The following is a 56,350-nucleotide window of genomic DNA, read 5'->3' on the forward strand; positions in this document are numbered from 1 at the left end:
CCCCCTGCGTGACAGGCAGGTATTCTAACCAACTGAACTACCACCGCATATTTAGTTTAAAATGGTGTCCCGTGATGGATTCGAACCATCGGCCACATCATTAAAAGTGACGTGCTCTACCAGCTGAGCTAACGAGACATGTTTTCTTCTCTTTGTTAAGAGGTCGAAATTATAGACAAATCATTTTTATATGTCAAGAAAAACAGAGAGAAATTTAGAAAAAAGTCTCTTTGTCAATTAAAAGCAGCATTTTTATTGCCATCATTGCACTTTGATACTGTACATAGTTTCTATCGCCTTGAAAAAGAAAGTGTTTTTCGTCGCTAATATCCTTGCTCCTTGCACCGATATAAACTGTTCCAACAGGTTTTAGCTCTGTTCCTCCTGTATCTCCTGCAATGCCGCTGATACTGAGGGCATAATCTGCTTCACTTACATTGAGTGCTCCCTCACTCATCTCAGAAACAACTTCACGTGAGACTGCCCCAAAATTCTCCAAAACTTCATGATCTACAGCAAGCCAGTTCTCTTTTAAAGCATTTGAGTACGTTACAAGTGAGCCGTCTAAAATCTTCGATGCTCCGTTATGTTTTGTAAAATAGTATGCTAAAAGTCCGCCTGTACAGCTCTCCGCAAATGTTATCTTTTTTCCTCTACTTGAGAGTTTTTCGATGATATATTCTATAATGTTTGCAGAGGCTATAAGCTTTTTAGGTAAAAGATTTTTTGCCGCATGAATGAACTTTGAGATATCACCATACCTGTTTGAGTTGATATCAACACGGAGCCATCCCTCTACGTAACTTGTGACTCCAAAGTTAACCTCATATGTCTGCGCTATCGGATTTAATATGCTAATAAGGTCATCCTTATTTTCATCAAAGACATGAATCGTTGCTTGTGTATCGTTGGTATGCAGTAAAATTTGTGGCATTTTACTACCTTCATCCATCTGCATCACATTAATTGTAGCCTTGTTATACTCAAGCAAATATGTTCTCTCCTCAAAAAGTGTAGCTTTTTGTGGTATTAACATGCCATCTTTTAGTACCTGATTATCTCCCGTTACAGTACAAATAACTTTTCCAATGGTTGAGAAGTTCTGTTTACTTGTTACTATTAAAACTCTATTCTCTACATTTAACTCTTGTTCTAAATATAAAAAGAGAGAGTTGTCACTCTCTTTGAAATAAGTAATAGAATCGATAAAGTGCAGCTCTTTTTCTATATTTCTAAAAATATACTCTTTAAGCGGCTCATTATAGATAAATTTGTTTCCAATAAATATGAGATGTAACTTCATCTTTTGCAAGGCCTTTTATAAGGATTTGATATGAAGTATTATAGCAGTTTTATAAGCTTTTAAAACCATTATAGATATAATGCATGACTTTAAATATATTTTTGGGGCAGAGATGGACTATAAAGAGACACTACTTTTACCAACAACGACTTTCGCAATGCGAGGAAACCTGATAAACAATGAGCCAAAACGCTACGGGGCGTGGGATGCAAAAAATGTCTATCATAAAATGAAGACAAATCGTAGAGATGCTGAGAGTTTTACACTCCATGACGGACCTCCCTATGCAAACGGTCATATCCATATCGGTCATGCACTGAACAAAGTTTTAAAAGATATTATCATAAAACATAACTATTTTTCTGGCAAATCTATCCGTTTTACTCCGGGATGGGATTGTCACGGTCTGCCAATCGAGCAGCAAGTGGAGAAGAAGCTTGGTGGAAAAAAGAAAAAAGAGCAATTAGAGACTGCTGAGATTCGTAAACTCTGCCGTGAGCACGCTGCAAAATTCGTAGATATTCAAAGAGATGAGTTTAAAACGCTCGGGATCATTGCTGACTGGGAAAAACCATATGTGACAATGGACTTTCGATTTGAAGCAAATATCTTCAGAACACTTTGTGAGGTTGCAAAAAAAGGTCTTTTGGTAGAGCGTAGCAAACCTGTTTTTTGGTCATGGGCAGAGAGAACAGCTCTTGCAGAAGCCGAAGTTGAGTATGAGGATAAAGAAGACTACTCTATCTTTATCGCATTTGAACTAAGTGACGGAGCGAAAGCAAAACTTGGTATTGAAGGTAAAGCTGCTCCTGTTATCTGGACAACAACTCCTTGGACAATTCCGGCAAATACAGGTATCTCACTCAATCCTGAAGAAAAATATGTACTCACTACTGATGGTTATATCGTAGCCAAAGAGCTTTTAAACTCACTTGTAGAAAGTGAAGTTGTGAGTGGTAGTGTCGCTAAAGAATTTGATGCAAAAGAGTTTGAAAACCTCATCGCCATCAACCCGCTTAACGGTAGAGAGTCTCGTTTGGTTTTAGGTGAACATGTATTAGTGGACAATGGTACAGGATGTGTACACACTGCTCCTGGTCACGGTGAAGATGACTACCGTGTTGGTCTTGTATATGACCTTGAAGTTATTATGCCTGTTGATGAGACAGGATGTTATGATGAAAGCGTAGTAGGACTTGGACTTATTCCAAATGCCCAAAATTTTGTAGGGCGTCATATCTTTAAATCAAATGAAGACCTCATCTCCCTTATGGGTGATGCAGTTCTTAAAGTAGATAAGTTTATGCACTCCTACCCTCACTGTTGGAGAAGTCATACACCGCTTATCTATCGTGCAACAAAACAGTGGTTTATCTCTGTTGATGGAACTCCTGAAGGGGAAAGCAAAACTCTGCGTGAGATAGCACTTGGTGAAGTTGAAAAGACTCAGTTTATTCCAGAAACTGGGCGTAAACGTCTTACTTCTATGGTCGAGAACCGTCCTGACTGGTGTATCTCACGTCAGCGCGACTGGGGTGTTCCTATCGCATTTTTCAGAGTAAAAGCTACTGGTGAAGTTCTTTTAGATGAAAAAGTTTTAAACTTTGTTGCGATGATTTTTGAAATGCAGGGAAGTGATGCATGGTATTCTATGGACATTGCACAACTGCTCTACCCTGGATGTGAGTACAAACCAGAAGAGTTAGAGAAAGTAACAGATATTTTAGATGTTTGGTTTGACTCAGGTTCAACATGGAATTCAGTGCTAAAATCTCGTAACTATGATGCAGGGGAGTATCCGGCTGATTTATATGTAGAAGGAAGTGACCAACACCGTGGATGGTTCCAGTCATCACTCTTTTTATCAACTGCCGTACAGCATAAAGCACCATACAAGGGTGTTCTCACACACGGCTTTACAGTAGATGAAAAAGGTGAGAAGATGTCCAAATCAAAAGGCAATGTAATCGCACCTGATAAGGTTCTCAAAGAGTACGGAAGTGAAATCCTGCGTCTTTGGGTGGCTTCATCTGACTATCAGGGAGATCTCAAAATCTCTCAAGGTATCTTAAAACAGACTTCTGAGAGCTATAGAAAACTGAGAAACACATTTAGAATCATGCTTGCAAACATCAATGACCTTGAAGAGCTTACTTCTTATGAACAGATGGGTGACTTAGACAAATGGATACTCAGTGAAGCGAGCCGTGTACTAGCAGAGGTTCACAAACAATTTAGTGAATATAACTTTGTAAATGGTATGAGTACACTTAACAACTTCATTGTAAATGAGCTTAGTGGTATGTATATTGACATGACAAAAGACAATCTCTACTGTAATGCACAAAACTCTACACGTCGTCGTGCAAGTCAAAGTGCAATGGCGATGATTACAAAAACACTTCTGCTTTTAATGGCACCGATTCTTACATATACAGCTGATGAGATTGTAGAGAATGCTCCAACTATCATTACAGGTGATGCTGAGGATATCTTTGATATGACTTACACAGCACTAGAACAAATCGATGCACCTTTTGATGCAGAGTATATGGTAAAAGCACGTGAAGGTTTTGGAGCTGTTGTCGATGGACTCAAAAAAGAAAAAGTTATCAAATCAACACTAGAGTTAATTATCTATACAGAGTCAAAAACAACTTTAGATATGGATAGAGTTGATGCAGAGGACTGGTTCGTTGTATCTGGTATTTTTGAAGACAAACCTGAAGAGAATGAACTTGGAAGCTTTAAAGTGGGTAATGATACTTTTACAATAGCAAAAGCGACACAACATAAATGTCCAAGATGTTGGAAATACCAATCAGATGCAGAAGACAAAGTATGTAAAAGATGTGAGGAAGTTGTAGGTGCCTAACTTTAGTGAACCTGTAACACTCACTTTTGTATTTAGCTCAATAGGTGCTATTTTTGCACTTATTGGTCTTGGTATCTTTTTTGTAAAGAGATTTAAATAAAGCAGAGACTTGCTATAATAACAATAATAAAATAGGTAGGATATCTAGTGATTACATTAAAAGAAGCACTTACACTAAACAAAGATGAACTCAACAAATTTAAAGACGAACTACGTAATAAAATAGAAGCAAATAAAGATTTAAACGCATATATCGATGTTAACAGTGTTGGCGAAGGTGTACCTATCGCTATTAAAGACAATATTCAGGTAAAAGATTGGTCTATAACATCAGGAAGTAAAATTTTACAGGGATATATCGCACCATACAATGCTACTGTCATTAAGAAACTACTTGATAATGGTCTTTCTCCTTTTGGTCGTGTCAATATGGATGAGTTTGCTATGGGCTCGACTACAGAATCCAGCTTTTATGGAAAAACACAAAATCCTCACGCAAGTGATAGAGTTCCCGGCGGAAGTTCTGGTGGAAGTGCTGCTGCTGTTGGAGCTGGTCTTGCCATTGCAGCGCTTGGAAGTGATACAGGTGGGTCTATCCGCCAACCTGCTGCTTTTTGTGGAATCGTAGGAATGAAACCGACTTATGGGCGAGTGAGTCGTTACGGTTTAGGTGCCTATGCATCAAGCTTGGATCAGATCGGTCCAATGACACAAAATGTTGAAGATGCTGCAATTTTATATGACATCATCAGCGGAAGCGATGAGAAAGACTCTACAAATGCTGGACGTGATGATAAGGTTATACCAAACCTGGATGCAACAAGAAAACTCACGATTGCAGTTTTACCAAAATATGTTGAAAATGCAAGCCAAGATATAAAAGATGCCTATGCAAAAGCTATAGAAGCACTAAAAGCTGCAGGTCATACGATTGTAGAGCGTGAGATGATGGATGCGAAGTATGATATCTCAGCGTACTATATCACTGCAACTGCAGAAGCTACAACTAATCTTGCACGTTATGACGGTATACGTTATGGAAACCGTGTAGAGGGGAAAAACCTTGAAGAGACATTTTACAACACAAGAAGCGAAGGTTTTGGCGATGAAGTAAAACGCCGTATCCTACTTGGAAACTTCGTACTCTCAAGCGGTTACTATGAAGCGTACTATGTAAAAGCACAAAAGACACGTCATATCATCAAAGATGAGTATGCGAAAATCTTTGAAGATGTAGATTTGATTCTCTCGCCTGTTGCACCGACTGTAGCACCAAGATTTGGAGAGTTGGCAAATCCTATGGATATGTATCTCAGTGATATCTACACTATCAGTGTCAATCTTGCTGGTCTTCCTGCTCTCTCATTACCGATTACAAAAAACAGTGAAGGTATGCCGGTTGGTCTGCAACTCATTGCAAAAGCATATGATGAACAAACTCTCTTTGATGGAGCACTTTCACTCGAGAGAGAAGTCGCTTACAAAGCATAATGTAATAATAGTGAAACAATCTTTTGCTATTATTTTAAAAAAGGAGTACAACATGGCATATTTTGACAAAGTAAAAGTAAAAGACAAACTCTACGGACTTGTATTTGGTCCGGGAAAAGTTTCTCAGGTTTTTGAAGACTCTCATTATAAAATGATGGTAAAGTTCAAAAACGGATATGAAGTACCATATACGGAAGATGGCATTCCGGGTTGGGGAAACTTTAAAAAACAGACAATATTCTATAAAAAAGATATCGACCTTACTGATGTTGACTTTGGACCAGTAACAAAAGTGCTCTCACCTAAAAAAATTATTAAACTGCGTGAGAAGAACAAGCTTGAAGTTCGTCTTCCTTCTGGTATCTGGACAGATTGTACAAAATGTGTTGCAGGGTATGTTGAAGATATGCTAGAAGCTGAAAACTATCACCTCTTTAGAAAATCTCTAAAGAAAAAGGATAAATAATACTTTACACTATTATTCATACCATTCATATTTTTGCCGTATTTATCTACGGTGGATTTTTATTTACAGACAATCTCTTTATGTCGAAGATGAAACAAACTTTAAATGAAGAGGAACATACAAAAGCACGTGAAGCAATTATGATGCATGTACGTAAAGTTGTTCCAAAAGCACTTATTGTTGCAGTATTATCCGGAATGTATTTATTTACACAGGTTTTTGGAGAGATTGGCCCAGATGGTCTCTCAACTTTTCAAATTGCCCTCTCCATCAAGGCATTTTTAGGTCTCTGGCTTGGATTTCGTGGTGTCAATCAGGTCTTTTTTGGCATTCAGCCATGGGTATTTAAAAGCCATATCTTTCCATTCATTTTAGTAGTTATAATTATACTGCTTTCACAATTTATGTTTTTGGATTTTACCTCTTTTTAACCACAAAAAAGGTATAATCCAAAAATTTTAAACATTTAACTTCTATATACTCTGCAAAGGATAACCATGAGAATTCGTAAACGCGCCCTAACATTTGAAGATGTACTTTTAGTACCGCAATATTCTGAAGTTTTACCAAAAGAGGTTTCTCTTGAAACCAAATTAACACGTAATATCAGCCTTAAAATTCCTATGGTTTCAGCTGCAATGGATACAGTTACAGAATACCGTGCTGCAATTGCAATGGCAAGACTCGGTGGTATCGGAATTATCCATAAAAATATGGATATTGAAACACAATGTAAACAGGTTAGAAAAGTTAAAAAATCTGAGAGTGGTATCATCATTGATCCAATCTATGTACATCCTGATGCAACACTTGCGGATGCAGAAGCCCTTATGAAAGAGTTTAAAATCTCTGGTGTTCCTGTTGTAGATGGACATAACAAGCTTCTTGGAATTCTTACAAATCGTGATATGCGCTTTGAGAAAGATATGCGTAAACGTGCAGATGATGTAATGACAAAAATGCCGCTTATCACTGCAAAAAAAGGTATCTCTTTGGATGATGCAGCAGATATTATGCATAAAAACAAAATTGAAAAACTCCCTATCATTGATGAAGATGGTTTCTTAAAAGGTCTTGTTACTATCAAAGATATCAAAAAACGCATCGAGTACCCTAACTCAAACAAAGATGATTTTGGTCGTTTAGTTGTTGGTGCGGCTATCGGTGTTGGGCAGATGGACAGAGCAAAAGCACTTGTTGATGCCGGTGCTGATGTACTTGTTCTTGATTCAGCTCACGGACACTCCAAAGGAATTCTTGATACTGTAAAAGCCATTAAAGAGTCACTGGAAGTCGATGTAATTGCTGGAAATATCGCTACAGCAGAAGCTACGGAAGCACTGATTGAGGCTGGAGCTGATGGTGTAAAAGTTGGAATCGGACCGGGATCGATCTGTACAACAAGAATCGTGGCAGGTGTTGGTGTACCACAAATTTCTGCGATCGATGAGTGTGCTGCAGCTGCAAGAAAACATGGGGTACCTGTAATCGCAGACGGTGGTATCAAATACTCTGGTGATATTGCAAAAGCTCTTGCAGTTGGAGCTAGCTGTGTAATGGCAGGAAGTCTACTTGCCGGTACGGAAGAGTCACCGGGTGTGACTATTATGTTTCAAGGGCGTCAATACAAATCATACCGTGGTATGGGAAGTATCGGTGCAATGCAAAAAGGTTCAAACGATAGATATTTCCAAGAGGGAACTGCAGCAGACAAGCTTGTTCCAGAAGGAATCGAAGGGCGTGTACCTTTCCGTGGACATATTGCAGGAATCGTTCATCAAATGATGGGAGGTCTGCGTTCTTCTATGGGTTACTGTGGTAGTGAAAGTATCGAAGCGCTCTGGAACAAAGCAGAGTTTGTAGAGATAACATCTGCGGGTCTCAAAGAGTCTCACGTTCATGATGTAATTATCACACAAGAAGCGCCAAACTACCATGTCTAATCAAGAAGTACGATATGCGGGTTTTTGGATCCGTTTTATCGCTTCATTTTTAGATACACTTTTTTTAGCTCTGCCAGTCGCTATCGTCATCTACTTTTTAAGTGATGGCAACTGGTTCGACTTCGCACAATACCAACAAAATATGCAACTTGCAATGAGTGGTAATCCTCACGCACTCGACAATCAGCCACAAACTTCTTTTACATGGGAACTGATCTTTGAAATCTCTGTGTTAGTCGTTACGGTCATCTTTTGGGATAATTGGCAAGGCGCTACACCGGGGAAAAAAATCGTACACATTAAGATTGTAGATGCCAAAACGTATCAAGATATTACAAATAAGCAGGCAATTACCCGCTCACTCGGATATATTCCATCAACCCTGCTTTTTGGTATAGGATTTTTAATGGTTGCCTTTCGTAAAGACAAACGAGCTCTACATGACCTGCTAGCAAATACTGCTGTTATCTATGATGAAGAGGCACTTATAAATTAAACTTCTCTTTATCAAAAAAGCTATCAACAGAGATATTTTTAAAAGCAGCATTGAGTGAAGTAAAGAGTTGCGGAAATTCTTGCTCCATCTTTGCAAGCATCGCTTTTGTACTCTCTCTTGCATGAGGAGCTTTAATATCAAATCGCATAGCAGGACAAGCTTCATCCCCTATCGCTTCAATACCGTTATCTACAACAAAAGCACGCAACTGCCGCTCACGCAACTGAATCAATGGACGAATCACAATCAAACCATTTTCAGCTCTGTATTTTGGTGCTAAAGAGCGCATCTGACCATTATAGATAAAGTTCATAAAAAAGCTCTCAGCAGCATCATCCATATGATGTCCAAGTGCTACTTTATTACATCCATGCTCACGTGCCACAGAGTAGAGATATCCGCGACGCATGCGAGAGAAGAATGAACAGTAAGAGGAGTTTTTACGAATCTTCTCTTTTGCCAGATCATAGGTTTGTGTATCATGGATAATATGCGGGATATCATGCTCTTTGCAGTGTGCTGCAAGATTTGAGTAATCTTCACCCATACCATAGCTAATTGTCACTGCCAAAAACTCAAACTTAAAGGGGGCACGGCGTTGTTGCTCTTTCATAGCATGAATCATAGTAAGAGAATCTTTTCCACCAGAGAGACCCACTAAGATTTTATCACCCTCTTCTATAAGATTAAACTCGGCATTTGTTTTGCCGAGCTTGGACATGATTTTTTTAGAAAGTTTTACTCCCATTAAGCGTTTGCCAACCTGTCAACCATCTTCATTAAAAATTCGGCACTGACCTTTGCAGAGCTCTCAACAAACTCTTCAAAATTAAAGCCTGCATCCATATCTGCAGAGTCGCTGATAGAACGAAGAATGAAAAAAGGAACTCCTAGTGCATCACATACAACTGCAACACTCGCACCCTCCATCTCTAAAGCATCTGCTTTAAAAGTCTCAGCAATAAACTCTTTACGCTCCTCTGATGCGATAAACTGATCTCCAGTTGCAATGATACCCTCTTTCACGTCAACACCCATCTCAGAAGCGACTATCTTACTCAGCGCTATCAAATCTCTGTCAGCCTCAACATAAACACTTCCTTCCGGAACATATCCATGCGGATGTCCAAAGATTGTAATATCCAAATCATGCTGTGCAAGTTTGGAAGCCACTACCAAATCACCGATTTTAAGCTCAGGATTAACTGCTCCGGCAACACCGCTAAAAAGAAGCACATCACAAGCAAACATCTGCAGCATTGTACTCGCTGTTAATGTTGAAAATACTTTTCCTATTTTCGAATACGCCACAACCACATCTATATCTTTATATTTTGCTTTATAGTACTTATTTTTTGCGTAATTGACCTCTTCTACATCATCAAGACGCTCTAAAATCGGTGCCACCTCTTCTGGCATTGCACCCATAATCGCTATTTTCATTTTCTTCCTTATATTTCTACAGTTTTTATCACTGTTTCAAATTTGGCAAGTTGCTCTTTTATATTGCCTTTTTCATCAACAACACAACTTCCACCCCAAAAGCCAAGTCCATCTTCAAAACCGACACGATTTACAAAAACAAGTTGTGCCGAGCACTCACAAGCAACTGTTTGAATAATCTCATACCAACTCTTTTCAATACTCAGTCCATCATCTCCAAATCCACGTGCAGGTGAAGCTACATGAACGATAATCAAATCAGGATCTAATCCGATAAGCTCTTCATGCACACTCTTATGCCATAGATCTTCACAAACCAAAAGAGAGACTCTTTTACCATTGGCTTCAAAAGCTTCAAAGCTATCGCCACCTTCAAAGTAGCGTGCCTCTTCAAACATTCCATAATTTGGCAGATGTACTTTCATATGTTTGGCAACAAGTTTTCCCTGTGTAAAATAGAGTCCACAGTTTCGAAAAACATCCCCGTCACGCAGTGCTGCACCAATAGCAATATCTACATCTTTACTTAATTCAATTAATGAGGTCAGTTCAGACTCATTCCATGCATCTTCATGCAGTTTATCTTGTAAAAGATAGCCACTCAGTGCCAATTCTGGAAAGACTATTAAATCTGTTGTCGTCTTATTCGCTTCAATAATTTTAATGACTTCTTCTAAATTCGAACGGTTTAATTTGGGAGAAGTCTGTGCAAGTGTTACTCTCATATTATGAGCAAACTTCCTCTTTTACCTTCTCTAGTGACGCCATATCAGAGATATTAAGCGTTTTTAGATCTTTTGCTATTCTTCTGTTAAGCCCTTTAAGCACAACTCCGTTTCCAAACTCAATTGCCATATCAACATCCCCTGCAATTGCCTGGATTGACTGTTTATATTTTACAGGTTTTACAAGTTGGTCTTTTAAGAGTGTAACTGCTTCAGCTTTTGTAGCATAAGGCTTTGTGGTAACATTAGAGATAACCGGTGCTTCAAAACTATCAATGATATATTTCTCCATTAGCTCTGCCAATGGCTCTTGAGCCGGAGCTAAAATCTCACAGTGTGAAGCAACAGACATATTTAAAAGCAGTGCTCTTTTTGCACCTGCTTCTTTGAAAGTATCTTCTAAAGATGCCAAATCTGCTCTGTTTCCTGCAACAACAAGTTGTCCATCTTGATTATAGTTTGCCGGCCATACTTGTTTACCTTGCGTCTGCGCATCTGCACAAATTTTCTCAACACTTACATCATCAAGACCAACAATAGCCATCATACCAGCATCTTTTCCTTCACATGCTTCTTGCATATATGCACCACGCTTATGAACAAGTTCAACTGCATCAACATAGTCAATAGCACCTGCCGCACAAAGCGCTGAAAATTCACCAAGAGAGTGTCCTAAGAAAAGCTCAGCTTTTACATCTGGACATGCATCTTTAAAAAGTCTGTATGCAACCATCTGAACTAATAAAATCGCAGGTTGTGTATAAGCAGTTTGTCCAAGCTTTTCATTCTCTTCAAAGATTATCTCCTTAAAGTCCACTCCGATTCTCTCACCAGCTTTAGCAAACATCTCACGTGCCACTTCCGAATTATCATAAAAATCTTTACCCATACCTACCGCTTGTGAGCCTTGTCCTGCAAATATCATAGCTATTTTTTTCATCTGTTTTCCTTTTTATAAATATTGTTTGTTTTCTGAGATCTTTTTTCTGAGTGTATTACGATTGAGTCCCAGTTTATCTGACAACTGTAGTTGTGATTTGAACTTTTTAAGTCCTGCGCGAATCAGTGGTACCTCATAAAGATACAAAAAGTTTCTATAGTCACTGTTTGAACCCAGCTTGTCATAAAGATAATTCTCAATGATTTCCATCAATTCACTATCTTGAATATCCTGTAGCAGATAGTTAATCATTACCTGACGTCTCAGAGAATCTGCATTTCTTGATAAATCAGCTTTGAAGTTTTGAGTATTAAACGATTCATTGCCACCAAAAAGTTCTGCTGCTTCCTTAGCGAACTTCTCAACTAAGAAAGAGACATCTTCTTCTCTCTCACGCAGAGGTGGAATATCAAATTTAACACTAAAAAGATCATCAATAAGCTCATTCTCAAAAGATTGTTTCGCAGTTGCGATGACACGTACTTGTTTCTCTTTAATCATTTGTACAAGTCTACTTAAATTGGGGGAGTTGTCTATATTGATTATGATTAACTCTTTGGAGCTCTCTAGTGCAACAAGCAGTTCATCAAAGTTTGATGCATCAACAATCGATGTATCAGGAAGTATAAAAGAAGCTAATGTTCTTTTACCAACACCACTCTCACCCATGATGAGGGCATTGACACTCAGTGTCTTGAGGAGTGATGCTGTTTTCTTAGCCTGGTTGGAGGCTGAAGATTCAGTTATAAAACTAGTGACATCCACAGCCGCTGCCGCCACCTGTTCCACAACAACCATCATCTGCTTGTTTGTTCTCAGCAGGAACACCAGTCATTGCTTCTTCAGCTGAAGCATCTCTAACATTGTTGATTGTCACTGTAAACATTAAATCTTTACCAGCTAAAGGGTGATTGAAGTCAATTACTACAGAAGTATCTTTGATCTCTTTAACAACAACTTGAACAGTTGAGCCATCTTCACCTTGACCATAAAGTGTCATACCTTCAGTAAGTTCAATTCCAGCAAACTGCTCTTTTGGAACTTCTTGAGTAGCTTCTGCATTGTACTCACCATAAGCATCTGCAGCTTTTACAAGAACATCACCTTTTTCACCGATGTTCATATCTTTGATTCCATTTTCTAAACCTGGAATAATTTGACCTTTTCCAAACATAAATACTAATGGCTGTCCACCAACATTACTATCTACTACTTTATCGCCATCTCTTACTTCATACTCTAATGATACGATTTGATTTTGCTCAATTGCCATATTTATACCTTAATTTTTGTTTCGTGGATTTTAGCATAATTTCTTATTTCTTTAGCTGAAAATTATGCTCGTTTTTTTACTTTAAGCGTCTTTTGGCTTCACTTGCTTCCTTGGAGTTTGGATACTTCGCAATGATTGCCTTATAAAAAGATTTTGCATGCGCTTTATCCCCTGTTCTATCCATTGAGATAGCTGTATGCAACATCAATGTTGGCATATATTTCGCTTTAGAATAAAGCTGTGATGACTTTTTAAAATAAGAGATTGCTCTTGCATAGTTCTTACGTTTAAAATTCATCTCACCTATCATATAGTGTGCATATGCAGGTTTATACTTTCTCTTTATCAACTCTTCATAATTGGCAATTGCTTTTGTATAGTACTTTTTATCATAATTCTTTTTCGCTAAATTATAAAGCTCTGCACTGCTGATCTTAGAGCTGCTATTTGATTTGCCTCTCTTCCCTGATTTTAACTCTTTTGCTACTAAATCTTTAAAATCATTCACACTCTTTACTAAAGAGTTATATTCATCTTTCGTAACATAGTGTGTATTGATTTCATCTAAAAGTTTTGAGATCTCTAAAATACTTAGCTTCAATTCTTCAATTTTTTTAGAATTCTCTTGAATAGATTCACTAAGTCTTACCTGATACTCATTGGCACTAGTAAAGCCTAACTCCTCTTCTTCTTTTAATTTTTGAAGATTGATTTTATTGTTATGTGTTTTTCTGCTTATACTCTCAACTATGCTCTGCAGACCATCTATTCTCTCACGTAAAGAATCTAATTGACTTGCCTGTGAATTGCTCTTCTGTGCAACTTTTTTCAGCTTGTCTTTTGTTTCTAATATAACTTTTTCGCTAGAAGTAAGCCCGTAAGGCTCAGGACTTGAGAGATCTCCGGCACCAAACGCTGAAGGTTCGGCTGCTAAGAGATAGATTGGTGCAGTAGCAACAATAAAAGCACTTACTATTGCACTACGTTTCATAATTTTTACTTAAATTATGGAAGAAGTTTGAAGTTAACGCGACGGTTTTTAGACCAACACTCTCTTGTATGATCTGTACATACAGGATTAGACTCACCATAACTTACCATTGAGATACGAGAAGCATCAATGCCATCAGCTACTAGTGCTTTTTTAACTGCATCAGCACGTTTTAGGCCAAGTGCAAAGTTATACTCATCACTACCCCACTCATCACAATTACCTTCAAGCTTAACATTGAAAGATTTTGCAGCATCTGTTTTTCCAAGCTCTGCAGCTTCGTCAATTTTAGCTTGCATCTCTGGAGTAATATTATACTTGTCAAATGCGAAATAAACTGTTGGAAGTTTACTTTCTATCTCAGCCATTGTCATTTCAGCTGTAGTCTCTGTACTTGAACTTACAACACTGTCTTCAGTTGATACAGTCTCAGTTGCTGGAGCTTGAACTTCCTGAGCAGCTGGCGCAGAAACCTCTTCTGTCTTGCTATCTACTGCAGGTTCTTTAGAAGAACATCCACTAAAAACTAAAAGTGCTGTAACAACACTAGAAAGTACTATACTTTTCATATCTATTTCCTTGAATATTTAATGTCAAAATATTATACCAAAAAAATGGCAATAGTTTCTTTACCTATGTTTACTTACCAATCCATAGATTGTACTCTTCCGTATTTCAAAGGGAAAAGGTAGTTTTTATTGTAATTAAGTCTTATGATACCAATGGCACTTTGGCCTTTATAGTTTTTAATAAAAATTATTGCATCACCATCTTTTGAAAATCTTGGAAACTCATTTACACCTATTGCAGTAAGACGTCTGATAAAGTCTGTTTTAGTAGAGATCAGATGCAGATTAAAAGTATTTTGACTAAATGCATTTGAGCTCTCTCTTGCTTTATATACTATATAATTTCCATGTGCACTACACGCTGAATTGCTTCTTCCATAATAAACCATCTGCTCAACTTCATTTGTATCGAGTCGTTTTGAAAAAACATTTGGATACCCAAGTCTAGAAGATATAAAAACAATTTGATTTTTGCTCATAAACTGTGCATTTACATCTATACCACTGTATTGTGTAAGACGTTTGTATTTTTTAGTCACTGTGTTAAAGCTGTAGATATCCGGCTGACCATCTAAAGCCATAGTAAGTAGCAATGTTTTTCCATCACTACTTACATCAGAACATACCATCATACCATCTGAAGATATGATATTTTTTACTTTTCCACTCTTTATATCTACATATTTCAGTGTAGGTTTGCTTGTATCTAAAACTGTATAATAAAAAGCATTTTGTGCTTTGTTTGCCCATTTTGGGAAAATATTAAACCCACCTTTTAAAATTGTATGCTGATATGAAAGTGTATAGTCTGCAATAACTATCTCACTTTTCATAGGTGCGATTATTCGAGAAAATATAACTTTTCTCTTCATCCATGCGACTGAAGGTTCACCCATAAACTCATTAATATCATAGGCAATTGCGTGAGAGATAAACATAAATATATCTTGTTTACTTACTCTATAGTTCTTAGAATAAACCTCTTCATTTTTTTGCAGTAGTTTTACTTGAACATTTAAAGCAGCATTGTCATCTTCAAACATTTTATAGCGAAGTACATAGGCCATGTCTTTATTTTCAACAAGTACATCAACATCATTATAGTTTGCTATGCGGTGATGTCTGTCAACATTGAAAATTGAAAGAACATTCAAGTCTGCTATCAATGTTTTAAAAAAACGCAGTCGAAAAGTGTCATCATAACTGATAGATGCATCCTCTACTGCAATTGAGGGAACCGTATCAGCTTTTTTTATCACTTCTATCGTTGCATCATTTGCAAAAACAAAACTTATTAGCATCAATAATGAAAATATAACTTTCAAACTCTACTCCTTGGAAATTAGTACTACAATTGTTCTGCTAGACTTACCTTGAGGATTTTTTGGAAATACAACATTTTTAAGTCTCTCTTTTATCTTATCAGCTTCTGCATTGAGTGCTTCATTTGCCGAATAGTTTAATATTCGAAAATCAGTCATGCGCCCCAAAGGGTCTATCTCAATGACTGTTTTAACACTATGTCCCTCACTGTTTGGAGGAACATTGAAATGCTGATAAACAATTGCTTGAATTTTAGCTAAATATTCATTAACCTCATTTGCCGTTGAAGTCTGCTGTTGATTTTTATCAGATTCTTTACTATCAAGTTTTTCTAGTTTTTCAGAGAGTGAGTCTACGCTGTTTTTCTCTGCAGTTTTTATCTTTTTTGCTATATCTTGAATACGTTTTGAGTTAACTTTTTTTGGCTTTTGTTTATGGGAAATCTTCTGTGTCCAGACATTGGAAAAGAGATCATTTACATCAATATCTTGCGCTTTACTTGTTGCAGTACTCTGTGGAGCTGAAACCTGAGATGTAAACTTTGAGATATCTTTTGGCATAACAACAGATACTGCGATGAATTTATCTTTTTTCATTGCATAGGATTTGTCTTTTTTTATTGCAAACATCATAACAATAAAAAGTGTTGAAAAAAGGAAAAAAAGAGTAAAAGAAATCACCCCACCAAGAATAAAATAATTTTTGTTCTTATCCATTGGTCGCTAGTGAAACCTCAGAAAAACCTGCCTGCTTTACTGCAGCCAGTATAGACATAACAACACCGTAATCCAGTGTCTTATCTGCACTGATTAGCACGGTTGCTTTTTTATCGAGTTTTTTTGCATAGAGAAAAAAGTTGTCTGTAAAAGCATTCAAAAGAAAATTTCTTTTATTTACCTTTATATTGCCCTCTTTATCGATAGTAATATGAACAGGAGGAATTTTAGAGAGTTGCTCTGTTGTAGAGCCTTGTGGCAGTTTAATATTTTCTTCAAAAATAATATTTGGGGCAATAACCATCAAAACAACAAGTAAAACCAGCATTACATCCACTAAAGGTGTAATGTTCAGTTCTGGTTTTTCATCCCAATCATAGTTCATTTTTTAGGCCTTACGAGCTAAAATTGCATCACTTTGCATCTGAAGATAAGAAATCAATTCAAAAGATTTTCGTTTTAATAGTTGATGATAAGTATAGGAAAATATTGCTACAAAGATACCTGAAGCCGTAGCGACAAGTGCATCACTTACACCTACAGATATGACAGACATGCTTCCCGTAGTTTGACCGATATGTGCAAAGGTATCTAATATAGAGACTACCGTACCAAAAAGTCCGATAAACGGTGATGTTGAAGCAAAAATAGAGAGGATTGAGAGCCCTTTTGTCGCCTCTTTTGTTGCAGCAAGCATTGCAAGATCTAAAACTTCTTTTGAAACAATATTACTACTTTTAATAAAATTATTTAAAAAAGAGTTTTCGTTAACAGTAGTGGCACCAAGCAGGAGTGATTCTAAAGAAGCACTCTCACTTTTGAGCCAACTGTTAAGAGAAAAATAGCGGTAGAAAAACACCCAGTTCAAAATAATAAAGTATATTGACAAGAGAATCAATACGCCTATCGTAACCGGATGGCTTTTCAGATAGAAATCGATTAAATTATTAATCATATATTATATTAATCTTTGAGCTGCTGACTCTATTTTAGCAGACACAGAAGCAATAGCAGTGCTTGAATCTGCAACATCATTAATGAGTTTCTTCGCATCTTCAAGAGCTTTGGCGATTTCAGCTTCGTTTGCACCACGAATAGGTGCAGCACCCTCTACTAAAATAACAACTTTATCTTCACTAACCTGAGCAACACCCCAGTCAATAACAACAGATTCGACTGATTTATCTTCTTTTTCAACGTCAACAACACCAGCTTCCAACAAAGTTGTCAGTGAAGCATGACCTGCTAAAACGCCAAACTCTCCCTCTTTACCAGGAAGAACCACACTAACAGCTTCATCATTGAAGATTTCACCGTTAGGAGTTAGGATTTCAAGTTTAAACTTATCCATTACAGTCCTTTACTAAGCATAGAGCTTATTTGTTTTTCTCGTGTTTAGCAATAGCCTCATCCATGCTACCAACCATGTAGAAAGAGTTTTCTGACATATGGTCATAGTCACCATTAAGAATACCTTTAAATCCTTTAATAGTATCTTCAAGAGAAACATATTTACCAGGAGCACCTGTGAACACCTCTGCAACGAAGAATGGTTGAGAAAGGAATTTCTCAATTTTACGAGCACGCTCAACAACATTTTTATCATCTTCTGAAAGCTCATCCATACCAAGAATCGCAATGATATCTTGAAGGTCTTTATACTTTTGAAGTGTTTGTTGAACACCACGAGCTACTGCATAGTGCTCTTCACCTAAGATTTGTGGATCAAGCAATCTTGAAGTTGAGTCAAGTGGATCAACTGCAGGATAGATACCTTTTTCCGCAATTTTACGGTTCAGTACTGTTGTCGCATCTAAGTGAGCAAAAACAGATGCCGGAGCCGGGTCAGTCAAGTCATCTGCAGGTACGTATACCGCTTGTACTGATGTAATTGAACCATTTTTCGTAGATGTAATACGATCTTGTAATGCACCCATTTCACGAGCAAGAGTCGGTTGATAACCAACAGCTGAAGGGATACGACCAAGAAGTGCAGACATCTCTGAACCAGACTGTGCGAAACGGAAGATATTATCGATGAACATAAGAACATCAAGTTTCTTCTCATCACGGAAGTACTCAGCCATAGTAAGACCAGTAAGCGCGATACGGTTACGTGCTCCAGGAGGCTCAGACATTTGACCGTAGCACAGTGCAACTTTGTCAAGAACGTTCGATTCTTTCATTTCGTAGTAAAGGTCATTACCTTCACGTGTTCTTTCACCAACACCAGCGAAAACTGACAAACCTTCATGACCATGAGCAACATTGTGAATAAGCTCCATGATAATAACTGTTTTACCAACACCAGCACCACCGAATAGTCCAACTTTACCACCTTTTGCATAAGGAGCAAGAAGGTCAACAACTTTGATACCAGTCTCAAACATCTCTGTTGTAGTTGACTGATCAACTAACGGTGGAGGATCACGGTGAATAGACCATGTTGGTGCATCTTCTACTTGATCACCACCATCGATTGTCTCACCAATTACATTGAAGATACGTCCAAGTACTTTCTCACCAACTGGAACCTGAATAGGTGCACCAGTGGCAGTAGCTTCCATACCGCGAACTAAACCTTCACTCATATCCATTGCAATCGTTCTTACACGACCGTCACCTAAGTGCGCAGCAACTTCTAAAACTAAACGATGTTCCGTACCATCCAAATTAACATTTACTTCAATAGCTTCGTTAATTACTGGAAGATAACCATCAAAATCAACATCAACAACAGGACCCATTACCTGGCTAATTTTTCCAATCATATTTTTCTCCATTATTTCATAGACTCCACACCACTGATAATTTCTATCAGCTCTGTAGTAATAGCAGCTTGACGTGCTTTATTAAATTCAACATTTAAGTTTTTCACCATCTCTTTTGCATTGTTCGTTGCCGTATCCATCGCCTGCATACGTGCAGAATGTTCAGCAGCAACTGAATCAATCAAAGAGTAGTACATATTGTAATTAATATATTTTTCTACTAAAGAATCAAGCATTTTCTCTTCATCTTCAGCTTCAATCTCTAACATAGAGCTTGATTGTATTTTGTCACAATCAAATGCCTCTGTATCAACAGGTAAGATAGTGTTTACATGTAACTCTTGTGTTATCATGTTCTTATACCCGTTATATACGATATGTAGAGCATCAATCTTTCCATCTTTATAATCTGCGATAGAAGTCATGATAAAATCATCAGATCTCTCTTTATCCGGTTTAGAACTAAGACCTACAACTGTGTCAAACATCTCAACTTCATTGTAGTTAAAAAATTCTATACCTTTTTTACCGATACCACGTAAACGCACCTTTACGTTTTTCTCTTTATACTCTTTTAAAAGTTTGTTAACAGCTTTAATTGTTTGAATATTAAAACCACCACAAAGACCTTTATCAGCAGTAACAAAAACGATGTCAACCATTTTTGGATTTTCAATCTTTTTAAAACAACGATTGTCTAATCCGCCAACTTTGCTACATTTAATGCGTCCAGCTATTTCGGCAATTACCTGATTCATTTTTTGAGCATAAAGACGAGAACGTTTTGCAAGTTCTTCTGCACGGCGAAGCTTTGCAGTTGAAACAAGCTTCATAGCACGTGTCGTCTTTTGAGTGTTAGAAACACTCTTTATCTGTCTCTGAATATCTTTCAAGTTTGCCATAAAATATTCCTTAGTTCGCTACAAAGCTAGCTTTGAACTCTTCAAGTGCTTTCATTAATAATGATTTTGTATCATCATCTACTTTTTTGCTGCTTCTGATGTTCTCAAAGATTTGAGGATAAGAAGCTTCAATGAATGGATACAGTTCAGCTTCGAAACGTACAACGTTTGATGCATCGATATCATCTAAGAAACCTTCATTTCCAGCGAAGATAATAACAACTTGTTTCTCAACAGAAAGTGGTGAGAAAGGCCCTTGTTTAAGAACTTCAACCATTCTTTGCCCACGCTCGAGCTGGTTACGAGAAACTTCATCAAGATCAGATGCAAACTGAGCAAATGCTTGAAGTTCACGGTACTGAGCAAGGTCAAGACGTAATGTACCAGCAACTTGCTTAGTAGCTTTAATCTGAGCAGCACCACCAACACGAGATACTGAAAGACCAACGTTAATCGCTGGACGTACACCTGAGTTGAAAAGGTCAGTCTCAAGGAAGATTTGACCATCAGTAATTGAGATAACGTTTGTTGGGATATAAGCCGCAACATCTCCCGCTTGTGTCTCAATGATAGGAAGTGCAGTAAGTGAACCTGCACCATTTTCGTCAGAAAGTTTCGCAGCACGCTCAAGAAGTCTTGAGTGAACATAGAAAACATCCCCTGGATATGCTTCACGACCTGGAGGACGACGAAGAATAAGTGACATTTCACGGTAAGCAACTGCATGCTTAGAAAGATCATCATAAACAATAAGACCATGACGTGCATTGTCACGGAAATACTCACCCATAGTAACACCAGTGTATGGAGCCAAGAATTGAAGTGCAGCAGCTTCAGCAGCTGTAGCAGATACGATAATTGTGTACTCCATTGCACCGTGCTCCTCTAAACGACGAACGATTTGTGCAACAGTTGATTCTTTTTGACCAACAGCAACGTAGATACATACAACACCATTACCCTTTTGGTTAATGATTGTATCGATAGCTACTGTAGTTTTACCAGTTTGTCTGTCACCGATGATAAGCTCACGCTGACCACGACCGATTGGAACAAGTGCATCAATCGCTTTAATACCAGTTGCAAGTGGCTCATGAACAGATTTTCTCTCCATAATACCAGGAGCTTTCTCTTCTACAAAACGCACTTCGCTTGTCTCAATTGGACCTTTACCGTCAATTGGCTCACCAAGTGCATTTACAACACGTCCAAGAAGTGCATCACCTACAGGAACTTTTAAAAGAGTACCTAAACGTTTAACGCTCATACCCTCTTTAAGCTCAACTCCAGAACCAAGAATAACAACACCTACACTGCTCTCTTCAAGGTTCATTACTAAACCTTTTGTTCCTTCTTCGAACTCTACCATCTCTCCTGCCATAACATTGCTAAGTCCGTAAACCTGTGCAACACCATCAGCATAAGAAACAATCTTACCTGTTTCATTAATATCAACACTTAGTTCAAAGTTGTCGATACGCTCTTTAATTATTGAGCTGATTTCATCAGCTTGAATTTTTGCTACCACTATTGTTCTCCTCTCTTGAAGTTAAATTGCTTTAATTATATGATTTATAATTTGACTATCGATTCTATCTTTAGAGAAATTAATCTCAATTCCAAGACCTTCGACTTCTACTTTGATTCCATTAAAATCGTTTTTCACGAATGAAAAAGAGATTGTAGAATTAAATTTTTTACTCAAACCCTTACCAAGTTCATCTATAACTTTCGTGTCAATCTCACTGTCGCTATAAATTATGCCTTCATAAGTTTTTGTCGTGTTTGCTATATCTTTTTTCAATTCCTTTGCAATCGCAGGAATGATACTTACTCTTTTGTTCTCAACCAATAACTTAATAAGGTTGTTTAATTTATCTGAATTAGCTGGCTTTACTGCTTCTAATAAAATCTCTGATTTGACCTTAGCATTCACTTCAGGATTACCAATAATGCTAACAAATTTATCATCCTTAAAAGAGTCTGCCAAAGCATCAAATACAGATGAGATATTTTGAACTGTCTCTAAGTCGAAATCACTTTTGAGTGCTTTTATATATCTTTTTGCAATCAGTTCTTCCATCTATGCCACCTTTTTCAAAATAACATTTGCCATAGCTTCTCTATCGAAGATTTCAGAACTTTGATCTAATGTTTCAGCGACAACAGTTTCAACTACGTCACGAACCATATTTCTTTGTTCAAACTCTTTTTTAGATGCATGTTGCTTCACCATAGCTTCTAATTCAACATCACACTGTGCCATGATATTGTCATTTATAATCTTATTCTCTTTTTTAGAACTTACTGCCAACTCTTCAGCAAATTTCTCTGCTTCAGAAATTTTAGTAAGTGCCTCTTTTTTAAGAGCAATTGATTCATCAAGTTTCTCTTGAACTTTTTTCAACTCATCAGCAATACCCTGACTTCTTGACACAAAAAAGTTCTTTACCGGTTCCCCTACTAGATACCAAATAAGCCCTACAAAAAGAAGAAAGTTCACAGTTCTTTGAACTATATCCGTTCCTCCCTCATGCGCAGCTTCAGATGCTAATGCATAAGTTGATATCATAAGTATTAATACTAGAATTCTACTCACATCACACCCTTATATCTGACTCATTTTAGCTTTTAAAGCTTCTTTAAACATTGGAACTTGACTCATTAAGTCATTAGTCAACTCTTCTTTAGATTTCGCAAGTGATTGCTCAAACTCTAAATACTCTTGTGCAAGTTCAGCACGTTTTGCTTCTAACTTACTGTCTGCCAATTCCTTAGCATCCGCGATAACTTTTTCTCTTAGGGCCGCAGCTTCTAGTTTAGCATTCATAATAATTGATTCTGCTTTTGCATGAAGTTCATTGATTTCACTATCGTTTGAGCCTACTTTATCAAGGTCTCTTTTGATATCTTCATCACGTTTATGCATAAAACTGATTAATGGATTATAAAGCCAACTATTTAGAACGGCTATAAGCGAAACAAATACAACAAATGTAGCCAAGAGTAGTATTGGATTTATATCTAACATAGCACCTCCTAAAAGTTGCGAGATTATACTATGATTAAATTGAAAGGATAGTTAAATTGGAGTAAAAAATTGAAATTTTTTGTCACTAGTCTGTTAAATGTGACAAAAATTCCTCTGCTTCTTCTTGAGAATCAAACTCTAATGTAAGTCTGTTTTTAGAACTTTTTACATAAAATCCCAAATCATTGAGTTTTTCTTTGAGTTTTGAAAAGTCTAATATAATTTCATCACTTGTAGATGAACTCTTTTTTACATCTTCTTTTTTGATGTTTTTAATCATCGACTCAACATCACGAACACTGAGTTTCTGACCGATAATAGAGTTAACCATTAGTTGTTGTTCTTTTTCATCAAGACCAACTAAAACTTTTGCATGACCTGCTGATATCTTTTTCTCAATAAGTGCTTTTTGTGTCTTGGATGAGAGTTGTAAAAGTCGCAGTGTATTTGTAATATGTGCACGGCTTTTATGAATCATCGTTGCCAACTCTTCATGTGTTATGTCATGAAGTTTGATAAGTTCATGATATGCCTCAGCCAATTCAACAGAATTTAACTCTTCTCTTTGAATGTTTTCAATAAGAGCGAACTGACGCATCTTCTGTTCATCAGAGTTCAGAACAATGGCACGAATCTCTTTAAGCTTTGCAAGCTTGGAGGCACGAAATCTTCTCTCACCTGCAATTAGAACATAACCGTCAATATCTTCAGTAACGACAACAGGTTGCAATAATCCATCATTTTTAATTGATTCGGCAAGTTCTGCCAAAGCAGTATCATCAAAAGATTTTCTCGGTTGGAAAGGATTAGGTCGAATATCTTTTAAAGGAATCTCTAGAACTGCATCACGCTGTGAACTCTCGTTCTCGTACGCCTCATCCATTTCACCTAAAAGTGCATCTAAACCACGTCCAAGTTTCTGTGTCTTCATTATTTTATAATCGCCTGTGCTAAATTTTGATATGCAAGAGAACCTGCTGATTTTACATCATATAAAATTGCAGGTTTACCAAAAGATGGTGATTCTGCAAGTTTTACATTTCTAGGTACTACTATATATCTGTCTTTTTCATCTTTAAAGAGCTTCCCTTTAAAATGCTGACGCAAATCTGCAAATACCTGTTTTGAAAGGTTATTTTGAGCAGAGAACATTGTAGGGATAAAACCTTTGATAGTCAGTTTTGGATTAATCGATTTTCTTACTAACTTTACAGTATTTAAAAGTTGTGCAAGACCCTCCAGTGCAAAAAACTCACACTGAATAGGAATGATAACCGAATTTGAAGCTGAAAGTGCATTGATCGTCATCGGTCCAAGTGCCGGAGGAGAGTCGATAATGATATAGTCATAATCTTTTTTTACATTCGCAATGGCTTTTTTAAGCACCAACTCACGTCCTTTGGCTTTATCTGCATCATAGTACTCTTTTTCTATCCCTACAAGACCGATGTTTGAAGGAGCAAGATGGAGAGTTGGGAGGTCTGACTTTAAAATGATATCTTTGAGTTTTTTTGTACCGATGAGCACATGATAGATATTAAACTCATAATCATTCCTGTGAAATCCAAGTGATGTCGTTGCATTAGCCTGTGGATCTGAGTCAATGAGCAGTACTTTTTTTTCAGCAACGGCAAGAGAAGCTGCCAGGTTTACAGCAGTCGTCGTTTTACCTACTCCGCCTTTTTGATTTGCAATTACAATTACTTCACTCATCTTAAACCGTATATCCTCTCACCATTTATCTCCAAACTGCCATCAGAACTTAATTTTGCACCACGCAGAGAAACTTTGTTCTTGTTAATATGTGTGTAAAAATTTTGATTCTTGTAAAATTCTAACTTATATTTGCTAAAAACTTGCTTCCATAAAACTTTTTTTTCAATATTTTTGAAATAATTTTCCAAGAGCTTTTTTTTCTCTACTGCAACATCAAGTGATGCGTGAGCCTCTGGTGCACTGCTGCTGTTTAATCCTATGCCGCAAATTACTATATCTTGTACTAAATTTGTAATTGTTCCACCAATTTTTTTATCTGCAAGATAAAAATCATTGGGCCACTTTATCCATACATCAGAACCAAGCTCTTGGAGTGTCTCTTTTAAAATATAGGAAAAATAGATAGATGCAGATTCCAGTTTCAGATCTTCTGGCAAAAAGCTCTTTTTTACAGCAAAAGAGAAAAAGAGATTTCCCTCTTCTGATATCCACTTATTTTCACGACTTCCTATACCGTCAGTCTGCAAGTCAGCACTAACAGCTACAGGAGCTTGAAGTTCATTTGTAGTGATTTTTTCTTTGAGATATTTTTGTGTTGAGTGGATAGTATCAAGATAGATAATCTGCAACACTTAACCTTTTGCCATTAATATAAGCAAGCACATCCATCTCTTTTTTTGATTCTGGCTGCACTCTAAAAATTCTAATGCTTCCCTTTTGACATCCGACAACAATACTCTCTTTATCAATGTTCAAAATCTTTCCGGCTTCATTAGAAGACTCTTTGGCTTCAAGTACGATTTTCTTGAGTTTTAACTTACTCTCTAGGTATATGCCTGGCCAAGGTGTAAAAGCTCTATATTTGTTAAAAAGTATCTGAGCATCTTCAAAAGTAACCAAGCCATCCGCTTTTGTTATCTTCTTACAGTGTGTTGCTTTTGTTTCATCTTGTGGAATGGGAGTATATGAATGAAAGTTTTTCACTACATCAATCGTCAGTGTTGTAGCTACTTGCGTGAGCCTATGAAAAAGCTGCTCAAGCATCTCATCATCGGCCACTTGAATCTTTTCAATCTTTAAGATATCACCCGTATCAAGTCCCTCTTCCATCAACATTGCAGTCACACCTGTCTCTTTATCACCGTTTAAAAGAGTTTGTTGAATTGGAGATGCTCCACGATACTGTGGGAGTATGGAAGCATGAAGATTAATGCATGGTGCATGATCTAATATCTCACGTGGCAATATCTGTCCATATGCTGCTACTACAATATAATCACACTCTATTGTCAAAAGCTCACGCACAACTGCTTCCTCACGCAGACGTACAGGTTGATAGATAGGTATATTATACTCTTGTGCCGTTACTTTTACTGGTGGAGGTGTAAGTACTTTTTTACGTCCTACCGGTTTGTCAGGCTGTGTATATACTGCAACAACATCTATCTTACTATCTTCTATAAGCTCTTGTAAAATAGCATCAGCATAATCGGGAGTTCCCATAAAAATGACTTTTATCATGACTCTGCAGCCTTAGTAAAGAGTGTTCCACCCATATGTCTGCCTTCAAGCATAAAATGTTTGACATCACTTAAATCAAATCCACTTGCTAAGAACATCTCTCTGTTATTTTCTAAGAGATATGCTGCTGCTTTGAGTTTTGTAACTATCCCACCCGTTGCAAAGATATTGTTTGGTGTCACCTCTTGACTTAACATCTCTTTATCAATATTATGGACAACTTTTTGAACTTTTGCATCACTGTTTTTTCTCGGATCACTATCATAAAAAGCATCGATATCTGAAAGGATAATAAGCATATCTGCATCTGTATGTTTTGTTATATAGGCTGAGAGTTGGTCATTATCTCCAACTTCGAGCTCATCAGTTGCGGTTGCATCATTTTCATTGACAATTGGGATAACACCGTTACGTAGCAGTGTCTCAACTGTATTTTTTATTCTTTTAATATCATCTGATTTATTGAGATTTGCTGCAGTTACCAAAACCTGAGCAGTCACGACATCATGTTTCTCAAACTTCTTTGCATATCTACCCATAAGAACCGGTTGCCCAATAGCAGCTAATGCCTGCTTATTGGCGATGACTGTTCTATCAAGTTTGAGTTTTGTATATCCACCAGCAACAGCACCTGAAGAGACTAAAATCACTTCATATTTTTTACGAAGCTCAACCAAAAAATTTACAAGTGCCTGCATACGAGTGAGTGCAATTTCACCATCTTGTGTGAGTACTGCACTTCCTACTTTAACAACAACACGTTTCATATTTTCTACTTTCTGTCAGACTGTACTAAATTAAAGAGTGCATATTTGAGTGGCTCTATATTTTTATGTGTAGCAGAAGAGATTGGAGCAATGAAATATGGTTTTTCTCTCTTAAAACCAAGTGTTTCATCCGCACTTTCTTGAATAAAATATGGTAATGCAGCGTCAAAGTCAAATTCACTCTGCTTACTTGGAGTAAGTCCCAACATCTCAATAAAATTCGTCACTAAATTCTCAACATCTTCCGGTGGAACGATATCTACACGAGTCAGTGCTATCGCATATTTTGAAGTTCCAAGTTTTTCTGAAAAAGAAGCCACTTCATCTTTAAGAACTTCTATCTGCTCTTTTAAATCACGGTATGAAGCCAAATCAATCATAAAAAGGAGTGTTTTTGTACGCTCAATATGACGAAGAAACTTGATTCCAAGTCCTTTACCTTCATGTGCTCCACCGATAATTCCAGGGATATCAGCCATTACAAATGACTCATAATCTCCAATATTTACCTGACCGAGCTTTGGTGTGAGTGTTGTAAACTCATAGTTTGCAATCTCAGGACGAGCATTTGATACTGTTGAGATGAGTGTTGATTTTCCAACATTTGGAAAACCGACAAGTCCAACATCAGCAATAAGTTTCAAGTCAAGCTTGATTTTACGCGTTTCTCCCTTTTCACCCGGTTGTGCATAGGTTGGTCTTTGGTTTGTAGGGGATTTGAAGTGCGTGTTTCCAAGTCCACCTTTTCCACCTTCTAAAAACTTTACCTCTTGACCATCTTCAACCATGTCAAGTAAAACTTCGCCTGTTTCAGCATCAACTATCTGCGTTCCAGGTGGTACGATGATAACTTTTTTAGCACCTGATTTTCCTGTACAGTTTGAACCCTCACCAGGACGGCCGTTATCTGCTTTTATATGCATCTTTCTTTGAAAATGTGAAAGTGTATGTGTGTTGTTGTCACATCGAAACCAGATGTCACCACCTTTTCCACCATCTCCGCCATTTGGACCACCATTGAGTACAAATTTTTCGCGACGAAATGCCACACATCCTGGCCCACCTTTACCTGATGAGACTGTTAATTCGACACTATCTGTAAACATTGTCTGATCCTTTTTATATCTAGCTATTTAAATACTTAAGAAAAAACTATTATAAAGTAAATTATTAAATATTTTGAGTTTTGTTTTTTGGAAATATATTCCGAAGTGATAGAAAAAAAATGTTTGAGCCAAAGCTCAAACAGATGTAGAATTATGCAGCAGGGATAATTGAAACTTGTTTACGTTTTTTATCTTTTCTTTCAAACGCAACAACACCGTCAACTAAAGCAAAAAGAGTATGATCTTTTCCCATACCTACATTTTTACCCGGATGAACTTTTGTTCCACGTTGGCGAACGATAATGTTACCAGCGATTACAGCTTCACCACCATATTTTTTTACACCAAGTCTTCTACCAGCTGAGTCACGATTATTCTGTGTACTCCCTTGACCTTTCTTATGTGCCATCTTGAATCTCCTCTAAGTTTAGTTAAGCTACTATGCAGCTATTTTCGTGATACGTACACGAGTATGATCTCTTCTGAAACCACGTTTTACTTTACTATCTTTACGACGACGTTTTTTGAAAATCACAACTTTCTTGTCACGTCCTTCGCTGATAACTTCAGCAGTTACAACAGCACCATCCACATATGGAGCTCCAACTTTAAGCTCACCAGCATTTACTGCGAGAACTTCTTTGATTTCGATAGTAGCTTCTGGTTCTAATGACATTTTATCTAAAGAAAGAACGTCACCTTCTTGAACTTTATACTGCTTACCACCATTTTTAATAATTGCGTACATCTATGGTCCTTAAATATTTTTAGGTTGTATTTCTACAAAAAGTGCGGAATTATACCCATTCAAGCTTTAAGTTATGTTTAATTTCTTATTTATCTCTTATTTTCCTAAAAAGTATTACTGTTTTTTTAACAACAAGTCGTATAAAAAAGAATAAACTATAAAGAATAAACGTATATATTAAAGGATGAAAGTAATTTTTTCTCTCTTGCATCAAAGAGATTCTCTCTGTAGGATTAAAGAGCAAATCAGGATGCATCATAAGTGCGAGGACGACAAGCAAGATAGCATAAATCGCCATCTCTCTTATCAGAGTTTTTTGCATCCTACATCAATCCTCTCATCATCAAATACCAATACATTGGTTTTAACATATAGAGGTCAAATGCCCACCACATCCAGCGTGGTTGTTCTACTGCTAGTGGGAATGACGGTGCTGCACCTTTATAATTGAACTCTGCAAGAATGATTTTACCATACTGTGTTTTGAGTGGACATACAGTATAGCCGTCAAATTTTTCTTTTGGCTCTTTTCCTTCCATCACAGCTAAAAGGTTTGCGACCATAATCGGCCCATGGTGACGAGCTGATCCACCGGTTTTGCCTTTAGGAACACCACAGATATCACCAATTCCAAATACATTTTTATAGCGTCTGTGTTGCAATGTATACTGATCAACTTCAAGCCAACCTTTTCCAGTTCCCTTTTGCCATGCAAGTTTGGAGTTAGCCACGGCATCAACCCCAGCCATCGGTGGTACAATATGAATAAAGTCATACGGCATCTCAACACGATCAACCTTCTTGATCATATCATACTCTTCTAAGTCCTCGTCATATTCACCTTTAACTTCATACTTATACTCAAATGTTGCTATTTTTTTATCAGCATCAATCGCGATAAGGTTATGTTTGAATTTATTTGTAATATTTCCATAACGAGGCTGAACAACCTCTTTTAACTCTTTGTCAACTGCCGGTACCGCACCAAAAAGTTTACTACCGTTTGTCGCAAAAGTAAACTCAGCTGTCAAACCATCACGTTTAAGATAGTCATCACTGAGATAGAGGATTTTTTGAGGAGCACCACCACATTTGATCGGTGTTGCAGGCTGTGTACAGATAACTTTTGGCTTACCATTTTTGGCAGCCTCTTTAAGCTCATTGAACCAATCCCAAGTGATACTACCACCATCTGCTGTTCCAGCTTCAGGGTCATTGAGATAAACCGAAGAGATACCATTCTTACCGATCATATCTTTTGTAAGCCCCTCAATCCACTCATAATGATACTGAAGACCAGTAGCTACAACAAGGTAGTCATAACTCACCTCTTTACCAGCACGTGTGATAACCTTATTGTTATCCGGATCAAAAGTTTTTACCTCATCTTTAATCCAGTTTACATCATCTGGAATGAACTCTTTGTTATCTTTGACAATATCTTCAAAGGTATACTCACCTGCAGCCATAAATACTTGACCTGGTTGATAAAGATGCTTCTCATTTGGAGCAATTAGTGTAATATCTGGATGTGAAAGCGCAGCATGGAGTCGTGCCATAGCCATAATACCACCGGCACCTCCACCAACGATTACAATCTTGCCTTCTGCACTTGAAGCTTCAGCTTTTGTACCTGTCGAACTGCCTGCACTTGCTAGTACACCTGCAGCAATTGGTGAGATACCCATAAATTTCAAGGCATCACGGCGACTCATCCCTTTTTCATTCACTATTTCATCCATAAAGTCAATTTTTTTACTCATTTTCATTTCCCCTTCTTTAACTAGTATCTATATCTAAAATATACTCTTAAATCCTGTGCACTCTCAACTGGATCCAATCCATTTGCAACTGCTTCAGCCATTGTAAGCGGTGTACCGTTATCACCAAAGAATCCATTTGATCCAGTGTAATCATAATCTAAATATGTATATCTGATTTGCATGGAAAACAGACTTTTTCCATCTTTTTTTATAATTGGCTGTGTCCAATATGCTTCATACGCATTCCCACGAGTTGCCATCTTTGAGCCTATCATTGTATCTTCACCATATGTAAATGGTCTCCAGTACTTTGAACCGTGGTTATACTCTAGTCCAAATTTTCCACCTGTAAGGTTTGGTACCTGTGCACCTATCCAGTATGAGTAACCGGATTCTTTATTAATACTTCCTAACATTGGTTGATTAGCATTTGGTATTGTTTGTGACCAAGCAACAGAAGCAAACAGTATAGTATCATCAAGGAAATCATTGATCATATCTCCAATGCCCTGTATTTGCGCAGACAAAGCAGCACCATCCATATTCCCAAATGTTCTAAGTGCTGGAGTCGTTAATGTTGAGTCAATTCCTGGGACATTAAAGCCACGATAGTATGTAGCCATAGCACTATACTGTCCATCATCATAAATTTTTGCAAGCACACCTACTAGATCCATATTATCCAGTTTATCTGCACTTGTATCTGTAGCATAGTCTAAACCTTGTGCATCAAATCTTGTTCTAGCATTTGTAAGACCACGACCCAAACAGAGTTTTAAGTACGAACCTGAGACATATTTATCGAGTTTGATACTGGCACTTAAACCATCAAACTCCATATTGATAATATGACCTTGTGGAGATTTTGCTTTATCATCATCACGCAGATTGATAAGATATCCATTTGTTGCAGGACGGCGACCAACACTCAGTGTTGTTCCAAAACCACCAACAGTCGGAGTCCAAAGCCAGTATGCCTCTCTAACCTTTAGAGTATCATCTGTCAGTGTTTCATTGATAACCCAGTCAAAGCCATCATAACCTTGACCTCTTCCATTTGTATCTGCACCAAAAGCCTTATTAAAAGCAAGCTGACCTTTAAATATCATATCTTTTGTCGGCTGATATCCCATACCTAACCACAAACGATTTGAAAAAAGTGCATCATTTGTATAAGTTTTTGTAGCTGTTTTATAACTGATATAGTCATATGCTGTTCTAAAGTCTATATCAAACTTGATATTATCAAAAGCATCATGTGCTCTTACTTTTGCTAAAGATTTTTTTGTGCGTTTTTGTTGATTTTCCAGTTTTGCGACTTTTTTATTCAATGCATCTATCTCAGCCTTTAAATCTGCAATATCATCTGCGAATGTACTAGATGCAAGCCCACCGATTACGGCAAGTGACAATAAAATTTTCTTCATATGTTTTCCTTGAGTGAAAGCTTATAATTATTTAGTTTTGTAGAGTACACTCTCTTACGAGTGTACTGTTTTACTTAGCAAGAAGGGATGTTTCCACTATCGCTTGCGAAATCATGCACGAAGTCATATAAATGTGTTGAGAATTTTTTCTTGAATTTTGCGCTCTCAAAAAAGTCAGCTCCAGCCGGACATGCTTCAGTCATCACTTTTCCAAGTTCACCATTTTCTTTTGCCTCTGCCCACTCATCTTGTGTATGTTTTGCTGCAAACACTGCTCCAGAAAAACCACAAACATTCTTGAGTTTTTTCTGATAGATTCTCTTTCCTTTATCTGCATCTGCACTTGCAGTTGTTGCAATTAAACCAAAACCTAATATTGCTGCGAAAGCTACTTTTTTAACTGTTGTCATTTCATTTCCTTATATTATGATATTAATAAGTAGCTATTATACATATTTAAACTTTAAGATAATATAAACTTAAAATATTTATAAACAGTATTTATAGATTATATTTGGAGATTTTAATTTTGGAAGAGACAGAGAGTCTTTAACTCTCTCTCATAGTGTTTTGAAGGGGTATTATAGTATTGTTTGTTTATTTGATGAGTGCTACTGCATCAATCTCTACAAGAGCATTTTTAGGTAAAGTTTTTACAGCCACAGTTGAGCGGGCCGGTTTATGATCTTTAAAAAAACTTTCATAAATTTCGTTAATTGTTACAAAATCATCCATATCTGCAATAAAAATAGTTGTTTTTATTACATTATCTAAAGAAGAGTCTGCTGCTTCTAAAACCTCACGTAGATTGCTTAAAACCTGTCTAGCCTGTGTTGCAACATCTGCACTTAAAAGTTCATCACTTCCATTTGGAAGGAGTGCTATCTGACCTGAAGTATAGACCATACCATTTACTACTGTTGCTTGAGAGTATGGTCCTATGGCAGACGGGGCTTTTTGGGTTTGTACAAATTTCATTTTTTCTCCTTTGTCATTGTGAATTTTTCTTGTGCATTATCCATAAATGATTCAAAAGTATCTACTTTTCTGTATCCTAGACTGTTATATAAAATATTTCCTTTACTATCAGTAAAGTAGTGTCTAGGTACAGGTGCAGTAGCAAATTTTTGAGGTACATCATCAAATTCACGCACAAGATGAACAGGAACAAACTCTTTTTTTAGTCTCTTTTTGACATTCTCATCTTGCAATGTTGTCTTCTCAAACTTATCACACCAGCCACATGTAGATGATGATATGAAAATATAGATAAGTTTATTCTCTTTCTTTGCTTTTTCCATTGCTACATTGTAGTTATCTAACCACTGCAGCTCAGTTGCCATAAGCGTTACTGCCAATAATATCATTGATACTATATATCTCATTACTTCTCCCAAATCTCAATTAAAGTTTTAAAGACTCTGTACAAATCTTCTACCTCCTTTTTTGTTGTTCGCTCATTGACTGAATGAATCGTATCATTTTTAACACCAAACTCGATAACATCAACACCCATTGGAGCGATAAATCTTGCATCACTTGTACCCCCGGCTGTTGAGTGTTTTGGTTTTATACCCGTTACTCTCTCTATGGCCTCATCTATTTTACGTACAAGTTTTGTATTGGTATCGGTCTGGAACGGATACGAACCCTGCGTGAGACGCAGTTCATAATCCAATCCCTCCAGGTGTTTTTGTACAAACATTGTAATCTCTTTTTGTGTAATGTTTGTGTTATTTCGAACATTGAACATCATTTTGAGTTCATTTGGTGTCACATTGGTCACTTCCATTCCCGAACGGATGTCGGTAATGACAAACTTTGAAGGCGCAAAGGCTTCATCGCCATCATCCAAATCAACACCTGCCATCTCAGAGAGCGGCTTTGCAATCTGATGGATAGGGTTAATGGCTTTTTCGGGATAAGCAGCATGGCCTTGCTTGCCTTTTAGTGTCAAGTATCCATTGATAGAGCCACGACGTCCAACTTTTATGGCATCACCAAATATCTCTTCACAGGTTGGCTCAGCAACAACACAGACATCAGGAAGCATATCATGCTCACGCAGATACTCTAGCACCTTTACAGTACCGTTGATTGCTTCTCCCTCTTCATCAGAAGTAAGCAGCAATGAAAGTGTTCCTTGAAAGTTCTCTGCCTCTTTGACAGCCTGCACAAATGCAGCAACGCCGCTTTTCATATCCTGTGTCCCACGACCGTAGATATACTCACCTTCCTCTACAGCTTCATAAGGGTCATACTTCCATCCACTACCAGCGGGAACTACATCCACATGTCCGGCAAAACAGAGATGTTCTCCTTCTCCAAACTTTTTATAGATAAAAAGGTTCTTCACATCCTCTACATCTACTCGTACAGCCTCAAAATCTTCTAAATATTCACTGATAAAATCCAGTAATCCTCCATCTTCAGGAGTCTCACTCTTTGTAGAGACCAGTTTTTTAAAAAGCTCTAATACTTCCACGAACTATTTTCCAGGGTTCTCATAAAAAACATAAGGTGTAGAGTAGTTACTTACTTCAAAATAGAGTTTTTTCTCACCCTCATCTACCTTGTAGTTAAAGTTTGTATCCAAATATCCGTAACCATATCTATAGTTTCTTGGTGTTGTACCATCTGTAGCGATAGCTGTTGAGAGTTTATCAATATTTATGAATCTCTGCACAAGCTTCCCACCCATATAGATATCAAGAACCCCGTGAGTACCTGTCCAGTTTTGGATGCTGCGTCCTAGTTTGTTCTGTGTCTCTTGTGTACATGCAGTAAAAAACAGTGCCACTGCAACGAGTGTAATTAAAAACAGTTTATGCATTCTCTTCTCCATATTTTAATTTTTTCAGTGCTGCTTCTTCATCTTCTTGACGCATTAACGATTCACCGACCAAGAAAGCATCCACACCTGCTTTACTCAGATCTTCCAACTGTCCATGCTCATAAATACCACTCTCAGCAACGATGATTTTACCATTTGGAATAAGCGGAATCAGTTTGTAAGAGAGCTCCATATCCATCTCAAAAGTCTGTAGATTTCTATGGTTGATTCCAATAATATCACTTCCTGCATAAATGGCTTTTACAAGGTCAGCCTTATCATGCACCTCAACAAGTGCTTCCATACCAAGGTGTCTTGCATAGTTGAGTAGATCTTTAAGCTCTTTTTTTGAAAGTGCCGCTGCAATAAGAAGGATAAAGTCAGCTCCAAAGACCAAAGCCTCTAAAATTTGATACTTTGAGACGATAAAATCTTTTCGAAGAAGCGGAATACCAACATAACGGCGAATACCTGCCAAATATTCTAGATTTCCCTGAAAGAAGTGAGGCTCAGTCAGTACCGAAATCGCACTTGCTCCTCCTCGCTCATATGCCTGAGCAATAGCGAGTGGGTCAAAATCTTCACGAATTACACCTTTTGAAGGTGAAGCTTTTTTAACTTCTGAGATAATTCTGTACGGGTCTTCTTCAGTCGCTGTTAAATATGGAAAAACATCACGCGGCTGTCTTGCGTTAAATGCAAGTGAGCGTCCTAACCAGTCAAGTGAGAACTCTTTTTCTCTTTTTTCCAAGTCCTCTTTTGTTTTTTTAATAATATCATCTAAAATCATTTTTTCTTTCTTGCCCTTCTTAATTTTTTAATGCACTTGTTGATTTTTTTCAAATGTTCTCTAACCTCGGGTTCATCTCCCCCTTCTAGTTTGACAACTTTTAACATGATTTTTTTAGCTTTATAGCATTTCCCAAGCTTGTAATATCCCCACGCTAGTGAGTCTAAATAGTATGCGGAATTCGGTTGTTTTTTCAAAACCTCACGGATATAACTCATACCTTTTTGAACATTGACATCATGATCTATCAGAATATATCCAAGATAGTTCATGTAAAGTGAATCTTTATTGTATTTTACAACATTTTCAAGATTTGCTATTACATTGTAAAGAACTTTTTTAGGAACTTTCCCTCTGTAACTCTCATATTTGTAAATGGCACTCTGTCCCAAGTATGCATAATCACTGTTCTCTTTATAGAGTTTAAATGCCAGCTTACTTGCTTTTTTCCAGTTTTTTCCAGAGACATAAAGCTGAAGTAAAAGCTCATCATCGATATGGTTCTCTTCTAAGAAATTCATCAGTTTCACATACTCTCGTTTATAGGAGTATATCTGAATGATTTTTTGCGCTATATCCTCACTCTTTTCTTTTGCATAGAGTCTTTTATAGACAGAAAGCAATCCCTCTATGTTGTTATCATGACTGTAAAAACTGACAAGTCTGTTACAAATAAGCTTGGAACATCCATGAATTCTTGCGTGAGACTCCAGCTCTGCAATCGCCTCTTTTTTTCTGTGCAGATTGACATAAAGAATGATGGAAATTTTATCAAGTATCTCTTCATTATACTCTTTGATATAGGCACCTTCTAAATATTTTAGTGCCAAATCATAATCTTTGCTTTTTGTATAGACATCACTCACGAGCAAGTAATCTTTTGGTGCATGTGTATATTGTGCCAATGCAATGGAGACTTTTTTTGCTTCTTGAAGTCTGTTTGACTCTAACAATGCAACAGTTTTTAGTCTCACCAGTTCTGTATCTTCAAAAGAACCATCTGTGAGATTATCAACAGTTTTTACAACATCAGCATACTCTTTTAATACAATCTTATCTTGCAAATATCTGTAAAGGTACTCTTTTTTCGATGATTTTTCATAAAGTTCTCCAAAAAGTCTTGCAGCACTTTTATAATCACCTACCTGCTCTGCACGCAATGCAAATACTATGTACGTATCTTCTACATCAAAAGCCTTCTCATGTGGTTTGATACTCTTTTGAGAACAGGCTGATAAAAGCAGTAAAAGCGATATCAGAAAAACTCTAAGCATCAATAATCCCCGGACACTCGGCTTTAAGTTCATCAACATGTGTTTTGAAATAGTCCCAAAAAGGAAAAGTTTTACACTGATTTGGTCGTGCCATATATATTTTACATCCATTGGACTCTCTGTCATAAAAGACACACTCGTAAGAGTCTTCGATTTTGTTTTCTTTGAGTGAATATTTGTACCCGTTTTTGAAGAGATATTTTACTCCAAAATCATTAACATCCATATCTAAAAGCTCTGCAATAGCAAATATCTCTGCTTTTGTGACATAAATGTAACCACTCTCACCCGTACAGCAGCGCCCTTCACAACTAGCACATGCATCAGAATTAAAAGCATAAGGATAGCCCTCTTTTTTTACAATTGACATTTGATACTCTCTGTTTTAGCTTTTGCATAAATTTTTTGCACCTCTTGCGTGAGGTCATTGCCATCAAAATGGATCAAAGGCGGATGTACTTTTACCATTGCCTTAGAACCGTTTCTTGCATGAATCATTACCAACGAAGCAGTTCTGTCTATCTTTGGATGCACAAAGCGTACATCCACAAGACGCATTTTTACTCTATCTAATGCTGCAGAAATAAGACCAAACTGCGTTGCATCATAACAGAAGATAAAATGTGAATGCGGTTTTAAAAGCTGTGAAACCTTCTTAAAAAAAGCATCCATCGGCAACGATGAGTTATATCTAGCATATGTGAGCATTGTATCTTTGGACTTTTGTACCCCATCAGGATAAAAAGGCGGATTCGAGATGATATAGTCATACTTTTGCTCAGTCTCAAAGGCCAAAAAATCTGCTTCGTACAATTTATAGTCAATACTATTTGCCTCTGCATTTTTTTTTGCATAAGCAGCCAAAACATCCTGCTTTTCAACAGCTTCAAGTTCTACCTTTTTATTATCACGTGCGACTAAAAGTCCTACAATACCACAACCTGCACCAACATCAAGCACACTGCCTTTGGGAGAAAAACTGTTTATAAAGTCATATAAAAATATGGAGTCACTATTGTAACAATAACCGGATTCGGGCTGATAAAGAAGCATATTTTGATAAAGCCTTTGATATAATTACGTTATTATATCTTAAAGGCTTTAAATGATAATTATTCCTGCCCGTTTAGCATCATCCCGTTTTCCTCAAAAGGTTTTAGCAGACATCGGTGGTCTGCCTATGGTTGTTCGAACTGCAAAGAGAGTAGCACATCTTGATGATGTTGTGGTCGCTGCCGATGATGAAAAGATCATAGAAGTATGTCAAGCCCATGGCATAAAAGCGATGCTTACCTCAACAACACATAAAAGCGGAACAGACCGTATTCATGAATGTGCTACTATTTTAGGGCTTGATGATGATGAGCTTATTATCAATGTTCAAGCCGATGAGCCTTTTATCGAGCCTGATGTTGTAGAATCTTTGATGAATAAACTACGTGAGCTTCAAAAAGAGAGTGCTGATTTTATCATGGGGAGTTGCTACAACTCTATCAATGCTGAAGCTGCAGAGGATTCAAATCTTGTAAAAGTTGTTCTCAATGCAAAAGGCAATGCCATCTATTTCTCACGTGCTAAAATCCCACACAATCAAAGTGGAGAAGCAGTTTACTTTGGACATATCGGAATTTACGGATTTTCTAAAAAAAGTCTTAAAGAGTTCTGCTCATTAAATGATGCACCGATTGAAGATATTGAGAAGCTTGAACAACTGCGTGCAATCTATCATCAAAAAAACATTGCTATGGTAAAAGTGGCAAGTACTGGATTTGGAATCGATACAAAAGAGGATTTGGCAAGGGCCATTGAGATATTCTTATAAAAATACTAAATTTTTGGCATAAAAAAAGGGAGAAACACAAAAAGTGTTCCTCCCTTAAAAACATAAACTTCTACAAGTTTACTAGATATTGTCGCGGATACCTAAATCATCAACAAGTTTAGTATAAGCCTCTTTGTTCGTTCTTTTGAAGTATTTCATTAAACGACGACGTTGTCCAACTAATTTAAGAAGTCCAAGACGTGAAGCGTGGTCTTTTTTGAAAACTTTTAAGTGTTCAGTAAGTTCTGAAATTCTTTCTGTTAAAAGTGCAATTTGAACTTCACTAGAACCAGTGTCATTCTCATTACGTCCGTATTTTGCGATAATCTCTTGTTTTTTCGCCGAATCTAAAGCCATAATAGCCTCCTGAATGGTATAAATTTACTGCCCTTACACAAATGCAAAAGAAGTTGAAGCGGGATTATACCAAAATTATTCTTTAAGATTATTTATAATATTTCTATAGAGAGTTTTAACTTTTTTGGCTATAATAAGAGCAAAAATAATACTATAAAGATTTCAGACAATGTTAATAACACGCGCCAGTGAATATGCAATACTTTCTCTTATCGTTTTGGCAAAAGCAAAAGACCCATTAGACAGTGAAACTCTCTCACGTGAGCTTTTTATATCAAAAAGTTTTTTAGCAAAGATTTTACAATCTCTTGCAAAAGCTGACATCCTCAAGTCATACAAAGGTGTCAGAGGTGGCTTTGCACTTAATAAAAAGCCGGTAAATATCAATATGCTTGATGTTATGACAAGTGTAGAAGGCAAAGCACCGGCAGTTTTTGAGTGTTCTCCATCGATGCACGACTGCCCTTCAAATAAAGCTCAGATCTGTACTATATGGCCATTTTTACATAAACTGCAAGGCAAAATCGATTTCTTTTTAGCAGAATTAAGCCTTGCTGATATATTAGAAGATTAAAAGAGTGGAAAACAAATAGTTTGGCAAAAAGAAAATTAACTGCGAGACAGCAAATAGGAACCGGACTTAACTTTTTAATAGGTCAACGAGATTTAAGTGTCGTTCTTTTTGTAATGGCAATTTTGGCCATTATTATTGTTCCACTGCCATCTTCTATGCTCGATGTACTTTTAACAGTATCTATCGCTGTATCGGTTTTGATTCTTTTAATTTCACTCTATGTTCCAAAACCGACAGACTTAACAACATTTCCAACACTCATCCTTATTCTAACCCTCTACAGGCTCTCACTTAATATCGCTACAACGAGGATGATTTTAAGTAAAGGACATGAAGGTCCTGAATCCGTAAGTGATATCATTACCTCTTTTGGTGATTTTGTTGTCAGTGGGAACTTCGTCATTGGGATTATTGTTTTCTCGATTTTAGTTCTTATTAACTTTATGGTCATTACCAAAGGTTCTACAAGAGTTGCAGAAGTTGCTGCTCGTTTCGTACTAGATTCTATGCCGGGTAAACAGATGGCCGTTGATGCGGATTTAAATGCCGGACTTATAGATGATGCAGAAGCAAAAGCAAGACGTGCGGAAATTCTGCAGGATGCAAACTTTTATGGAGCTATGGACGGTTCTTCTAAATTCATAAAAGGTGATGCAATTGCAGGGATTATCATTACGCTCATCAACATTATCGGTGGGTTTCTTATCGGTGTTTTTCAACATGATATGAGCATAAGTGATAGTGCAGCTACCTTTACACTTCTAACAATCGGTGATGGACTTGTAAGTCAGATTCCAGCACTTATAGTATCTACAGCTACAGGTATTATGATCACTCGAAGTTCAAGTGACGGGGAAAACTTTGCTGAAGGCACAATCAATCAGATGGTCGGTAATGCAAAAACCATGATGATTGTTGGTTTCATTATGATTCTTTTTTCACTTGTCCCAGGTCTTCCAACAGCCTCAATGATGTTTGTCGGTCTGCTTTTTGCTCTGCTTGGATGGTCCATCTATAAGTATGAAAGAGGCGAGCTTACAATCTTGGATGTTGAAAATATTTTGGGAAAAAAATCCAAAAAAGAATTGGAAGACGAGGCAAAACTCAAACCGAAAAAATCACATGAAGAGATAGCAAAAGAAGAAGAGAATGCCCTCGAAGATATCTTAAAAGTAGAGATGCTGGAACTCACTCTTGGTTATCAGCTCATCAAGCTCGCAGATGCAAGTCAGGGCGGTGATCTGCTTGAGAGAATCCGATCCATGCGAAGAAAAATTGCCTCAGATTACGGTTTTTTAATGCCGCAGGTACGTATTCGAGACAATCTGCATCTCAAACCAAACCAGTATCAGGTCCTGCTCAAAGGTATCTCTGTTGGCGAAGGGGAAATCCAACCCGATAAATTTCTTGCCATGGACAGTGGTATGGCAACAGGCGAGATTCAAGGTGAACCGACAAAAGAGCCTGCTTTTGGTCTTGATGCCTTTTGGATTACCCCAGAACAAAAAGAGGATGCCATCATTAATGGTTATACCGTTGTGGACCCGGCCACTGTCATCTCAACCCATATGAGTGAGCTCATCAAACGCAATGCAGAAGAACTTCTTACACGTCAAGAGGTACAGTCTCTTATTGACAAAATCAAAAATGATTATCCTGTCATTGTTGATGATGTGCTAAAAGTCGCTTCTATCGGTCTTATCCAAAGAGTACTCAAAGCACTGCTACATGAGAAAATCCCACTCAAAGATATGCTGACAATCTTAGAGACTATCGCAGATGTTGCTGAATACACGAAAAATGTAGACTTCATCAATGAACAGGTTCGTGCAAAACTCTCACGTGTTATTACACAGATGTACACCGGAGATGATGGCGTTATACGTCTACTGACCTTTGATACCAACACAGAACAGCTTCTACTGCAAAAATCCCAAGAACAAGATGGTGTGAGAAATCTTATGCTCAATGTCGGTGAGATAAATGCACTGATTCAAGCAACAAGTACAAAAGCTGCAGAGATACTGCAAAAAGGGATTTCTCCGGTTATTATTATAGTCGATCCACAGATCCGTCGTGGTGTCGCTGAAATTTTTGAGAGATTCTCATTAGATGTCGTTACTCTCTCTCACGCAGAGATAGATTCAAGTGCAACGTTTGAAGTCCTTGGCTCGATCTCCATAACAACCCAAACAGAAGAATAAATAAAAGGTAATAAATGAAAAACAGAACAACCCATCATCTCTCACATATTGACTTGGATGGCTACAGTTGTCAACTTGTAATGATGTATACTCCCTATAGAAAATTTAACTACAATGCAAATTACGGGGCTGAAGTAAAACAAAAACTTGATTTGATGCTTGAAAAGATAAAAGAGCGTAAAGAAGCTGCTCTTATCTTGATAACAGACCTTAATCTCACAGCTGATGAGTCCAAATGGCTCACGCATGAAGTAAAAAAGCTTAATGAAAACAAGATGGATGTAGAGCTTCAACTCCTTGACCATCACGGCAGTGGCGAAGAGAGTGCTAAAAAGTATGACTGGTATTATCTTGACACCTCACGCTGTGCTACAAAGATCACTTATGACTATGTAAAAGAACATTTTGAATTTGATGAACCGTCATGGATGCAGAAGTATGTAGATGTAGTCAATGCGGTTGACCTTTGGAAACAAGAAGAGAAAGAAAACTTTGAATATGGTAAAGTCTGTATGCGTCTCGTTACTGAAACACGAGAGTTAAACCGTGTTATGTTTCCGGAGGAAGATTCACAGTACAAACTCTCACTGCTCCATGAAGCAGCTAAATACATTAACGAACCTGATGCCCCAATCGTTTTAGATGAAAAAATCTACTTTTTGAAAAAGGATTTTTTCAAACGTGAAAAAAACGATACTTTAGATAATCTGGTAACTGAATATGTTGTCGAGCTTCTTGGACGTGCACGTGATGAGAAAACCATCTATTACAAAGGTTATCGTGGATATCTCTCTTACGGAGTTGGAAATACCTCTATCATTGGAAACGGATTTTTAACAAGATTTCCGGAGTATGATTTCATCGTTGATGTAAGCTCACGTGGAACAATGAGTCTAAGAGCAAACAATCAAGTAAGTGTTTCACAAATCTCTAAAGAGTGGGCAGGAGGCGGAGGACATCCAAATGCTGCAGGTGGACGTATTCAAGGCTTTAAAGAACAATTTCGTTATGATAAAGTCAAAGCACAGATTGAACGACTCATCAATGAAAAAGAGTCTCGTGCAGGAGATTTGGAGTATAAAAAAGAGGATTAATCCTCTTTGCTACTACATTTTTCCGTTGCCGTAATATTTAAACAAATACTCTGTCGCTATCTTTTCATCTCTTGCATTGATAGGTGCATGATAAACATCTCGCATCTTCAGTACAATTTTATGCCAAAACTCTTTTGACTGTTTTCCCTGATTAAGAATGTACCCATATGAATGACACCACTGACAGTTTCTCTGCATCACTTTGATATTTTTATCATTCTCTATTGCAAAGGTAACGCTTGGCAGTTTTACTTTTTGTGTATATGCGGCGCTGAGTTGCAGGCTAAGCAATAAAATCAATACTATATTTTTCATAATTCTTTCCTAAACCACAGTGACAGTTACACTGTCAATGCCATTATATTTATACCCACCATGATTCCATTTTATCTCATGAGCGAAGGGCTGTTCTTCACCTTTGTTATTTATCGCTTTAGCCATAATCTGCAGCTTCCCTTTTTTCATAGGCTTCAGATTATAGGTAAAGACTCGGAATGCATAGCGTGAAAGTTCATCTGCCAAAGTCGCACTCTGCCATGTTTTACCCCCATCCAAAGAAATTTGTACAGCTTTAATACCTTCTCCTGCATCAAAAGCAACACCTTTAATACGTAGGTTAGTAGCTCTTTTTACTTTTTGGTTGTTTTTCGGATAGCCTATGTAAGATTTTACATTCATATACTCTAAAGGTTTTGTCTTTTTTGCAAGATTATCAGGCTCTTCACATTCACATTCGTTATCTGGAATTCTATAGGCGACATCCATAAAAAAGTACTTTTGATACTCTTTTGTAACATAGATGTCACTCAGTTGTTTTACCCAGCTATCGGCATAAAATCCAGGGATTATCAAACGCAGAGGGTAGCCGTTTAAAAACGGTATCTCTTCACCATTCATCTCATAGGCAACAATCGTATCATCACTGATCTCATCAATTTTTAGCTCACGCTTGAAGTTTTCAATCTTTGTCATTACTGCTTTATCATTGCCGTTGAGACTAATCCATCTAGCATCCTCTTTTAAGCCTGCTTTTTTCAAAATATCTTTGAGTCGTACTCCTTTAAAAGTAGCACAGCCCATAGCTCCACTTCCCCACTGGATGCCACTTGTTGTTGGACGAAAAGCCGAACGAGAGTTTCCTCCACACTGCATAACAGCTGTAACTTCTACCGCTTCAAAATCATTTTTGAGCATATCTACTGTCAGATAGAGTCGCTTTTCAACCTCGCCATGGATATGAACATAATATGTATCTAGATTTGTCGCTGTTGGAATGATTGGCATATGCCAACGAACAAAGAAAGCATCATTTGGAGTAATTGCCGTTGTAAAAAAATCTCTTGGTGTTTCTAAAAGAGGCGGTCTGTCTGAATGCAGTATCAGCTCTCTTTTTTGTGGAAATTTAATAGGAAGTACTTTTTGATTGTCTCTAGGTCGTATGGTATTTGAAGCTTCGAGATTTGCAACTATGGCTGTTGCTGCTGCAAATGAAATTTTGAAGAACTCTCTTCTGTGCATTTTTCATCCCTGATGATTTTTTTATTTATTTTATCATTAAAAATCAAAAAGAATCGTTAAGAGAAACTCTAATTATTTATAAAATAACGCTCTATTCCATTTGCCAGACCTAGTGCCATTGTACGTTGATATTTTCTGTTTGCCAAACGTTTTGCTTCCATCGGATGCGTAATAAAACCAACTTCGACTAAAACTGCAGGCATTTGAGCACCAACAAGTACCCAAAATGGACCTTCTCTTACACCGGCATCTTTGACATTTTTATAGCGTTTTTTCAGTGTTGAGAGCGCTCCACGCTGCAGGTCAATTGCCAGTTTGTTTGCTGCAATGATATTATGGGAATTGATTGTATTTAAAAGACATTGTTTTCCGTAAAAGTTCATATCTTCTAAATCAGCCGAGTTCTCCATTGCGGCAACTTTTTTTGCACGATCCGAACGAGAAGTTGATAAAAAGTAGCACTCTATCCCATGTGCTTTTTTTGCAATCTTTCTATTCACTGCATTTGCATGGATACTGATAAAGATATCCGCTTTTTTATCATTTGCAAACTTTGTTCTGTCTCTCAATTTTACAAATTTGTCTCTATCACGTGTCATATAAACTCGATATCCACGAGATCTCAATATCTTCTTTAACTCTTGAGCAATCTGCAGTACAACTACTTTTTCACGATAACGACGGTATCCTAATGCACCGGGGTCTTTCCCACCATGTCCTGCATCAATTACAATTACTTTATTTTTGTAATAGTAGCTTTGCACTGCCTTTGTGCCTTTTTTAGCTACTGATTTATATGTTTTTTGACTCTTTGCCTTGTTCATTCGAATATAGAGAGTTGTACTCTCTTTTTTGAAGTGGATACTCAGTTTTTTACTGTTTGCAATTACAAGTCGCAGTGTATTTGGATTGTATTGTGCCAGCTTAATTCTGTCAATACCGTTTTTTCTCAAAGTTTGCGATTTTGTCAGCATCGATGCATGAATATCAAAGATATATTTATACTTTTTCTTTTTAGAATCATAAAGAGTAAAATAGTTTATCTGATTATTGCGCAGTTTTTTATCAAATTTTAAAACCAATTTTCCATCTTTCCAACGGACAGCTTTAAGTTTATGAGATGATTTAACTTTGATTTTTTTGGATTTTTTTGTTTTTGAAGTATGTTTCGTTTGCTTTTTTTGTTTCTTTGGGGCTTGGTAAGATGAGTGCATATGTAACAGTTCTCTTGCATATTGTGAAACATCAATATGCAGTTTCGTACCTGAGCTCACTATACCTTCAAGTGCAAACTTTTTTAGCTTTTCATCATCACCCATCAATGCACGAAGGTAGAGATTTTTGTAGTCATTATAAGCCCGAAACTGATCTGTTTTACTTGAAGATTTAGCATACGTATTCGCGCGCTTTAAAAGCTCGCTGTCACTCTGAGCGTAAAGCGATACCAGTAAAACAAGGAGTAATACAAAAGAGCGAAGCATTAAAGTCTCTATTCGCCTTCTGTCAGTTTTTGCATTAACTCTTTTACAGAAATAATTTTATCGAGTCTGTAGCCATTTGTTCCAGAGAAGAAAAGTCCTGTCTCTATGTTTCCTTCATATGCATCAGAGAGTCTGTCTGCAATACAAAAGCCAACAACTTTCGCCTCTTCACCACGATTACAAGGTGCAACACAGTTAGAGATACATTTAATAGCTGGACCTTCACGTTTTTCTACCAGGTGCGTGAGGTTTGTTACTACACCCTGTGCAGGATAACCAACAGGGGAGCTCATCAGAACAATATCCTCTTTTTTCGCATCAAGGAGCACTTTTTTGAAGTTTGCATGTGCATCACACTCAAAAGTACCAATAAATCGTGTACCCATTTGAACACCACGTGCTCCACGGCTTAACATATCTTCAATATCATTCTTATCCCAAACACCACCGGCAGCAATAACAGGAATGTCTCCCCAAAGAGCTGCTTCTTCAACAACCGGACCGACAATATTTTCAAGTTGGTTTTCCGGTAATTTACACTGCTCATAAGTAAAGCCTTGATGTCCACCTGATTTTGGTCCTTCAACAACTACTGCATCAGGAATTCTGTCATAACGTTTTTTCCAGCGTTTACAGATGATCTTAAGTGCTTTTGCAGAAGATACAATAGGTACAAGTGCTACATCAGGATATCCTTCAGTAAACTCCGGCATATTTGTCGGAAGTCCAGCACCCGTGATAATAATGTCAATACCAGCTTCACATGCATCACGCACTACTCTTCCATAATCATTAATAGCATACAAAATATTTGCAGCAAGAGGCTTGTCTCCACAAATCTTTCTTGCATTGTCTATGATTGCTTTAAAACCCTCTTTTGAGTAGAAGTTCTCTTCACTCAGTGGTCTGTTTGCTACAAGTTTATGTGCATACTCTTTGTTTTTATAGTATCCTGTTCCAACTGCAGATATAACACCAAGACCACCTTCGGCTGAAACTGTTCCAGCTAATTGGTCCCAGCTGATTCCTACACCCATTCCACCTTGTACTATAGGCTTGTCAATTGTGTATTTTCCAATCTTTAATGATTCAAAACTCATTATTTTACCTTTACTTTCGCAAATTTTCTTTTTCCAACTTGTAAAAGATACTCACCAGGTGTGAGTTGTAGTTGCATATCAGAAACTTTTTCTTGGTTTATTTTAACACCACCTTGCTTAATATCTCTTCTTGCTTGAGAAGTAGATGGTTCAAGTTTACAATCTACAAGCGCTTTTGCTATCCAAACACTGCCATCTTCTGCATCTATACTAAACTCTTCGATATCAGTCGGGATTTGACTCTTAGTATGAACTTTTTCAAATTCATTCTTTGCCTGCTCAGCTGCCTCACGTGAGTGAAAACGCTCTGTAATTTCAAGAGCGAGTTCCTCTTTTACCTTTTTAGGATGGAGTGTACCTTCCTCTACACCTTGTTTGAGGGCTGCAATTGCATCAAGAGATTTCGTACTGAGCAGTTCATAATAACGCCACATCAAATCATCTGAGATACTTAAAACTTTACCAAACATATCATTTGGCTCATCGGAAACACCGATGTAGTTTCCTAGAGATTTACTCATCTTTTGAACACCGTCAAGACCCTCTAAGATTGGCATCATCAGAACTGCCTGCTGCTTTTTAAGACCATATGCTTTTTGCAGTTGTCTTCCCATTAGAAGATTAAACTTCTGATCAGTCCCACCTATCTCGATATCAGATTCAAGATGTACACTGTCATAACCCTGCAGCAATGGGTACATAAACTCACTTACTGCTATCGGTGTATTTGCCGCATAACGTTTAGAAAAATCATCACGCTCAAGCATACGGGCAACTGTCAGGTTTGAAGCAAGTTGCAGCATACCTGCAGCACCCAACTCATCAAGCCATTCATTATTGTAAACAATATCAGTTTTTTCTTTATCTAAAATCTTAAAGGCCTGTGAAGTATAGGACTCAATGTTTTTTACAATCTCTTCTTGTGTAAGAATTTTTCTTGTAACATTTTTTCCAGTAGGGTCACCGATCATTGCAGTAAAACTACCGATAAGGAACTGTACACGTCCACCATATTTTTGAAAAGTTGCCAATTTTTGTAAAAGAACTGTATGTCCTAAGTGCAAATCCGGTGCAGTCGGGTCAAAACCGGCTTTAACTCTATACGTTTTTCCTTCATCATAATAAGCTTTGAGAAGTTTTTCAACTCTTTCGTTGTCTATAATCTCAGCACAACCTCTGTGTATCTCTTTTAAAGCTTCATCTATCATCTAATCTCTTCTTTTTGAATTATTTAATTTTTATAGGCGTCATCACTACGTACAAGATGGATGACTTTAATTTTTGACTCTATTTTAGCACGAAGTCTATTAATATCGGCTTCTTTTGTTGTAAAAATCAGCTCACAATATTGAATATAATCAGAATGTTCTTTCCCTAGCTCAATCGATAATATATCAATATCTAATTTCACAAGATATGTTAAAAACTCGGCCAATGCACCCTTTTCATTATGCAGTGATGCAATAAGCTTATACCTGTAAAGGTTTTCCTGTGTCCACTTGACAAATACCATAGGTTCGTTAGCCTCAAGTTTTTTCGCAGCATTGGAACACATTTTATGGTGTACGTGAGCCTTACCCTTTTCTAAAAACGCCATCACTTCATCACCCGGTTTTGGATGACAACAGTAATCAAAAACAACATCACTGATACCAGTCGTAGCGTAAACTTCCAAGCCTGCGAATTCATACTTTTTCACTTTAAATCTGTGACGTGAGATAAATGCTTTAAAGCGACTGTTTTTACTGATCTCCGTAACATATTTGTGGATGACATTTTTAAAATGCTCAATATCATTTGGCAGGTTTGCAAGTGAATCACACTTGTTCTTTTTAAACCACTCTTCAACACGTGAATAGCTCAAGCTCATCGCAGTAGCAACAATACTGATAGCTGATTTTGCATTAATCTCACGCAGACGTGCATTACAGTTTAGCTTCATATTTGTCTTTGCTTTTGAAGTCTTGACTGCATCTATCCAGGAACATCGAGTTTGAATTTCATCTCCGGAGATGATTTTAACGATATCTCCATTATTGAGTTCAGTTAACAATGAAGATCGTGTTTTATTAATAAGTGCTGCCGTTGCTTTATTTCCTACCTCACTGTGTACCGCATAAGCAAAGTCAAGTGCCACAGCTCCACGAGGAAGCGTAAAAGCATCTCCTTTTGGAGAAAAGACCGAGATATCTTCAGAGTAGAGATCATTTTTGATAAGCGCATAAAAATCCTCAACTGATTCATTCTGATACTGCAGATTATCCAGCCAATCAAGTTTGATGTTGTTACCACCGCTTTTATACTTCCAGTGTGCAGCCACTCCAAGCTCAGCGGTTTTATGCATCTCATAGGTACGGATTTGAACTTCGAAAATTGCCGTTTTATGAAAAACAGTCGTATGAATCGTTTGATATCCGTTGTCTTTTGCAACGGCAATGTAATCTTTAAAACGAGATGCAAGTGGACGGAAATTCAAATGAACATGCCCTAAAGCGTCATAACACTTGATAGGCTCTTTTGTAAGAATTCGTACAGCCAAAAGATCCAGTACTTCATCAATACTGACGCCCTTTCTCTGCATCTTCAGGTAAATCGAGTAACGATGCTTGATACGTGAAAGGACTTCAAAATCATCTTCACAGAAACCATTTTTGATAAGTATTTTAGAGATGGACTCTTTAAACTCACTGAGTTTCATCTCCATGGCATGATAGTTGGTATCTAAATAGTTGTCTATGTGATGTTTCTCTTCTGGAAAAAGATAGGCAAAACTCAAATCTTCGAGAATATTTTTGAGAAAACTAATACCCAAACGATGTGCAATAGGAGCATATACAACAAGTGTCTCTTCTGCGATTCTTTTTTGTTTGTGTGTAGGAAGTGCATCAAGGGTAAGCATATTATGCAGTCTGTCACACAGTTTTACAACCAAGACCCGTACGTCTTCAATACTTGCTAGCAGCATCTTTCTAAATGAAAGTGCTGATACAACAAGCTTCTCATCAGAGTATGAAGGTACTAATTCACTGTCACGAATGACATCTATCTTTGTCAATCCCGAGACCAGATGTGCCACATCCTTGCCAAACTTCTCTTCAATCTCTAAAATAGAGATGTTTGTGTCTTCAACGACATCATGCAAAAGAGCTGATATTGCCATAGACTCATCATTGGTAAGTGCAGCGACAATAGAAGCGACCAAGATAGGGTGGACAATATAAGGCTCTCCACTCTTTCGAAACTGCTCTTTATGCGCTTCTATCGAAAAATCAAGAGCTTGTTTTAAAAATTCTGTTGGAGGTATTTGTGAGAATAGATAAGAAGATGCTGAATCAACATCACGAAGATGCTTGATCTTTTCAATACTTAGTTGATCCAGTCCCAAGAGATTACTTCTCTTTTTTAGTAAAGCCTTTAATTACGATAAGGCCTTCAGCGATTTCCATAAGTGCCAAGTCAGCTGATTTAATATGGCTAGTATTTACATTCAGTTTGCTTGTTGCACCATTCTCCAACTCATCTGTTCTTTTTGAAACTGCAATTGCCAACTGATAACGATCAACATTTGGATTTTGTTCTAAAACTTTGGCTGTTAACTCTTCAACTTTCATTTCTTTTCCTTTATTTAACTATTGAGCAATTTTGCATATTGCCATTTAAAATGTCTAAAAGATTTCCTTCAATAGACATATCACAAACGATAATAGGCAGGCTATTATCTTTTGCAAGTGCAATAGATGTGTCATCCATCACTTTAATATGGTCTTGAAGTGCTTGATCGTATGTAAGCTCATCAAGCTTCTTCGCATCACTGTATATTGCAGGGTCTTTATCATAAACACCATCAACTTTTGTTGCTTTAATGATAACTTCTGCACCAATCTCTACTGCACGCAGTGTCGCCGCCGTATCTGTTGTAAAGAACGGATTCCCTGTTCCCGCTGCAAAAATCACAACACGACCTTTTTCTAAATGACGTGTCGCTTTACGGTTTATGTATGGCTCAGCAATCTGCTCCATTTTAATAGCAGTTTGCATACGCACTTGAAGTCCTGCATGCTCACACGCTTCTTGCATTGCTACACCGTTAATTACAGTAGCTAGCATTCCCATATAGTCACCCGATGTACGCTTAATGATACCACCTTGTGCAGCAGTCACACCACGAATGATATTTCCGCCACCAATAACGATACCAACTTCAATACCTGCATCAACGAGAGATTTTATCTCCTGTGCTATATACTTTAAAATCTGTGTGTCAATTCCATGACCTGCCTCACCGGCAAGAGCTTCACCTGAAAACTTAACCAAAACACGTTTGTTAGCCATGCATACACCTTTTTATAAAAATCCGTGAATTATACTAAAAAATGGCTTTAAATCTGCTTTGGAGTAAGTTTAATCTTCCATTGCAAACTTTGTCGTAAACTTTTTATCCATGGTCAATTCATGCCTTATAAACCATTCTTTCAGTATTACAAAAAGATCATAACTGTTTTTTTTGCTAGAAAGAGAAAGATTTGTGCCAAATTCTTTTAAAAGTTTTTTAAATTCATGGTGTGCATTTATATGCGCATCAATATCTGCATAGTTCATATCTGACATAAATTTCTCTTCTGCCTTAAAATGGATATCAATATACCTGTCCAACAGAGAAAAATAGATGTTTACATCTGTCTTCTCTGCCATATCTTTATTTTTCAACTCTTCATAGAGTTTATTTAAAAGACTCGCTATTATCATATGCTGTGTATCAAATGCATAATTATTCACTGAATATTTTTCGCTCCATACGATATAAGCGTTGGGGTCGTCTATCTCATTTACTGCTTTAACAAACTTTACAAACTTATCTATTGGTAAAGGTTTTGAATAGTAATATCCCTGAACTTCATCACACTGATTTTCATATAACCAAGTGACCTGTTTCATACTCTCAGCACCTTCAGCAACAACGTTTAAATCTAATTTTTTTGCAAGATAGATGATAGAATCGATAATTTTAAGCGTTTTTTCATCATCATTTTCGATACCATCTACAAAAGCCTTATCTATTTTAATTGTATCTATCGGAAAATCTTTTAAGTAGAGTAGAGATGAGTAGCCTGTTCCAAAATCATCAATAGCTATCTTAAAGCCCTTCTCCTTCAATGTGTTCATTTTAGATATTGTACCTTGAACATCATCTATAAGTGCATATTCTGTCAGCTCTATTTCAAACTGTGATAGAAAATCTGTAGTAAAATTAAAAATATTTTCTAGGTTTTCTAAAAAACAGTCCTGCCTAAAATGAGTGGATGAGACATTAAATGAGATAGTAATATCATCTTGTGCCATCATAGAGATGTATCTTGAGTCTTCTATCAAGCGGTTAAAAACCCATCTGTCTATATCGATTATTTCACCACTCTCTTCTGCTTGTGGTATAAACTCAGAAGGCATGATAATTCCATCTTTACCCTCTAGTCGAATAAGTGCTTCAGCGGATTCTACTTTTTTTGTATGCAGATTAATTTTTGGTTGATAATACAGCGTAAAAAGATTATTTTGTATAGCTTTTTGGATCTTCATATCTTCTCTTAATAATTTTTCTATCGATTACTTTAAGGCATTACGCGTTGCACGGTCAATCAGCAGCTTTGCATCAGTCCCGTCGTTTGGATACTTCGAGTAACCGATACTTAAGTTATACTCTATATGGTATTTTGTGTTGATATGAGGTTTTTCAGAGAAAGCCACTTTTATTCTATCAATTATGATATGATAATTTTTTTCATCAAGGTATTCATTAAACACAATGATAAAACCGTCATCTGTGATATGTCCGACAATATCCTCATCACGAATCGAAGAGAGAAGTCTGTTGCTCGCTTCATACATGAACTCATCTGCTAACTCTTTTGAGCGAATTTTCACATCATGATAGTTCATTATTTTTATGACAGTAATAAGAAAGGTCTGATTATGGCGCAATGCTCTCTCAATCTGCTCGCTGAGGACAAGCTCAATATTTGCACGATTGGGAAGATCACTTACAGGATTAAAGTAGGCACTTCGGATAAGTGCATTGTCATTTTCATTATGCCGCTTTATTGTTTTAAAAAATCTAAAATTAAAATATAAACTTATAAAAAATAATAAAGCAAATACTGCAGCTAAATACTGATATAAATCACCCTCCAACATTGCTCACACCTCATAATCTATTTACTTCATTGTATCATAAATTATGTTAAAAGATAAATTCACTTCTCATACAGCATGATAAAAGGAATAATCTCTGAAAAAACAACAGCTCTTTTTCTCTCATCACTATGTAGTATCAACTCCAACATCTGAGCGATATTCTCATCGATTTCAGGTACAAGTTTTCTGATATCTTCAAGTTTTTCACTCTTGATAACATTCGTAAAACGCTCATAAGAGCTATATGCTTCTTTTTTTGCAAACTGATAATAAAGTTTTCTTCCAAGCTCAAATACCTCAAATTCTTCATTCTTTCCGGTAGTGACTTTCGTCTCAAAACCAAAATCAATGTTGATGTTTTTTGCTCGCATATAGGCTAAAAGCATCATCATAAAGCCAATCTTGGCACTGGTGAAATTACGTAGTACTCTGTCTGTAAAACGCTCAAAGCTCTCACTTGGCTCACGCAGACGTCTATACTCAAGCATCAATGATTCAACATAATACTTAGCATACTCAAGCGGAGCACCTTTAAGTACAGTATGCCCTTCAACAGCACCCTCACCTGCTAGTTTACCGCCAAGATAGATATTGACACCACTGCCGTTAATACCACCCACTTTCGCCTTACAGCCTTCAAAACCGATATCTCCAAGTCCGTGAATCCCACATCCTTTGACACAAGCTGACCAGTACATACGAACACGTCCAGCTTCAAGTGGTACTTTTTCATCCAAGTAACTTGCCATTGTTATGGCATCGTTTTTGTTCTCTATCACACCAAAAGGACAGTGTTCTGTCCCAGCACAGGCGATCAAATGGTTAAAATATGGAGTATTTAAACTTTTATACTCTTCAAAATATGGCTCATGCAAGAGTCCATCTACATCTTTAACACCCATAATGTAAAAACTCTGCTCCATATCAAGACGGATATTACCATCCCCATAGACTTCAGAAAGACGTGCAGCTTCCATCATGGAGGAACCTTTGAAAATTCCAGAAGGCACAACAACATGTACACCGAAACTTCCATCACGCAGCTGCACTTTTCCCTGATCTGGCTCATAGTAGTCCATCTTGGTCATCGTCTCACCGGCAGTCGCAAAATCTATGCCTGCATGCTCACGAATTGCCTTTGCCATCTCTTCTATACCTATGGCTTCTATAAGAAAGTGTAATCTGTTTTTGTTTCTGTTGTCACGAAATCCATAACGTTTAAATATCTCTATGATTGCACTAAATGCAGTAAGAACCTCATCCTCATTTTTTAAAAAGATATTGGCAGATTTTCCGACAACTCCAACTTTTCCGCCAAGGTACATATTGTAACCATAAACTCCATCTTTTTGCGCAAGAACAAATGATGCATCATGACAAAAGATATTACAGCGGTTAGAGATATTACCCGTAATTGCCGTGTTGAATTTTCTAGGCAGCGCAGATATCCACTCATAGTTATGTAAAAAGATATCTTGCATTTTAAGCAGTATATGGTGCGATGGAAGAACGTTATCAAAGGCTTTATCATCAAAAGGATCAGCCATAATCCCACGAATATTATCTACACCGGTCTGATAAGCATCAATCCCAACAGCTTCAAGACGCTTAATGATAGTAGGCAGATCTTCTATGCGTAAATAACGAAGTTCGCACTGTGCACGCGTTGTTAGATCTATGTAGTCTTGACCGAACTCTTTGGCACACTCCCCTATTACCTTAGCTTGAGCAGCATTCATATAACCACCCGGGATACGGAGTTTCAACATAAAACGCTCAGGAGTAGCAGGTCTGTCATAAATCCCAAAACACTTTAAAAAGTAGGATTTATCTTCATCAGGAATGGAAGCATATCCATTCTTAGCATACTCCTCAAGCTTTTCATAAGCCTCTTTTGGAGATTTTAACTCTTTGAGTTTTTCAATTTTATTGAGCTTTTTGCTTCTTGCTTCATATGCTTTTTGTAAGACTTCCATACTATTATTATAACTCCAATTTATATTATATACTAGAATTATATTCTATTTTTAGGCAGTTTCTATTAATTTTTTGATTATTTTTTAGACAGTAAACTTTAGATATAAAAAACTTTCGTAAGTAACATTTTGTATATTATGTAAGATATTGAACAGTTAACATACAAAAAATGTGTTTATTTATTTGGAATATATTGACTCTTTTTGATAGAATGTTTGTTAATAAATAGTTGCCTCGGACGCTTCGCTTACCGAGGCAACTGGGGCGCGGGTTAAACACCCACGCCCCAGTTAGATAAAAAGGTAAACAATGGACAAAAAAATCGATATAGCAAAAAATGATGTTGTATTAAATATTTCACAAAATATATTTGCTGATATTATTTTAAACTTTTTGGGGAATAAACAAATCCTTTCATATGAAAATGAAAATGATTTTCATATTACATTGAATGATATAGAACAATTTTATTATTTAATTGATGAAAAAATACATAAAGAAAATTATACGAATATAGACTATTTTTCAGTATTGATATCCTATCATGACAAAACTAAACGAGAAATCAATGGTATAAATTCTTTAAAAACATATTTAGAGACAAGAGATGTTTCTCCAAGAAATATTATTCTTACATGGAATATAATACTAGATTTTCCAAATACACAAACAATAGAAAATCAAAAAATTGAAGTATCTTTTAATACAGAAGAATCAAATAAAAGTATTATGCTTAAAATAGAACACACTAATCAAGCATGGGGAATTGAAATTCTAAATTTATTAAAAGATCACCTAAGTTCAAATCATAAATGCAATTTTCTTGAAGAA

Annotated in this window: 62 protein-coding genes and 1 tRNA gene; 11 read left to right on the forward strand and 52 right to left on the reverse strand. The window is 37.0% G+C overall.

The features are described 5' to 3' along the window. Positions 1–62: 62 nt before the first annotated feature. A tRNA-Lys gene (locus ES948_RS08135) sits at positions 63–138 on the reverse strand. A gap of 76 nt (positions 139–214) precedes the next feature. Continuing rightward, positions 215–1,303, reverse strand: coding sequence for a CinA family protein (locus tag ES948_RS08140; RefSeq protein ID WP_152184454.1), 1,089 nt, complete (start codon positions 1,301–1,303; stop codon positions 215–217). A gap of 112 nt (positions 1,304–1,415) precedes the next feature. On the opposite strand from ES948_RS08140, the gene ileS reads away from it, so the two are divergent. The 6 genes from ileS (at position 1,416) to ES948_RS08170 (ending at position 8,574) form a co-directional block, all read left to right on the forward strand. Then, positions 1,416–4,178, forward strand: coding sequence for an isoleucine--tRNA ligase (ileS, locus tag ES948_RS08145; protein WP_152184513.1), 2,763 nt, complete (start codon positions 1,416–1,418; stop codon positions 4,176–4,178). Positions 4,179–4,325: 147 nt separating this feature from the next. After that, positions 4,326–5,669 (forward strand): Asp-tRNA(Asn)/Glu-tRNA(Gln) amidotransferase subunit GatA, encoded by a 1,344-nt coding sequence (gatA, locus tag ES948_RS08150; RefSeq protein WP_152184455.1) that lies wholly within the window; start codon positions 4,326–4,328, stop codon positions 5,667–5,669. A gap of 52 nt (positions 5,670–5,721) precedes the next feature. Next, positions 5,722–6,135: a hypothetical protein gene (locus tag ES948_RS08155; RefSeq protein ID WP_152184456.1), complete on the forward strand. Its 414-nt coding sequence runs from the start codon at positions 5,722–5,724 to the stop codon at positions 6,133–6,135. Positions 6,136–6,224: 89 nt separating this feature from the next. Then, positions 6,225–6,566 (forward strand): hypothetical protein, encoded by a 342-nt coding sequence (locus ES948_RS08160; RefSeq protein WP_152184457.1) that lies wholly within the window; start codon positions 6,225–6,227, stop codon positions 6,564–6,566. A 66-nt stretch (positions 6,567–6,632) separates the two neighbouring features. Further along, positions 6,633–8,078, forward strand: a complete 1,446-nt coding sequence (gene guaB, locus ES948_RS08165; protein ID WP_152184458.1) for an IMP dehydrogenase — start codon at positions 6,633–6,635, stop codon at positions 8,076–8,078. Beyond that, positions 8,071–8,574, forward strand: a complete 504-nt coding sequence (locus tag ES948_RS08170) for an RDD family protein (protein ID WP_152184459.1) — start codon at positions 8,071–8,073, stop codon at positions 8,572–8,574. Before guaB ends, ES948_RS08170 begins: the two co-directional genes overlap by 8 nt. Here ES948_RS08170 and ES948_RS08175 read toward each other — a convergent pair. The 38 genes from ES948_RS08175 to ES948_RS08365 all read right to left on the reverse strand — a co-directional run bounded on the left by ES948_RS08175 (position 8,564) and on the right by ES948_RS08365 (position 38,256). Next, a complete protein-coding gene (locus tag ES948_RS08175; protein ID WP_152184460.1) occupies positions 8,564–9,322 on the reverse strand; it encodes a PP-loop family protein in 759 nt (252 codons plus the stop codon). The two genes, ES948_RS08170 and ES948_RS08175, sit on opposite strands and share 11 nt — an antisense overlap. Beyond that, a complete protein-coding gene (locus ES948_RS08180) occupies positions 9,322–10,017 on the reverse strand; it encodes a 5'-methylthioadenosine/adenosylhomocysteine nucleosidase (RefSeq protein ID WP_152184461.1) in 696 nt (231 codons plus the stop codon). Before ES948_RS08180 ends, ES948_RS08175 begins: the two co-directional genes overlap by 1 nt. Positions 10,018–10,025: 8 nt before the next feature. Beyond that, on the reverse strand, positions 10,026–10,742 hold the full coding sequence (locus ES948_RS08185) for a nitrilase-related carbon-nitrogen hydrolase (RefSeq protein WP_152184462.1): 717 nt from the start codon (positions 10,740–10,742) through the stop codon (positions 10,026–10,028). 1 nt (position 10,743) lies between these two features. Beyond that, on the reverse strand, positions 10,744–11,682 hold the full coding sequence (gene fabD / locus ES948_RS08190) for an ACP S-malonyltransferase (RefSeq protein ID WP_152184463.1): 939 nt from the start codon (positions 11,680–11,682) through the stop codon (positions 10,744–10,746). Between the two features lie 12 nt (positions 11,683–11,694). After that, positions 11,695–12,483, reverse strand: coding sequence for a DNA-binding transcriptional response regulator (locus ES948_RS08195; protein WP_246153849.1), 789 nt, complete (start codon positions 12,481–12,483; stop codon positions 11,695–11,697). Further along, positions 12,434–12,955, reverse strand: a complete 522-nt coding sequence (locus ES948_RS08200) for an FKBP-type peptidyl-prolyl cis-trans isomerase (protein WP_152184464.1) — start codon at positions 12,953–12,955, stop codon at positions 12,434–12,436. The genes ES948_RS08195 and ES948_RS08200 overlap by 50 nt, the downstream gene beginning before the upstream one ends. A gap of 76 nt (positions 12,956–13,031) precedes the next feature. Then, complete coding sequence (locus ES948_RS08205) at positions 13,032–13,946, reverse strand: tetratricopeptide repeat protein (protein ID WP_152184465.1); 915 nt, start codon at positions 13,944–13,946, stop codon at positions 13,032–13,034. Between the two features lie 14 nt (positions 13,947–13,960). Then, positions 13,961–14,515 carry an OmpA family protein gene (locus tag ES948_RS08210; protein WP_152184466.1) on the reverse strand — a complete coding sequence of 185 codons (555 nt, stop codon included), beginning with the start codon at positions 14,513–14,515 and terminating at the stop codon, positions 13,961–13,963. Between the two features lie 74 nt (positions 14,516–14,589). Next, positions 14,590–15,840: a Tol-Pal system protein TolB gene (tolB, locus tag ES948_RS08215; protein ID WP_152184467.1), complete on the reverse strand. Its 1,251-nt coding sequence runs from the start codon at positions 15,838–15,840 to the stop codon at positions 14,590–14,592. A gap of 3 nt (positions 15,841–15,843) precedes the next feature. Next, complete coding sequence (locus ES948_RS08220; RefSeq protein ID WP_188109491.1) at positions 15,844–16,470, reverse strand: TonB C-terminal domain-containing protein; 627 nt, start codon at positions 16,468–16,470, stop codon at positions 15,844–15,846. Positions 16,471–16,546: 76 nt separating this feature from the next. Continuing rightward, positions 16,547–16,939, reverse strand: coding sequence for an ExbD/TolR family protein (locus ES948_RS08225; RefSeq protein WP_152184469.1), 393 nt, complete (start codon positions 16,937–16,939; stop codon positions 16,547–16,549). A 3-nt stretch (positions 16,940–16,942) separates the two neighbouring features. Next, the gene (locus tag ES948_RS08230; protein WP_152184470.1) at positions 16,943–17,509 is read right to left on the reverse strand and encodes a MotA/TolQ/ExbB proton channel family protein; all 567 of its coding nucleotides are present in this window, start codon (positions 17,507–17,509) and stop codon (positions 16,943–16,945) included. A gap of 3 nt (positions 17,510–17,512) precedes the next feature. After that, positions 17,513–17,905 (reverse strand): ATP synthase F1 subunit epsilon, encoded by a 393-nt coding sequence (gene atpC, locus ES948_RS08235; protein WP_152184471.1) that lies wholly within the window; start codon positions 17,903–17,905, stop codon positions 17,513–17,515. Positions 17,906–17,930: 25 nt separating this feature from the next. Beyond that, positions 17,931–19,325, reverse strand: a complete 1,395-nt coding sequence (atpD, locus tag ES948_RS08240; RefSeq protein ID WP_152184472.1) for a F0F1 ATP synthase subunit beta — start codon at positions 19,323–19,325, stop codon at positions 17,931–17,933. 11 nt (positions 19,326–19,336) lie between these two features. Next, entirely contained in the window at positions 19,337–20,227 is an 891-nt protein-coding gene (gene atpG / locus ES948_RS08245; protein WP_152184473.1) for an ATP synthase F1 subunit gamma, read from the reverse strand. Between the two features lie 10 nt (positions 20,228–20,237). After that, complete coding sequence (gene atpA / locus ES948_RS08250) at positions 20,238–21,755, reverse strand: F0F1 ATP synthase subunit alpha (protein WP_152184474.1); 1,518 nt, start codon at positions 21,753–21,755, stop codon at positions 20,238–20,240. A gap of 21 nt (positions 21,756–21,776) precedes the next feature. After that, complete coding sequence (locus tag ES948_RS08255) at positions 21,777–22,310, reverse strand: F0F1 ATP synthase subunit delta (RefSeq protein WP_152184475.1); 534 nt, start codon at positions 22,308–22,310, stop codon at positions 21,777–21,779. After that, the gene (locus tag ES948_RS08260) at positions 22,311–22,826 is read right to left on the reverse strand and encodes a F0F1 ATP synthase subunit B (RefSeq protein ID WP_152184476.1); all 516 of its coding nucleotides are present in this window, start codon (positions 22,824–22,826) and stop codon (positions 22,311–22,313) included. A 9-nt stretch (positions 22,827–22,835) separates the two neighbouring features. Then, complete coding sequence (locus ES948_RS08265) at positions 22,836–23,258, reverse strand: FoF1 ATP synthase subunit B' (RefSeq protein ID WP_152184477.1); 423 nt, start codon at positions 23,256–23,258, stop codon at positions 22,836–22,838. Between the two features lie 85 nt (positions 23,259–23,343). Then, positions 23,344–24,189, reverse strand: a complete 846-nt coding sequence (locus ES948_RS08270; protein WP_152184478.1) for a ParB/RepB/Spo0J family partition protein — start codon at positions 24,187–24,189, stop codon at positions 23,344–23,346. Beyond that, the gene (locus ES948_RS08275) at positions 24,189–24,971 is read right to left on the reverse strand and encodes a ParA family protein (protein WP_152184479.1); all 783 of its coding nucleotides are present in this window, start codon (positions 24,969–24,971) and stop codon (positions 24,189–24,191) included. Before ES948_RS08275 ends, ES948_RS08270 begins: the two co-directional genes overlap by 1 nt. Then, positions 24,968–25,603, reverse strand: coding sequence for a biotin--[acetyl-CoA-carboxylase] ligase (locus tag ES948_RS08280; RefSeq protein ID WP_152184480.1), 636 nt, complete (start codon positions 25,601–25,603; stop codon positions 24,968–24,970). The genes ES948_RS08275 and ES948_RS08280 overlap by 4 nt, the downstream gene beginning before the upstream one ends. Further along, positions 25,584–26,495, reverse strand: coding sequence for a methionyl-tRNA formyltransferase (fmt, locus tag ES948_RS08285; protein WP_188109492.1), 912 nt, complete (start codon positions 26,493–26,495; stop codon positions 25,584–25,586). Before fmt ends, ES948_RS08280 begins: the two co-directional genes overlap by 20 nt. Then, positions 26,492–27,262, reverse strand: coding sequence for a glutamate 5-kinase (proB, locus tag ES948_RS08290; RefSeq protein WP_152184481.1), 771 nt, complete (start codon positions 27,260–27,262; stop codon positions 26,492–26,494). Before proB ends, fmt begins: the two co-directional genes overlap by 4 nt. Before the next feature lie 5 nt (positions 27,263–27,267). Then, the gene (obgE, locus tag ES948_RS08295; protein WP_152184482.1) at positions 27,268–28,368 is read right to left on the reverse strand and encodes a GTPase ObgE; all 1,101 of its coding nucleotides are present in this window, start codon (positions 28,366–28,368) and stop codon (positions 27,268–27,270) included. A 151-nt stretch (positions 28,369–28,519) separates the two neighbouring features. Further along, positions 28,520–28,777, reverse strand: coding sequence for a 50S ribosomal protein L27 (rpmA, locus tag ES948_RS08300; protein WP_152184483.1), 258 nt, complete (start codon positions 28,775–28,777; stop codon positions 28,520–28,522). A gap of 30 nt (positions 28,778–28,807) precedes the next feature. Further along, positions 28,808–29,116, reverse strand: coding sequence for a 50S ribosomal protein L21 (gene rplU, locus ES948_RS08305; protein ID WP_152184484.1), 309 nt, complete (start codon positions 29,114–29,116; stop codon positions 28,808–28,810). Between the two features lie 323 nt (positions 29,117–29,439). Further along, positions 29,440–30,879 (reverse strand): NAD(P)/FAD-dependent oxidoreductase, encoded by a 1,440-nt coding sequence (locus ES948_RS08315; protein ID WP_152184486.1) that lies wholly within the window; start codon positions 30,877–30,879, stop codon positions 29,440–29,442. A gap of 20 nt (positions 30,880–30,899) precedes the next feature. Continuing rightward, positions 30,900–32,306 (reverse strand): DUF3373 family protein, encoded by a 1,407-nt coding sequence (locus ES948_RS08320; protein ID WP_152184487.1) that lies wholly within the window; start codon positions 32,304–32,306, stop codon positions 30,900–30,902. 74 nt (positions 32,307–32,380) lie between these two features. Then, entirely contained in the window at positions 32,381–32,716 is a 336-nt protein-coding gene (locus tag ES948_RS08325; protein WP_152184488.1) for a cytochrome C, read from the reverse strand. 187 nt (positions 32,717–32,903) lie between these two features. Next, a complete protein-coding gene (locus ES948_RS08330; protein WP_152184489.1) occupies positions 32,904–33,284 on the reverse strand; it encodes a RidA family protein in 381 nt (126 codons plus the stop codon). Next, on the reverse strand, positions 33,281–33,691 hold the full coding sequence (locus tag ES948_RS08335) for a thioredoxin family protein (protein WP_152184490.1): 411 nt from the start codon (positions 33,689–33,691) through the stop codon (positions 33,281–33,283). Before ES948_RS08335 ends, ES948_RS08330 begins: the two co-directional genes overlap by 4 nt. Continuing rightward, on the reverse strand, positions 33,691–34,791 hold the full coding sequence (gene dapE / locus ES948_RS08340; RefSeq protein ID WP_152184491.1) for a succinyl-diaminopimelate desuccinylase: 1,101 nt from the start codon (positions 34,789–34,791) through the stop codon (positions 33,691–33,693). Before dapE ends, ES948_RS08335 begins: the two co-directional genes overlap by 1 nt. A gap of 3 nt (positions 34,792–34,794) precedes the next feature. Beyond that, positions 34,795–35,139: a hypothetical protein gene (locus tag ES948_RS08345; protein WP_152184492.1), complete on the reverse strand. Its 345-nt coding sequence runs from the start codon at positions 35,137–35,139 to the stop codon at positions 34,795–34,797. Further along, on the reverse strand, positions 35,132–35,929 hold the full coding sequence (trpC, locus tag ES948_RS08350; RefSeq protein ID WP_152184493.1) for an indole-3-glycerol phosphate synthase TrpC: 798 nt from the start codon (positions 35,927–35,929) through the stop codon (positions 35,132–35,134). The genes ES948_RS08345 and trpC overlap by 8 nt, the downstream gene beginning before the upstream one ends. Continuing rightward, entirely contained in the window at positions 35,926–37,203 is a 1,278-nt protein-coding gene (locus tag ES948_RS08355; RefSeq protein WP_152184494.1) for a tetratricopeptide repeat protein, read from the reverse strand. The genes trpC and ES948_RS08355 overlap by 4 nt, the downstream gene beginning before the upstream one ends. Further along, the gene (locus ES948_RS08360) at positions 37,196–37,567 is read right to left on the reverse strand and encodes a YkgJ family cysteine cluster protein (protein WP_223176047.1); all 372 of its coding nucleotides are present in this window, start codon (positions 37,565–37,567) and stop codon (positions 37,196–37,198) included. The genes ES948_RS08355 and ES948_RS08360 overlap by 8 nt, the downstream gene beginning before the upstream one ends. Continuing rightward, positions 37,561–38,256 carry a tRNA1(Val) (adenine(37)-N6)-methyltransferase gene (locus ES948_RS08365; protein ID WP_152184496.1) on the reverse strand — a complete coding sequence of 232 codons (696 nt, stop codon included), beginning with the start codon at positions 38,254–38,256 and terminating at the stop codon, positions 37,561–37,563. Before ES948_RS08365 ends, ES948_RS08360 begins: the two co-directional genes overlap by 7 nt. A gap of 52 nt (positions 38,257–38,308) precedes the next feature. On the opposite strand from ES948_RS08365, the gene kdsB reads away from it, so the two are divergent. Further along, positions 38,309–39,025, forward strand: a complete 717-nt coding sequence (gene kdsB, locus ES948_RS08370) for a 3-deoxy-manno-octulosonate cytidylyltransferase (RefSeq protein WP_152184497.1) — start codon at positions 38,309–38,311, stop codon at positions 39,023–39,025. Between the two features lie 81 nt (positions 39,026–39,106). Here the strand turns inward: kdsB and rpsO are convergent, their stop codons facing one another. Next, positions 39,107–39,382 carry a 30S ribosomal protein S15 gene (gene rpsO, locus ES948_RS08375; protein ID WP_152184498.1) on the reverse strand — a complete coding sequence of 92 codons (276 nt, stop codon included), beginning with the start codon at positions 39,380–39,382 and terminating at the stop codon, positions 39,107–39,109. A 169-nt stretch (positions 39,383–39,551) separates the two neighbouring features. On the opposite strand from rpsO, the gene ES948_RS08380 reads away from it, so the two are divergent. From ES948_RS08380 to ES948_RS08390, 3 genes are all read left to right on the forward strand, one after another. Next, positions 39,552–39,956 carry an RrF2 family transcriptional regulator gene (locus tag ES948_RS08380; RefSeq protein ID WP_152184499.1) on the forward strand — a complete coding sequence of 135 codons (405 nt, stop codon included), beginning with the start codon at positions 39,552–39,554 and terminating at the stop codon, positions 39,954–39,956. A 113-nt stretch (positions 39,957–40,069) separates the two neighbouring features. Then, complete coding sequence (flhA, locus tag ES948_RS08385; RefSeq protein WP_246153850.1) at positions 40,070–42,160, forward strand: flagellar biosynthesis protein FlhA; 2,091 nt, start codon at positions 40,070–40,072, stop codon at positions 42,158–42,160. A 14-nt stretch (positions 42,161–42,174) separates the two neighbouring features. After that, positions 42,175–43,254, forward strand: coding sequence for a DHH family phosphoesterase (locus ES948_RS08390; RefSeq protein ID WP_152184501.1), 1,080 nt, complete (start codon positions 42,175–42,177; stop codon positions 43,252–43,254). 12 nt (positions 43,255–43,266) lie between these two features. Here the strand turns inward: ES948_RS08390 and ES948_RS08395 are convergent, their stop codons facing one another. From ES948_RS08395 to ES948_RS08445, 11 genes are all read right to left on the reverse strand, one after another. Next, a complete protein-coding gene (locus tag ES948_RS08395) occupies positions 43,267–43,569 on the reverse strand; it encodes a sulfite:cytochrome C oxidoreductase subunit B (protein WP_152184502.1) in 303 nt (100 codons plus the stop codon). Positions 43,570–43,578: 9 nt separating this feature from the next. Next, entirely contained in the window at positions 43,579–44,772 is a 1,194-nt protein-coding gene (locus ES948_RS08400) for a molybdopterin-dependent oxidoreductase (RefSeq protein ID WP_152184503.1), read from the reverse strand. A 68-nt stretch (positions 44,773–44,840) separates the two neighbouring features. Beyond that, the gene (locus ES948_RS08405) at positions 44,841–46,253 is read right to left on the reverse strand and encodes an N-acetylmuramoyl-L-alanine amidase family protein (protein ID WP_152184504.1); all 1,413 of its coding nucleotides are present in this window, start codon (positions 46,251–46,253) and stop codon (positions 44,841–44,843) included. An 8-nt stretch (positions 46,254–46,261) separates the two neighbouring features. Continuing rightward, complete coding sequence (locus ES948_RS08410) at positions 46,262–47,353, reverse strand: nitronate monooxygenase (RefSeq protein WP_152184505.1); 1,092 nt, start codon at positions 47,351–47,353, stop codon at positions 46,262–46,264. Continuing rightward, entirely contained in the window at positions 47,353–48,561 is a 1,209-nt protein-coding gene (tyrS, locus tag ES948_RS08415; RefSeq protein ID WP_152184506.1) for a tyrosine--tRNA ligase, read from the reverse strand. The genes ES948_RS08410 and tyrS overlap by 1 nt, the downstream gene beginning before the upstream one ends. Before the next feature lie 23 nt (positions 48,562–48,584). Further along, positions 48,585–50,732, reverse strand: a complete 2,148-nt coding sequence (locus ES948_RS08420; protein WP_425505071.1) for a RelA/SpoT family protein — start codon at positions 50,730–50,732, stop codon at positions 48,585–48,587. 10 nt (positions 50,733–50,742) lie between these two features. Next, a complete protein-coding gene (locus tag ES948_RS08425; RefSeq protein WP_152184508.1) occupies positions 50,743–50,964 on the reverse strand; it encodes a DNA-directed RNA polymerase subunit omega in 222 nt (73 codons plus the stop codon). 10 nt (positions 50,965–50,974) lie between these two features. After that, positions 50,975–51,685 carry a UMP kinase gene (pyrH, locus tag ES948_RS08430; RefSeq protein ID WP_152184509.1) on the reverse strand — a complete coding sequence of 237 codons (711 nt, stop codon included), beginning with the start codon at positions 51,683–51,685 and terminating at the stop codon, positions 50,975–50,977. Between the two features lie 69 nt (positions 51,686–51,754). Then, positions 51,755–52,927 carry an EAL domain-containing protein gene (locus ES948_RS08435; RefSeq protein ID WP_152184510.1) on the reverse strand — a complete coding sequence of 391 codons (1,173 nt, stop codon included), beginning with the start codon at positions 52,925–52,927 and terminating at the stop codon, positions 51,755–51,757. A gap of 27 nt (positions 52,928–52,954) precedes the next feature. After that, positions 52,955–53,542: a GGDEF domain-containing protein gene (locus tag ES948_RS08440; RefSeq protein ID WP_152184511.1), complete on the reverse strand. Its 588-nt coding sequence runs from the start codon at positions 53,540–53,542 to the stop codon at positions 52,955–52,957. A 59-nt stretch (positions 53,543–53,601) separates the two neighbouring features. Next, positions 53,602–55,518 carry a ferredoxin--nitrite reductase gene (locus tag ES948_RS08445; RefSeq protein ID WP_152184512.1) on the reverse strand — a complete coding sequence of 639 codons (1,917 nt, stop codon included), beginning with the start codon at positions 55,516–55,518 and terminating at the stop codon, positions 53,602–53,604. A 310-nt stretch (positions 55,519–55,828) separates the two neighbouring features. On the opposite strand from ES948_RS08445, the gene ES948_RS08450 reads away from it, so the two are divergent. After that, positions 55,829–56,350: hypothetical protein (locus tag ES948_RS08450; protein WP_223176046.1), on the forward strand; the 522-nt coding region annotated here is incomplete at its 3' end.

Source organism: Sulfurimonas indica (assembly GCF_009192995.1).
GTDB lineage: Bacteria > Campylobacterota > Campylobacteria > Campylobacterales > Sulfurimonadaceae > Sulfurimonas > Sulfurimonas indica.

What these genes read in the sequence shown, in the direction of transcription:
- proB (WP_152184481.1), bottom strand. Translation starts at nt 27,262, where the DNA reads ATGAAACGTGTTGTTGTTAAAGTAGGAAGTGCAGTACTCACACAAGAT.
- rpsO (WP_152184498.1), bottom strand. Translation starts at nt 39,382, where the DNA reads ATGGCTTTAGATTCGGCGAAAAAACAAGAGATTATCGCAAAATACGGA.
- ES948_RS08405 (WP_152184504.1), bottom strand. Translation starts at nt 46,253, where the DNA reads ATGCTTCGCTCTTTTGTATTACTCCTTGTTTTACTGGTATCGCTTTAC.
- ES948_RS08200 (WP_152184464.1), bottom strand. Translation starts at nt 12,955, where the DNA reads ATGGCAATTGAGCAAAATCAAATCGTATCATTAGAGTATGAAGTAAGA.
- pyrH (WP_152184509.1), bottom strand. Translation starts at nt 51,685, where the DNA reads ATGGCTAACAAACGTGTTTTGGTTAAGTTTTCAGGTGAAGCTCTTGCC.
- ES948_RS08380 (WP_152184499.1), top strand. Translation starts at nt 39,552, where the DNA reads ATGTTAATAACACGCGCCAGTGAATATGCAATACTTTCTCTTATCGTT.
- ES948_RS08180 (WP_152184461.1), bottom strand. Translation starts at nt 10,017, where the DNA reads ATGAAAATAGCGATTATGGGTGCAATGCCAGAAGAGGTGGCACCGATT.
- ES948_RS08275 (WP_152184479.1), bottom strand. Translation starts at nt 24,971, where the DNA reads ATGAGTGAAGTAATTGTAATTGCAAATCAAAAAGGCGGAGTAGGTAAA.
- ES948_RS08330 (WP_152184489.1), bottom strand. Translation starts at nt 33,284, where the DNA reads ATGAAATTTGTACAAACCCAAAAAGCCCCGTCTGCCATAGGACCATAC.
- atpC (WP_152184471.1), bottom strand. Translation starts at nt 17,905, where the DNA reads ATGGATAAGTTTAAACTTGAAATCCTAACTCCTAACGGTGAAATCTTC.
- ES948_RS08440 (WP_152184511.1), bottom strand. Translation starts at nt 53,542, where the DNA reads ATGTTGGAGGGTGATTTATATCAGTATTTAGCTGCAGTATTTGCTTTA.
- fabD (WP_152184463.1), bottom strand. Translation starts at nt 11,682, where the DNA reads ATGAAAAAAATAGCTATGATATTTGCAGGACAAGGCTCACAAGCGGTA.
- atpD (WP_152184472.1), bottom strand. Translation starts at nt 19,325, where the DNA reads ATGATTGGAAAAATTAGCCAGGTAATGGGTCCTGTTGTTGATGTTGAT.
- ES948_RS08410 (WP_152184505.1), bottom strand. Translation starts at nt 47,353, where the DNA reads ATGAGTTTTGAATCATTAAAGATTGGAAAATACACAATTGACAAGCCT.
- ES948_RS08365 (WP_152184496.1), bottom strand. Translation starts at nt 38,256, where the DNA reads ATGCTTCTTTATCAGCCCGAATCCGGTTATTGTTACAATAGTGACTCC.
- kdsB (WP_152184497.1), top strand. Translation starts at nt 38,309, where the DNA reads ATGATAATTATTCCTGCCCGTTTAGCATCATCCCGTTTTCCTCAAAAG.
- ES948_RS08335 (WP_152184490.1), bottom strand. Translation starts at nt 33,691, where the DNA reads ATGAGATATATAGTATCAATGATATTATTGGCAGTAACGCTTATGGCA.
- ES948_RS08155 (WP_152184456.1), top strand. Translation starts at nt 5,722, where the DNA reads ATGGCATATTTTGACAAAGTAAAAGTAAAAGACAAACTCTACGGACTT.
- ES948_RS08175 (WP_152184460.1), bottom strand. Translation starts at nt 9,322, where the DNA reads ATGGGAGTAAAACTTTCTAAAAAAATCATGTCCAAGCTCGGCAAAACA.
- ES948_RS08210 (WP_152184466.1), bottom strand. Translation starts at nt 14,515, where the DNA reads ATGAAAAGTATAGTACTTTCTAGTGTTGTTACAGCACTTTTAGTTTTT.
- ES948_RS08445 (WP_152184512.1), bottom strand. Translation starts at nt 55,518, where the DNA reads ATGGAAGTCTTACAAAAAGCATATGAAGCAAGAAGCAAAAAGCTCAAT.
- obgE (WP_152184482.1), bottom strand. Translation starts at nt 28,368, where the DNA reads ATGTTTACAGATAGTGTCGAATTAACAGTCTCATCAGGTAAAGGTGGG.
- ES948_RS08255 (WP_152184475.1), bottom strand. Translation starts at nt 22,310, where the DNA reads ATGGAAGAACTGATTGCAAAAAGATATATAAAAGCACTCAAAAGTGAT.
- flhA (WP_246153850.1), top strand. Translation starts at nt 40,070, where the DNA reads ATGGCAATTTTGGCCATTATTATTGTTCCACTGCCATCTTCTATGCTC.
- rplU (WP_152184484.1), bottom strand. Translation starts at nt 29,116, where the DNA reads ATGTACGCAATTATTAAAAATGGTGGTAAGCAGTATAAAGTTCAAGAA.
- ES948_RS08320 (WP_152184487.1), bottom strand. Translation starts at nt 32,306, where the DNA reads ATGAAGAAAATTTTATTGTCACTTGCCGTAATCGGTGGGCTTGCATCT.
- ES948_RS08345 (WP_152184492.1), bottom strand. Translation starts at nt 35,139, where the DNA reads ATGCATAAACTGTTTTTAATTACACTCGTTGCAGTGGCACTGTTTTTT.
- ES948_RS08140 (WP_152184454.1), bottom strand. Translation starts at nt 1,303, where the DNA reads ATGAAGTTACATCTCATATTTATTGGAAACAAATTTATCTATAATGAG.
- ES948_RS08265 (WP_152184477.1), bottom strand. Translation starts at nt 23,258, where the DNA reads ATGTTAGATATAAATCCAATACTACTCTTGGCTACATTTGTTGTATTT.
- atpG (WP_152184473.1), bottom strand. Translation starts at nt 20,227, where the DNA reads ATGGCAAACTTGAAAGATATTCAGAGACAGATAAAGAGTGTTTCTAAC.
- rpmA (WP_152184483.1), bottom strand. Translation starts at nt 28,777, where the DNA reads ATGGCACATAAGAAAGGTCAAGGGAGTACACAGAATAATCGTGACTCA.
- ES948_RS08230 (WP_152184470.1), bottom strand. Translation starts at nt 17,509, where the DNA reads ATGATTAATAATTTAATCGATTTCTATCTGAAAAGCCATCCGGTTACG.
- ES948_RS08390 (WP_152184501.1), top strand. Translation starts at nt 42,175, where the DNA reads ATGAAAAACAGAACAACCCATCATCTCTCACATATTGACTTGGATGGC.
- fmt (WP_188109492.1), bottom strand. Translation starts at nt 26,495, where the DNA reads ATGATAAAAGTCATTTTTATGGGAACTCCCGATTATGCTGATGCTATT.
- ES948_RS08185 (WP_152184462.1), bottom strand. Translation starts at nt 10,742, where the DNA reads ATGAGAGTAACACTTGCACAGACTTCTCCCAAATTAAACCGTTCGAAT.
- ES948_RS08395 (WP_152184502.1), bottom strand. Translation starts at nt 43,569, where the DNA reads ATGAAAAATATAGTATTGATTTTATTGCTTAGCCTGCAACTCAGCGCC.
- ES948_RS08325 (WP_152184488.1), bottom strand. Translation starts at nt 32,716, where the DNA reads ATGACAACAGTTAAAAAAGTAGCTTTCGCAGCAATATTAGGTTTTGGT.
- ileS (WP_152184513.1), top strand. Translation starts at nt 1,416, where the DNA reads ATGGACTATAAAGAGACACTACTTTTACCAACAACGACTTTCGCAATG.
- ES948_RS08195 (WP_246153849.1), bottom strand. Translation starts at nt 12,483, where the DNA reads ATGATGGTTGTTGTGGAACAGGTGGCGGCAGCGGCTGTGGATGTCACT.
- ES948_RS08355 (WP_152184494.1), bottom strand. Translation starts at nt 37,203, where the DNA reads ATGCTTAGAGTTTTTCTGATATCGCTTTTACTGCTTTTATCAGCCTGT.
- tyrS (WP_152184506.1), bottom strand. Translation starts at nt 48,561, where the DNA reads ATGATAGATGAAGCTTTAAAAGAGATACACAGAGGTTGTGCTGAGATT.
- guaB (WP_152184458.1), top strand. Translation starts at nt 6,633, where the DNA reads ATGAGAATTCGTAAACGCGCCCTAACATTTGAAGATGTACTTTTAGTA.
- ES948_RS08270 (WP_152184478.1), bottom strand. Translation starts at nt 24,189, where the DNA reads ATGAAGACACAGAAACTTGGACGTGGTTTAGATGCACTTTTAGGTGAA.
- ES948_RS08160 (WP_152184457.1), top strand. Translation starts at nt 6,225, where the DNA reads ATGAAACAAACTTTAAATGAAGAGGAACATACAAAAGCACGTGAAGCA.
- ES948_RS08205 (WP_152184465.1), bottom strand. Translation starts at nt 13,946, where the DNA reads ATGAAACGTAGTGCAATAGTAAGTGCTTTTATTGTTGCTACTGCACCA.
- ES948_RS08315 (WP_152184486.1), bottom strand. Translation starts at nt 30,879, where the DNA reads ATGAGTAAAAAAATTGACTTTATGGATGAAATAGTGAATGAAAAAGGG.
- ES948_RS08170 (WP_152184459.1), top strand. Translation starts at nt 8,071, where the DNA reads ATGTCTAATCAAGAAGTACGATATGCGGGTTTTTGGATCCGTTTTATC.
- ES948_RS08225 (WP_152184469.1), bottom strand. Translation starts at nt 16,939, where the DNA reads ATGAACTATGATTGGGATGAAAAACCAGAACTGAACATTACACCTTTA.
- ES948_RS08425 (WP_152184508.1), bottom strand. Translation starts at nt 50,964, where the DNA reads ATGAAAGTTGAAGAGTTAACAGCCAAAGTTTTAGAACAAAATCCAAAT.
- trpC (WP_152184493.1), bottom strand. Translation starts at nt 35,929, where the DNA reads ATGATTTTAGATGATATTATTAAAAAAACAAAAGAGGACTTGGAAAAA.
- ES948_RS08435 (WP_152184510.1), bottom strand. Translation starts at nt 52,927, where the DNA reads ATGAAGATCCAAAAAGCTATACAAAATAATCTTTTTACGCTGTATTAT.
- ES948_RS08400 (WP_152184503.1), bottom strand. Translation starts at nt 44,772, where the DNA reads ATGCACAGAAGAGAGTTCTTCAAAATTTCATTTGCAGCAGCAACAGCC.
- ES948_RS08220 (WP_188109491.1), bottom strand. Translation starts at nt 16,470, where the DNA reads ATGATGTTTGCAATAAAAAAAGACAAATCCTATGCAATGAAAAAAGAT.